A 57,671-nucleotide genomic window follows, 5' to 3' on the forward strand; every position below is an offset into this window, starting at 1 on the left:
TCCTGCGGGGTCTTAGGAAGGTCACGGGGGAGTTTGCGCTCTTTTGCCTTGGATATAATATAGAGAGGGCAAAAAACCTTCTCGGATTTCAAAAAATGATGGAACTGATGGTGGGAGTATAGCCCCTATCTTTCAAATGTGTGAGTTTTATTCAGTTTTCAATGACACAATGAAAGAAAGGGGCTAATTTTATGCCTAAAAATGGAGTTTCTGGACGGGCTGGGGGGGGTAATGCCTCATGTGCTGAATTAGAAGTGTTAAAAAGCAGAGGTTTGCGTATAGGAGAGCATGTTGATATCTTTACTGAGTATCCATTTGACTCTATTTACCCTGGCTTGATTACCATAGGCGATTATGTCACAATTTCTTCAGATGTAAAAATATTAGCACATGATGCAAGTATGGGATATATTACAGATGGTGCTTGTAAGATTGGAAGAGTGGACATCGGTAGCCATGTTTTTATTGGTCATGGAGCTATTATTTTATGCAATACTAGAATTGGTGATTATGCTGTTATTGGAGCAGGAAGCGTTGTAACAGGTGATGTTCCTGCAAGGACAGTATATGCGGGTAATCCAGCAAGATATATAAAGAGTATAGATGAGTTCGCTGCACAGAACATAAAAGCAATGGATACATATGCACAGTTTACCCGTCCATGGAGAGAGTGGCAAAATCTGGACGAAGAAGAATGGAGAGACGTGCGCAATGTCTTAAAAGAAAATTATGGATATGTAATAAGAAAAAAGTGAAGAAGAGGTATTTATGAACTCGACTAATTGTACATCGGCATATAAATATAATATTACTGTGTTTACGCCAACGTATAATCGTGCATATATAATTGAGCAGTTGTATCGTTCGCTTCAGCGCCAAACATATTGTGATTTTGAGTGGCTTATTGTAGATGATGGTTCTACAGATGATACGAGCTCTTTGATTGAAAAGTGGCAGTTGGAAAACAATGCATTTCCTATTCGCTATTATAAAAAAGAAAATGGCGGAAAATGCAGGGCGATTAATTACGGTGTGGATCGTGCACAGGGGCGTTTGTTTTTTAATGTTGATAGTGATGACTATCTGACAGATGATGCGTTAGAGAAAGTGGCAAGATGGGAAGAAACGCTTCCGAAGGATAGAAAATTCTGTGGTGTGGTAGGAAATCTTGGAACAAGCGAAACTGAAACGCCTAATGCACCGTGGCCAAAAGAATATCGTGATGCTAGTTTGCTGGAACGGTATCCTCAATATTGTAATCATCCGATTGATGGCGAAAGAGCATGGGTATTTTATACGGATATTCAAAAGGAATACAAATATCCGGAATTTGCTGGAGAAAATTTTATTACGCCGGCTGTCACCTGGAATAGAATGGCTCATGATGGGTATTTGGTTAGAATTTATGACGATATAATATGGGTTTATGAATATCAGCCAGATGGATTAACTGCATCGGGAAATAAGCGATTTATAAAACGCCCACAAGGACATGGATTATGGTTACGAGAGATGGCTGAATTTATGAACTATTCATGGGTTGAAAAGTTCAAAATGTATTATTCATTTTATTGTGATCATAATCACCATTTAAGTGATGAGCTGATATCAGAATATATTGGAGCACCTCTTTGGGAAATTAAAATTGCAAAAATACTTCGTAAATGTAAAATCATAGTAAAAAGGAAGAGATAGTTTGAAGAATATTATTATTACAGGTGGGGGATTTGACAATAAGGGCGCTGAAGCAATGACATATATTTCGGTATATGAAATGAAAAAACGTTTTCCAAATCATTGTGTATATGTGTATTTACCGAGTGCGGCATCTCTTTCAATGGAATTCAAAAATCAGTTTAATTTTGAATTTCTTGGATGGAATCCTATCAAATTTGCTCATGCACAACATAACCTTTTTTTGAAATTTCTGTGTTTTATTAGAAATCATAAAGAGTATTCAACAGCCCATAAAATATATTCGAACACAGATTTGTTAATTGATATAAGTGGATACGCATTAGGATCTAATTGGAGTGAGAAAATATGCTCTGATTTTTTGGATAATATTGAATATGCGATAGAATATGATATTCCTGTTTATTTAATGCCTCAATCTTTTGGACCATTTGACTTTACCGGGGAAACAGGAAGAAATATTGACAATAGAATAAGACGATTGTTTCCGGTTATAAAAAACATATGTGCTAGAGAAAAAGAGGGATTAGAATGCCTAATAAATAAATACAAATTATCAAATGTATGTTTGAAACCAGATATTGTACTTAATAATAAGGAGATTGATTACGGAATAGTTTTTCGAGAAAAAAAATCATATTCTCGCCTGATGATCGTGGACAATAGTGTATGTATTATTCCAAACAGTAAAGTCTATGAATTTTCACCCAATGATATGGAAAATATTTATAAAGAAATTATTGGGTATCTTCTTCGGGAGGGAAAGTACGTATATTTGATGTACCACTCTTCTATAGATAGAAATATTTGTATAACACTCAAGGATTTGTTCCAAAATAATCAGAAAGTTATTTTTTTAGATCAAGACTATAGTTGCATAGAGTTTAATGAAATTGTGAAAAATTTTCAATTTGTAATTGGATCTAGGTTCCATGCCATTGTACATGCATTAAAAAACGGAGTACCATGCATAGCATTGGGATGGGCAGTGAAGTATCAGGAATTATTAGAAGAATTAAATCAACAAAAGTTCTTTTTTGATATGCGAGAAGCCGTGGATGTAAATTGTATAATTGATGCCATACAAATAATGTTGATGGAATGGCAATGTGAAAGTGTTGAGATTCGTGATTCACTTAAGGTAATACAGAAAAGAAACGTTTTTGATGATGTGATAATCTGATAAGTGAGTGTGAAATAATGAAAATAGCTAGAACAAAAAATACAATACGGAATGTGCTTTTTGGTTTTGCAGAGAAGTTGGCAAATATCATTTTACCATTTATTTCAAGAACTGTGATTATATATGTACTCGGAGAAAAATTCCTTGGATTAAGTAGTTTGTTTACTTCAGTACTTAGTTTTTTAAGTTTAGCAGAATTAGGAATTGGTTCAGCAATGGTATACAGTATGTATAAACCAATTGCTGAAAATGATTCGAAGACCATAAATGCACTACTCAATTTATATAAAAGGTTATATCGAATTATCGGTGTCATTGTTATGGTTTGCGGGATTGCAGTAGTTCCAATGCTTCACATCATTGTTAATGATGATTTACCGAGCTCGGTTAATCTATATTTGTTATATATTGTCTATCTACTGAATGCAGTGTTAAGCTATTGGGTTTTTGCATACAATAACGCAATAGTACTGGCATTTCAGAGGGGTGATATTAACAGTAAAATCTCCTTGGTTATTGTACCTTTATCCTATGTGTTTATGTTGGGAAGCTTAGTTATTACACAAAACTATTATTCATATGTAATATGGCTACCGGTATTTACTATCATTACAAATTTAGTGCGTGCTTTTCTAGTACATAAGCAATTTCCACAGTATAAACCTAAGGGAGAAGTTAATGATGAGTTAAAACAAAGTATTTCGAAAAAGGTGAAAGCACTTGTTGGCACAAAATTAAACACAGTAGTTTTAAATGCTGCTGATAATATTGTAATGTCTGCTTTCTTAGGTTTAACAGTAATTGCAATATATGGCAATTATTATTTGATCATGAATTCTTTGTTTGCGTTCCTTGGAATTATTTATACATCAATGACTGCAGGCCTAGGAAATAGTTTAGCAATAGAAACCAGAGAAAAGAATTATTTGGATTTTTTGAAATTTTCTTTCATGAATTCTTGGATGGTTGGATGGTGCGCTGTATGTCTTGTTTGTTTATATCAACCATTTATGAAAATTTGGGTTGGAGAACGTTTGATGTTCCCGTTTGGCATCGTTCTTCAATTTGGATTATATTTCTATATTTATCAAATTAGAAAGATTCCAGTTGTGTATAAAGACGCAGCAGGAATTTGGTGGGAAGATCGGTTTCGGCCATATGTATGTATGGTTGTTAACTTGGTACTGAATATTATTTTAGTTCAATATATTGGAGTATCCGGAATTATTCTTTCTACAGTGTTTTCTTTAATGATTTCAATACCGTGGGAAAATTATACTGTTTTTAAATATATTTTCCAATGCTCTAGTAAAAAATATTATTTAAAAATGCTTAGGTATTTGTTTACTATGATAGTTGCGGGAGGTATAACATTCTATCTATGTAGTTTCTGCATAGATGGAATATTAGGTTTTTTTATTAAAGGAATTATTTGTCTTATAGTTCCTAATATTTTGTTTTATATATTTAACCACAAAGAGGAAGAGTGTAAAGGCACTATATTATTTATAAAGAATAGATTACTAAAAATATAATAATAAATAACTCAAACGTCCCACACATCTACCCTGATCCTTGTAAACAGCTGTTTTTGGGTTTCTTCTAAGAAATTCAATATTATTGTCCCAACGAAAGCATTTGATAAAAAAACGTCTGCCGGAAAACATCGGAAACTGGTTCAAACGAAAGCACCATAGGTTATGATGACTTTGGTGGATACTGCAGCTGTAGCTGGATTATTTGCTGATTATGTCCTTTTTAATTCCTGGTTTGCTAATCCAGCCATAATGGGTATCAAGTCAAATGGAATGGACGTAATCTGCATTCTGCGGTCTCTGGCGGTTGCAAATGCGTTTTGCAACGGCCGGAATGCAAACCATAACACGGCTAGCCGCGAAACATTATTTCATGGTGTTCTTGACATGAGCCTCCATCGCACATGACTTATGGCAAATGCGGTAGATCAACGCAATGGACGGGTTTGCCAGGCAATAAGCCTATCATGTGCTACTCATGTAAAAAACCTTTCGCGGCATAAAGTTTCGCTCTATGTACGACCGCTAAGAAACTTCAAGATACGAATCCTATTTGGGGTATGGGAAGTTTTAATAAATAAGTATATACAAAGGATGTGTCGTTGATGAAAATGACTGTGTATGAAAACTGTAAGAATGGACTTTGTTGTTCGTGTGGAATATGTAAATCGGTGTGTAAAACTGGAGCAATAATGTATCAGAAAAAAGATGGAATGTTTATCCCTACGATTGAGAAAGACAAGTGTATAAATTGTGGCGTATGTGCTGATATATGTCCAGGTTATCATCAATATTATTCAAGTCATGGTATTTCTAAAACTCCTTTAGAGGCTATTAAAGGGAATGTTGTAACCTGTTATAATGCGTGGAGTAGAAACGCGCAGATACGACATATTGGCGCGTCGGGGGGGATAGTCACAACACTTGTTGGAGAATTACTAAATCGTAAAGTGTATGATTGTGCTTTTTGCGTAGATAATTATACATATGATGTTTTTTTATCAACGGAGTACTACACAAGTGAGACTTTTTCTCAGCAGGAGAAGTTGGGGTGGAAGACCCCAAAATCACGATATCTTCCAGTTTCGCATGAAAAAACTGTAGATTATATATTGTCAAACAGAGATGCTAAAGTAATAGTCATTGCAGTACCATGCGCTCTTCAAGGAATTCTGTCTGTAATTGATAAATATCAGCTGGTAAGGGAGAATTATCTTTTAATAGGACTTTTTTGTGAAAGAAATTTTCAGTATAATCTTGTAAATTATTTTGCAACATTGAACAAAGATAAGAAATTGACAGGGTTTCATTTCAAAAATAAAGAGAGTGGTGGGTGGCCAGGCAATCTAAAATTTTTTTTCGAAGATGGCAGTATTGAATATAAGGATAAATCATTTAGAACAGATGCAAAAGACTTCTTTCAACCAGAACGTTGTTTATATTGTATAGATAAATTGGCTATTAATGCAGATATTGCATTGGGAGATAATTATACTCAAATTGATTCTTCTGAATTAGGAAGCAATTCGATCATTATTCGATCAAAACGAGGGCTGTCAGCATGGGATGAATGTAGTGCGGCTATTGAATATAGATCAATTTCTTATGATATAATTGCAAAAGCAGAGGCTGTAGAAGATCGAGCAGAGAATGTTTATTTTGCTGAACTAAAGAAAAAAAAGCTATTTGAAGCGGGGTTGTATGCCCCGAATATAAACGAAGGTGTTTTAATTGAGAATATTCCTGATAGAAGAGAGCAGGAATACTTGTTTAAACTAGGCAATCTGAGAGTAGGATTTGAAGATGATACACAATTTTCAAATTATAATAGAATTATAAATAAAGCAAAACGAAAGAGAAAGAAAGAATTGCTAATATATTCGATTAGAAGCAAGTTTGCAGCTATTATTAGAAAACTAATAAATCGGGGTTAAAATTTGTTTGGTGAAATTGTAATTAATGAGGAGATAGTGTGAAAGAAAGTAGAGGATAGCCATAAATTGGCGCACTTAAATAAGCTGTCTAAGGCAGGCAACTTTTTGAAGTGTTATAGAGTTAGAAAGTCAGATTAAGAAGCGAATGGTTCATCAGGAGGAAATAATCCTTCTCGTTGTAATAGCTTCTTGGCTTGTTTGATAGCCTTTGCCTTTTGTTTTTCAAGTAGAGGTGCAGGCATATCGATTTTGTAAAGATCGCTCGGATTCCACTGCTCACCAGTAGACAGCATCTGGTAAATGGCAGTAAGAATCATACGAGCAATAGCGATAATGGCTCTTTTCTTGCCACGACGTTTAACAAGTGAATCGTATTTCTTTTTGTAGTAAGGAGATTTGTCGGATTTTACGGCTGCATGAGCACACTGTACTAATGCAGGTTTGAGGTAGACTCCGGCACGCATAATCCGAACAGATTTCTTCTTACCACCGGTTTCGTTGCATCCTGGTGTTAAGCCAGCCCAGCAACATAAGCGCTTGGAACTTGAGAACTGAGACATATCAGTACCGATTTCGGAGATGATAGTGATTGCACTAGCACGTTTGACACCCGGAATGGTACAGAGAAACTGGATAGCATTTTCAAAATCAGGATTAGAAGAAATCATATTTTCTATCATTTTATCAACATCGTTGATTTCAGCTGTGATATAATCCATATGTGCGCGGACGAGGCGCATACGATATTTTTGGGCATCAGTCATCTGATATCCTTCGACGGATTCTATAACAGCAGCTTCTTTGGATTTGAGGCTCCTAAGAAGCTTAGATGCGATTTCTTCGTGGTTAATGGATGTACCCGATTGCTCAAGCAGATAGTCGATAATGGATGTGGATGACTTCCCAAAGATATCAGAAACAACAGAATCTAATGCAACATTACAAACGGTAAGAGCATTCTGATATCGATTCTTTTCACTGGAACGGCAGGAAACAAGCTTGTAACGATAGCGAGTGTATTCTCTGAGAATACGGACTTTCTTGCAGGGAATATAGCTGCCTTTGACAAGTCCAAGACGGAACAAATCTCCAATCCATTTAGAATCTTTGGTATCATCTTTGTTGCCTTTCACAGCCTTTACCCATTTAGGATTGGCAATGACAACATTGATTTCATCTTCCAGAAGATTAAAGACAGGAACCCAGTATTTACCTGTGGATTCCATACAGACATCATGGCAATCGTTGTCGAGAAGCCAATTCTTGAATTCAAGAATTGAATTGTTAAAAGTGGAAAAGCGCTTCTTTTGGTAAGAGGGCTCAACACCACCGGTGGTTTTGACGATTGTGGCAACGAGAAACGATTTGTGAACATCGACACCACAACAGGTTTGATAAGTAACTTTCATAGTCAGACTCCTTTCGTAAAAGATAAGAAGCCATTGACTGAACTGCCACACAATTAAACTAAGGCGTTTAAACAATTCTTAGTGTACGGATTCGTGATGCCACTTATTTGTGCTTGAAAAGGCAGAACTTACACTGATTAAAATGCTGTCTAAAATGAAGAAAGTTGTTACAACTCCTCCTCCCGTGCTTTGTAGTGTAGCTTCTTGCAAATTATTTTACAGCATAACGTAGAGAGTTGAAACACTTTCATTACTATTTGTGCCGCCAGCCGAAGGCGGCGGAATGGAGATTAAAATGAAAAAAATTATGTTAGTTTTTGGTACAAGACCAGAGGCAATAAAAATGTGTCCATTAGTTAATGAACTGAAAAGCAGGTCTTCGATACAAACAATAGTATGTGTAACAGGTCAACATCGACAGATGTTAGATCAAGTGTTAGAGGCATTTTCTGTTGTTCCAGACTATGATCTTTCAATTATGAAAGAAAAGCAGACATTATTTGATATTACAACTAATATTCTTAGTCGAATAAAAGATGTTTTAGAGGAGGTAAAACCAGATGTTGTACTAGTACATGGCGATACATCGACTACTTTTGTGACTGCACTTGCTTGTTTTTATCTGCAGATTCCGGTGGGACATGTGGAAGCTGGACTTCGTACTTATAATATTTACTCTCCATATCCAGAGGAGTTTAACCGTCAGGCTGTAAGTATTATTAGTAAATATAATTTCGCTCCTACACAGCTCTCAAAGGAAAATCTTTTGAAGGAAGGAAAGAATGAGAGTTCAATTTATGTAACTGGTAATACTGCAATTGATGCATTGAAAACTACTGTACGGGAAGATTATTATCATCCGGAATTAGAGTGGGCTGAAGGAAGTCGTTTGATTCTGATTACTGCGCATAGAAGAGAAAATCTAGGAGAGCCTATGCGTCATATGTTTCGTGCGATTCGTCGTGTAATGGATGAACATCCGGATGTAAAAGCGATTTATCCTATTCATATGAATCCAGTTGTCCGAGAGACGGCTAATGAAATACTGGGGGATGATGATCGTATACATATCATAGAACCTTTAGAAGTATTGGATTTTCATAATTTATTAAGCCGTAGTTACTTGATTTTAACTGATTCAGGTGGAATACAAGAAGAAGCTCCGTCTTTAGGGAAACCTGTACTTGTTATGCGTGATACAACAGAAAGACCTGAGGGAATAGCTGCAGGTACACTTAAATTGGTTGGTACTGATGAAGATGTCATTTATCAGAACTTCAAGACATTATTAGAGGATCAGACTAGTTATTTACAAATGAGTAATGCAAGCAATCCGTATGGAGATGGATTTGCATGTAAGAAAATAGCTGACATTCTCGAAAATTGTTAGCATGTAAAGTATTTGCTAGCAACTTTGATTAGAAACTGGAAGCGGATGATTGCGGAAGAATTCGAATGACCGGAACTTGTGGGAGAGTATATCGGGACTACATCCGTGGAAGGTTATACATTAGTGGATGGAACACAGATTGTGATGAGTGAGAAAGATTAGAAATGGGTTTAAATTATGAAGAAAAGTTTGGTTAGAGTAGTACATATATTATGTAGCATTTTATCCATTTGTGTTTTGATAACACCAGAAGTGTTTTCTGAAATAGTTTCATATTTAGCATGTGGAATGCTTTTGTCGATAGTAGTATTTATTTTCTATGATAGACTTCAGTGGGGACAATATATTCAGAAAAAATTTTTTTCTATTGATTTGATTATAATTATTTTGTTGGCATACGATTTTCATACACGGTGGATTCCTTCCAGTATGGTTGCTGTTATTGCGGGGACTTGGGGATTGTCATCAAGTGTATTTTTGTGGCTGGTGGCGGGTACATTAGGTGCAATGGCAATTGGAACAGTCAATTGGGTTGTATCAAAAATAAGCAAGTTTGCAGAGAAAATTGTAGGAAATAAAGAATATTTATATAATTATTTTTTTATTTTGTTAATCTTTATACTGCAGTACCTATCATTGCAGTATAGTTCATTAGAATCATTGAAAATGATTCTGCGGCAGGATGTTTCAATGGTCTTTTTGAATATTCTGATTGTATTAGCTGTGAATATGGTAATGATACTTTTTTTGCAGAAATGGAGAATTTCATTATGTGTGACATCCATTATAGTTTGCATTTGGAGTATTGCCAATTATTACGTTATTCTGTTCCACGGAAGCCCACTTTATATTAGCGAGTTGGTTAATAATACAGAAACAGCATTTGAAGTTATAGCAACTTATGATTATCACCTTTCAATTGTAATGATTTTTTCGATAATTATTTTGATGGCAGAATTGGAATATATTTTTAAATACTCAAACTTCCCACACCAATAAGGTGTGCTGAACCTTGAAAATTCAATATTTCAGCCAATAAAAAAAGGCATAAATACAATCCTTTGGTATAATGGAATTGTCCAGAAACCAAAATAGAAAAGGAGATTTATGCCATGTCCATTTTAGCACAGAACCATACTGATGAGGTAGCTTTACTTGATTGTATTCAGAAATTTTTTGCAAAGCATCATATTGGAAAGTTACTGAAGCAATGTAATGGGACCAAGGAGAAAGGTGTTCCTTCCATTTCTCTTCTGAAATACAAACTCGGAAACATCTTCATCGGAAGAAGTATGTATATGCAGCAGCGTACTGGTTCTTTCAAGGAAGATTTCTCTAAAAATACCTTCTATCGCTTTCTGAATTCTGCTAAGACAAACTGGCTTCGTTTTACGTCACTCCTTGCCGCAGACATCGTTAACAATGAGATCAAGGATCTTACCGATGACTCTCGTAAGAATGTATTCATCATTGATGACAGTCTTTTCAATCGTACCAGTTGTAAAAAAACTGAACTGGGTTCTAAAGTCTTTGACCATACTGGTATGAATTACAAAAAGGGATACCGTATGCTGACACTTAGCTGGAGCGATGGAAATACGCTTATTCCTGTTAATAGCTGTCTTCTTGCTTCATCAAAGGAATCAAACATCATAGGCCCGGTAAAAGCATTTGATAAGAGAACTCTCGCCGGAAAACGTCGCAAACTTGCCCAGACCAAGGCTCCTGAAGCAATGCTGACACTGCTTGATACAGCCGTTTCTGCTGGATTATCTGCGGAATACGTTCTTTTCGACTCCTGGTTCTCTAATCCTGCTCAGATTACAGCAATCAAGCGCAAAGGAATGGATGTGATTGCCATGATCAAGAAAAGCAGTCGGATCAAGTATACCTACAATGACGAGCAGCTTAATATCAAGGAAATCTATTCTAAGAACAAAAAGCGTCGTGGCAGATCCAAATATCTTCTTTCTGTTGATGTCATGGTAGGAAAAGAAAATTTAATCCCTGCAAAAATCGTATGTGTTCGAAATAAGGCTAATCGTAAGGATTGGCTTGCTTTTATCTGCACTGATACGTCTCTTAGTGAAGAAGAAATCATTCGAATTTATGGAAAACGCTGGCAGATTGAAGTTTTCTTCAAAACCTGTAAGTCCATGCTCAACCTGATAGGAGAGTGTCACAGTTTATCTTATGATGCACTAACTGCTCACGTAGCAATTGTGTTTACCAGATATATGCTACTCGCAACGGAACAACGGCGGAACGAAGACCAGAGAACGCTGGGAGAGCTATTCTTTTTCCTTGTTGATGAAATGGCAGATATTACTTTCAGCAGATCACTTGGCATCCTGATGGATGCCTTAATGGCGAGCCTTCAGGAAATCCTGAAGCTGAGTGACGAGCAGCTTTCTGCCTTTATTGCTGATTTTGAATCCAGACTGCCAGAATATCTGCGTAATGCACTCCATCCAGGGACTGCGAAATCGCTATTTTGTTAGCTGAAATATTGAATTTTCAAGGTGCGAAGCCCATTTTGGGTATGGGAAGTCTTAGTTAAATATATTTCACCTACGAATGTTTTTCCATGTTGGAAATCTTTATTAATGAGAAGTGGGGTACTGGTGATTAGTGGGTGTACTATTTATTTGATGTTTGTAAATTTTGTAGGAACTGGAAATGGATGGGTTGCTTGGAAGGATAGTGTGACTTATAAAGGGTTTATGGTATGTGTGGTTGATGATCTTATGGGATCGGCGAATCCGATTATTGAACCAGAGGGATATGAGGTTGCAAAAATTACAAGAACCGAGATATCGGAGAATAGAGAGACCGAAAACTTACCAGATATTATAGTGGTACTAAATGAATCATTTTGTGATCTTAGTTATTATACTTCTTTGACGACAGATGTTGATTATCTTGAAGATTTTTATTCTATCAAGGGTGCCGAATATGGATATGCAATTACTCCGAATGTAGGCGGTGGAACCAATAACTCAGAGTTTGAATTATTGTTCTCAAAATCAATGAATCTTCTTGAAGGATATGCACCATTTACATATTTGGAGCGGGAATTAGAAGAAAGAAGTGTTGTCCAATATCTTGAACAGATTGGGTATACGACAACGGGAATGCATTGTGGTGGTGAAATAAATTATTCGAGAAATAGTGTATATCCGGCAATTGGATTTGACAATATTTATTTAGGGCCGGATGCATTTTCTTATATATCCGATAATGGAAATCGTTCATGGCTGGATGTGGATAATTATAATGATTTAATAGATTATTATGAAAGCGCAAATGAAAATCCGCAGTTCATTTATTTGTTGACATTTCAAAATCATGTTGTTACGAACAGAATGAGGGTTCTTTAGATACTGTACACGTAAATGAGGATTTTGGAGATTTAACGGATGATATTAATGAATATCTAAGTAGCATTAGGCTATCAGCAGAAGCGTTTAAAAAATTGACAGAGTATTATGAAAAGGTTGATAGAGATGTGATTATCTGTATGGTTGGCGATCATGCACCAGCTTTTATATCATCTCTGTCGCCAAAAGAAGACAATTTGATAGCAGATAACAGCATTAATTCTAGAACAGTTCCATATGTCATATGGTCTAATTTTGAGGTTAAATATTCTTCATATTTAGATTATACAAGTATGGTGGATTTGATGCCGATGGTATTAAATGTGGCGGATATTCCATTGTCCATATTTTGTCAAAATATTTTAGATTTACATGAAAGTTTTCCAATAAGAACAAGTGATGGAATATGTGTAGATAAAGAGTTCATGCTTTCTATGTATGATGTGAATGATAACAACTATGAATTGTTGAATCAGTATTACTATATGGAATATAATTCATTATTGACAACAGAAGAGTATCAGGAAGACTTATTTTTACCATAACTGTTTCATTTATTGATTGTGTTGTCATGAGTGGGTTACTTATATAGGGAGTTTTGCCGTATGCGAAAAAGGGGAAATAGAGATAGAGTGATCTCAGAAACTGGATAGACAATTTGAAATCTAGCAACGAAAGTGAAAGATTTCTTTTGAAGGGAAGACAACAGAACATACGAGAATATGGCAATTGCTGTGCTATATGTGGTAAAAAGAATGAAAATACATCCTGTTGAATGGTTGCTATGTGTGAGATAGAAATTTGTTGTTTACAAGGTAGTGTGATGGATAGGTTAGCATGAAAATTATAGATAAATTTCATTGCTACATCATGTTAACTTAAAATAAAAAATAGTAAATTCTTTCATTTGGTTTCATAGAAAATATCATGGAGGATAAATTAATGCAAGCATTACGGCGGCATAAATGGGCGTTCGTCATTATTGTGCTGCTATTGATCGGCATTATGGTGGGACGGAACCTTGATCAATCGAAATATTCTTTAAACTACTCTTCATATCAGATCAGCTCTGATAAAATTAATACGCCGGTCCGGATTTTACAACTGACCGATCTGCATAACAGTGAGTTTGGAGAGAATAATCAGGAGCTGATTGACCGGGTAGCAACTCAGTCGCCTGACTTGATTCTGATTACGGGTGATCTGTTGAATTCTGATGAGCCCAGAACAGACATTGCTGCAAATTTGATTTCTTCCTTATGTGACATTACTCCAGTCTACATATCGTTGGGAAATCATGAGATGGAATATCAGGATAACTTTGGTGTCAACATTATAGAATTGTATCAGGCTGTAGGAGCAGAGGTTTTGGAATATCAGTACGAAGATATTACAGTCAATGGTCAGCAGCTTCGCTTGGGCGGCATTTATGGATATTGTCTGCCGGAGAAATATTTGGAAACTGATGAAGCAGATCCGGAGGAGTGTGCTTTTCTGACAGACTTTCAGAGTACAGACTTATACACGGTTTTGATGTGTCATATCCCGGTGTGCTGGATGATCAACGAAGGGCTGGAAGAGTGGGATGTGGACTGTGTATTATCGGGGCATCTCCATGGAGGGCAAGTAGTTCTGCCATTGATCGGTGGGGGCTATGCTCCGGATATGGGTTGGTTTCCCGGCAGGCTGAAAGGAATTTTTTCTTCCGAAACGGGTAATAAAGTATTGGTTCTGTCCAGTGGTTTGGGTAACACAGAAAATATTCCCCGGTTTAATAATATACCGGAGATTGTTGTGGTGGATTTGGTTCCACAATCATCTAAGTAGGACAAGGGAGATAAGATGAAGATCAAGCAAACGGATCAATTATTTCTGGAGGCGTTAAAAGCCTCTCTACAACAAAAATCAGTAGATTGGGAAAGTGAGTGGACGAAGGAAGAATGGCTTGCCCTGTTTCAGACAGCGGAGAAACATAAGGTTCTCCCTATGATTTATGAGGCGGTATTTCGTTGCCCGGCAGCTCAGGCGCTTGGATTACAAAATCTGGCTCCTTTCAAACAGCATACGGTACGTTCTGTAATGCTCCAAACTATGAAAACGAATGAATTTTATTGTTTGTTTCAGCATCTGCAGTCTTCCGGTGTAACACCTTTGGTGGTGAAAGGGATTATATGCCGCAGCCTGTACCCGCAGCCGGATTATCGAATCTCCGGAGATGAGGATGTGCTGATTCCTCGAGAACAGTTTGAGTTGTGTCATAAGGCCATGTTGGAATATGGTATGCAGCTTTCCAACCCGGATCAGGATATTCATGCGGTGTATGAAGTTTCTTATGGGAAGCCAGGATCACCGCTGTACATTGAACTGCACAAAAGCCTGTTCCCGCCGGATTCGGATGCTTACGGGGAGTTAAACCATTATTTTGAACGAGTTTATGAGCAGGCAATCGAGATGCCGGTGGATGGCATTCCGATTACAACAATGGGATATACAGACCATTTATTCTACCTGATTTGTCATGCTTTCAAGCATTTTCTGCATAGTGGTGTGGGTATCCGACAGATCTGTGATATCACCCTGTTTGCGAATTCCTATGGCAGGGATATCGACTGGATGTTGATTCTGGAGCAGTGTCAGGAAATTCATGCAGATCTGTTTGCTGCAGCTCTGTTCCAGATTGGTCAAAAGTACCTGACTTTCGATCCGGATCAGGCGTGCTATCCGATAGAATGGAAGAATATTCAGGTGGATGAAATCATGCTTCTGATGGATCTGCTGGATGCTGGAATTTATGGTGACGGCAGCATGAGCCGGAAGCACAGCAGCAATATTACTTTGGATGCGGTATCTTCCCAGAAGCAGGGCAAAAAAACCAGAAATGGTGTGATTGCCAGCCTGTTTCCATCTTTAAAGAAGATGGAAGGCCGGTATCCTTATTTGAAGCAGCATCCGTATCTGCTTCCAGTTGCCTGGGGTACCCGGATTTTGAAATATAGGAAAGAAACAAAACAGGGTCAGAATAACGATGCGTCCAGCGCAGTGTCCATTGGCAACCAGCGGCTGGAGCTTTTGAAGGAATATCGGATTCTGGATAACAAATAACCAATCAAGAAAAGGCGCCGGAAGAGTTCCGAATTGACGTTGGACTCTTTCGGAAAAGGTCTTCTATGTATCATACAATAACCTATTATCTATATATGAATAATGTGAAAATGAAGATATAAGAAAGCCGGAAGCGTCATATAGCGTCCGACTATAAAACAGGTTGATTATTACGAAGTTTTTTATCACGGCGAAGGCTTTCCAATAGTGCAGTTACAGTATCGCGGATAATGCGTATTTCATATTCATCGCAGCTGTTAAGCAAAGCAGCCATCTCATTTTGAAAAGGTTCTTTACAGTGAATCACACTGTCACAGAGAAGATCATCAACTGTGACTTGAAGCGCATTAGCGATTGCAACAATAGTGGTCAGACTGACATGTGTTGTGCCTGTTTCGATGTTGCTCATGTGAGAGGGCGAAATTGAGACAAGCTCTGATAACGTTTCCTGTGTGATGTCGGCTTGAATTCTTGCAATTTTAATTCGCTTGCCAATTGATTTGTAGTCCAGTTCCATATCAACCCTCCTCTGTTGAAAAATGTATTTTTTATATTGTACCTACGGCGCAGGAATATTATAATAATCTATAGCCGTAATCTACGGTTTTAGAATAAAATGACGAGATATACAGTAAGATAAATGAGGTCATATGGTTGGTGTTGGAGGGATGAAATGTATCTGGAAGAAGATTTTAGTAAAGAATACGAAGCGGAAATGCAGGAGTTGAAAGAATTCTGCGAGAACTATGAGGATAGTCCACAAGATGAAGCTGAAAAGGCAGAAGAGCTGGAATTCATTAAGAAAGTTGCGGAATTGACTTTGTCACAATATGAACGTATTTTTGACGAAGAGAAGAAAAAGAAAATATTATCTTTATATCATTTGCTGGTTAAAGAGGCAGGTATTCATGGCGGGAAAGTATCTTTGAATATAGATGATGAGGCAATGGTTGCCCGTTTGGAATATGCAGGGAAAGAGATTATTTTTACTGGCGATAAAATGGACGAGACAGCGAAGATATTTTCAATTCTGTTTCAGATGATGGATGATGGAACAATCACTGCGAAAGATGATGTATTTACCATCCAGGCAATGTATCATTTGTATAACAATAGGAGAGTAGCGGACAGGAAAAAAGAAATCGAAGCATTATATGATGAATTTGACCGGAAACGGGGCATCGTCAGGACAATTCCACGTTCGTATTTGGACGATCTATTATAGATAAGAAAATATAGGACCTCGGAGCAGTGCGAAGGCATTGTCCGAGGTCTGTTGCTGTTAAGCGAAAGAGAAATGTTTAATCGAGAGACGGAGCATGGGTGTGACTTTTTTCAGGTTTTGGAGTTATAGTTTTGGTTGAAACCTGTGCCTGTTTGTCACGCAGTTTACCAAGAACGGAAGGCCGCTGTTCCGGATGGGATTCGGTATCATCCCCGGGAGTAAGTTTGTTTTGGGTGCTCATGCGTCCATCAATACAGTCGTAGTTTTCTTCCTGATATTCTTCTGCAGCTTTCAGGTAGTTTCGTTCTGTTGGAGAAGCCGGGGCGGCTGCGGAGTCATTTGTCAGAGAAGCAGTCTGGACAGCAGTTTTATCGGAAAGGAATCCCTGTTCCTCTGTAATCATACGTACAATATCCTGATTGAATCCATCCCAAAGGTTTTCTGCCACCAGTTTACCTGAATTGTCTACAACGACATTTGCTACATCGGAACCAAATTCATCGTGTTCCATTAAAAAGAAGTCATGTCCCAGAATTTCTTTTTGTTCAATGGTGTGCCAGGTGCCATCATGTCCTTCCACATGCAGACCGGCAGTTTCAAGGGAAACAGAGGTAAGAGGTGAGAAGAACTGCGGAACTTCTACAAAACCGATGCTGTCGCAAAAATGGGCAGTATCCCGTCCGTTTTCATGGAGAACAACGACATCACTGACCGACATGGAACGTCCACGGTAATCTGCAGGGTGTTTCAGATTGAATTTCTCAAACAGACTTTCCAGCACTTCCGAGGTCTCTGCCGGATTGCCGTTTCCATCCAGTGCAGGGACGGAGCCGGAATAGACTTTCTCATAATTTGACGGGTCAACCTGCAGATGGAGATGTTTCAGTGTTTTCAGACTGGAGAAGCAGAAGTCACGGGTATCATCATCGGATCGAACCTGATAGATATCATATGAGATTTGATCAGATGAATGGGAAGGGGGAAGCAGATCACCATGTTCTAAGCGGAACTGTCGATCCAGGGCGTTTTCCAGTATGCCGGTCTCACTATTATAAAACTGTACTTTGTCTGAAAGACGATCCTCTTCTGAGACTTCCGTGGCATTCACTTGCTGTACCATGTCAACCAGATCTTTTGCAGTGAGATCTCCAGAAGCAGGCAGGAGAAGAAGTTCATGGACCGAAGAAGGGAGGATATAATAATCTCCGCCGAGACAATCGGAGGCTTTTTGGAGGATGTCTTCTTGAGCGATTAACGAAGCTCCATGCATTTTATCTGCGTTGGTCAGAACATACATCATAGTAGACGGAGTATCGTATGATGTGTCAGCAGGTTCTTCCAACAGATTTACAGGTTTTGATCCAAAGCCCATTGTCTGTAACATTACGGATTCCAGATCACAAAGCATGGGATGACTGTCCTGCTGGACAAGTAATGCATCCTGATGAAGCTCATCTTTCGAAATGCCCCAGGAGTTCAGGAGCGATTCTGTGACAGTAACACTGGCGACATGATCCGGATCTGCATTCTGCGGAATCTGAATGTGGTAAGTCATGGAATAATCGCTAAGTTCTGTATGAACCAATTCTTTCAGTCGTTCCATGTTCTCACTGGTATCGCAAAGATGAATCGCGAGATGTTCTTTCGCAGCTTCATAGTTGCTAATGAACGCTTTCGTATCTTCAGGAGAGAATGGAAAACCAATACTGCAGGTTGCAATGGTGGATTCCGCAATATCGTTCATGACATCTTCAAGATGCTGACCATCCTGATATGCTTCATAAAAGTTGTTTAAATAAAGGACCGGAGCGATAGGGGAGGCGTCTCCATCGGAAAACATGATACCGTGCAGAGTCTGATCATTGTGTTTGATCGTATCCTGTGGGGTGATCCGGATATCGGACAGGTTTTCCGGAAGATGTTCCGGGAGATGGTTTGCTACATAATCGAAAAATTCTTTCTGGTTCATCATATTTATCTGTCTCCTTTCGAAGTACTGGAATTTTGGGATTTGTTTTTAGCAGATGACAGTGCAAGAAGTTTCTGCTGGTAGGTTTCTAATCGGTGGTGAGATGCTTTTTGAATTGATGGACGATGGTAAGTGGTGGTTTCAGGTTTCATAATGTACTCCTTTCGATAGTTTCATCCTCATCTTCAGCAGGAAAAAGAGGAAGTTCTGAAAAGCGCTGATCCGGGGTCGTATAGAGTTTTTCCAATACTTTCTGCATAAGCGAAAGCATTTCCGGATCATCAACGTAAGATAAGGCTTCTTCTATCTCCGTAATGAGAATGTAACGGTTGCTGGTGTTATAAATACAGATTAAATTAATTTCTTCTACGGTGTAGTCCATAGAAAATGGCAGAACATATTCTGCTGGGGATTTTGCAGGATGGTTCATCATCAATGTCTCCTTTATGTTTTTGTGCCTACAGTTGTGGTTTTGCTTTTTCAGGCGTTTTAGGAGAGGAATCGTTGGAAGATAACTCCGCCTGTTTGGCTTTCAGTTTCTTCAGAACAGAAGAACGTCTTTTTTTCCCTCCTTTCGGTGAAGGTTTTTCTTTGGAATCGTTCTGTTTTGGGCTTATGGAATCTTCCTGCCGGGAAATATTTTTGTTTTTTTCCTTTTCCATGGCCATCAGATCACGGAAGGCGGCATCAATCATGACAGGATGGCAGTTGACAAGGTAGTTCAGCCGCGTATCATGACTGGGATCTTCACTGGCACCGGGAATCCTGATCTGATTGGCAGCTTCCCGGATTTCTGTATGGTACCTTTTGTCCCGGGGAGCCAGCTGTATGGTTCCGGCAAGAACAAATTTGCAGCGATCTATCCCATACCGTTCCACCATTTTATCCAGAAATTCCGGTACCTGGTGGTTGTGGTAAGCAAGAGAGTATTCTTTGGTAAATTGAGCTGCACAGGCTTCATTTGCATTGTGGCAGATGCGCCATTCATCCATAGTTCCCTGCTTACGTGCTTCTACCAAGGTCAGAGGATGAAGCGGGCATTTTAAATTGTGTTCGTATGCATCCAGCATTTCAGAAAAATGATCTGGATCAATTCGGATCGGTGGTTCATTGATCGAAAAATCACAGGATTTCAGAATCTCGTTTCGGGCTTCTGTGAAAGTCATGGATTCGTCGCCAATCTGACCGCCATCCAGTAGATGCAGATTTCGGTCATAGATGCTGTAATCCCAGGAACCATCACTGGCAGATTGAATCTGCAGATAGCGCGAACCGATCTGCAGAACCGTTTCCTGTTCGGGCTCCGTTGTCATGGCTTCCAGACGTTGAATCAGCTCGGCTGCGCACGCACTGTATTCAGAATCTTCTTCTGCAATGTCTTTCAGCCAATCGATTATGTACGATGCATCATGATTGAGAATGCTGTCTAAAACCTGTGAAAAGGTGGATTCTTCCGCTGTGTTGTCCGCATACTCGTAAGGGTCGAAGTTATAGGCAAATGTATCAATATCTGCAGCAAGGCGTTGAGGGGTGTCTTTGATTTCAAAATATGGATTCTGCCATGTAGAAAATGGCTGCAGTTCCGTAATGGATTGCTGGTGTGAAGACGGTTTCAGGGCATCCATCTGTCCCTGCTCGTAGAGTTCATCAAAGGTGTTCATGTATTGCTGCTGTTGCATTGGAGTAAGATCACTTTGCTGCAGCTTGTCAGAAAAGTGATCTCGGGTAAATGATTTCATTTCCTCATTGGTCATGTTCCGGTGAACAAGAACCTGATCGAATCCGATTTCCGATCCTAAACGGGAAAGAATTTCCAGCACCTGAGTGTCAGAGCGAAGCAAATCCATTTTCGAAAAGTCTTCCAGTAAAACATTTTTTCCGTTTTGTACATGCAGAAGGTCAGCAGCGGAGGGGGGCTCTTCCCGTTGAATTCCAAAGGTAAGACGGCTGTAAGGAAGATGATTGCTTTCATTGACTGCAGATTCTGCATTGTAAGGCTGTCTGCGCAGTTCCTGAAAGCGGTTTGCTGCTTCTTCAAAAGTATTAAAATATTCTATTGGAGTTTTGTCTTTTGCAGTATTTTGTCCGGTCCAGGTCATAAGATCTGGAATGATGTAACATCTCCAGTTCGTTTTATCAAAAGGTTTGTCCATGTTTTGCTCCGATGAGTGTTCAATTTGAAGTTCTGATAAATGTTTTTCCAGGTCAGTAATAATGGATGTCGATGTATCGCGGATGGTCTGTAAAGAGGCTTTGAGTTCCGGTAAGGAACGATCGGAAGACCATGTGCCTATGTAACCGAAAGAATAATCACTGGTATCCAGCCCAAAATGCTCGGAAACGACAAAGGCAATACTTTCTGCTTCCACTTCTTTTGTCGCTTTATCTTTCTGAGCAGGAAGTTTGTGAACAGGCTTTGTGGTATCAATGTCGTGCAGCCGGGAGTGCGCTAATTCATGGATGGCAGTTTTGACAGTCTGGAGTTCGCTCATACCCTCGTTTATAGCGATTCGTTTCTCTGTAAGACTGAAATACCCATTAGCTCCACTGGTAATTGATTCAAATTCAATGGGGACAGTGGAAGTGCGCCGGATCGCATCCATAAGTAACTCATATTGCTCCACATCTCCAGTCAGCTGGGGAACATCCAGTTCCGGAAGCGGTTTGCCTTCGGTATCTGATACATCAAACACAGTCACGACTTTAAATGCAGGCCGCTTGACGGCAATGCTCTCCATGACAGGATCTCCGTTTTCGTCTAAAACGGGCAGTTTGGTGACAGGATCTATTTTTTCGCGTTCGACAAAGGTATTGGTTTTTACTGGTGCCGGGGCGAATATTTTGATACCGTGAGATCCTTTTTTGGGATGGCGTTCAAATTTTTTGTCCCAGGTGGTGTAACCGGCTACCAGTGAAGCGTCCGGTTTCTGCATTGCAATGAGAATGGAATTGCTGTAACTGTAGTTGTGAAAACGGGACATTACTTTCAGATAATCCTGATATTTTTCGGAACTGAGGAAATCTTTGATTCCTGCTTCCAGACGCTCGGTCACTTCACGAATCCGTTTTTGCTGTGTTTCATAAGAGGTGTTATTCTGAGGCATAACTAGAATCTCCTTTTTCATCCGCCGGATACCGATCTATCCGGCGGGAAAGAAATTTACAAAGAGTGCTCTTTTTTGTGTGATGATGCGCTTTTCTGTTCATTGGCCAATGTTTGAGCTTCCCTGAGTTTGTCCAGGACAGAATGTTTTTTGGGTGAGTCGGCATATGCCTGACGGGGAAATATGGCTTTTGCCGAAGATACCGCTTGTGGTTTGGCATGTTCATGATTGGAAGATGGAACAGCATCCACTGCAGATTTGGTTGGTGAGGGGTCGGATACAACTTCTTCGCTGCTGATATCCATATCCAGCATGGCATTGACTTCATTCAATCGTGCCTGCTTCTGGGACAGTTCTTCTTCATGAGGAAAAGGACGTTCCAATTCTTCTCTGGCTTCAGCGATCTGGTTTTGAAGGTCTTGAAGTCGTTGATTTGCCGTTTCTATTTTTACTTTTATGTTTCCTAATGCATGATTGATTCGGCTGATATTGCCGGAAGGATCGGTACCCACTTCCGTCATATGGCTGACTTCTCCTTTTAATGTCAGATTAAATTTCTGCGTGAAGGAATCAAACTGTACCTGTATGGGAAATCCGGCATATTCCCCAATCGTGCCGCCGGAATGGACCGTTTTCAGTTCGGCGCAGGCAGCGATGATTGCGGTTCCGGCTTCTTTTCGATCCGTGTATTCCTTTCCGGTAATGGTCATTTTGAAGTGCTCTGCATCAGATGGTAAATTTGCCTTTACAGTGTCCTGATCTTTTTCCAGACCGTTAATCAGTGCCGTGGTTTGGGAAAGCTGTTTTGGGTAGCTTTTCAGAAGAAGATCTTCCAGCTGATAGTGCCGGCTGGTATGACTGGCTTTCATCAGCTGCAGCTTGGATACCTGCATATCCAATTCGGTCTTTTCCATAATCAGCGGATTGCCGGAGGCCAGAGCTTTTACTTCTGCATATTTCAGGGATACTTCATCTGTATCTTCGCAGGAGCGGGCAGGGGATTTACTGGTCATGACCTGACCGATGAATTTCTGCTTATTCTCCAGTATCTGCCACATATACGCATCAAAGGTACTTTCCGTCAGGTAGCGGAAGATATGGACGGATTCATTCTGGTTTCCCTGCCGGAGAATACGGCCTTCCTGTTGCTCTACGTCAGATGGACGCCAGGGAACATCCAGATGATGGAGTGCAACAAGTTTATCCTGGATATTGGTCCCTGCACCCATTTTAGAGGTGGAGCCAAGAATCACCCGTACCTGACCGGAACGGACTTTTGCAAAAAGGGATGCTTTTTTTGCATCCGTATCAGCATCATGAATAAAAGCGATTTCTTCCGGCGGGACACCTCTGGAGATCAGTTTTTGTTTGATATCGTCATAAACATTAAAGGAACCATCTCCCTTCGGCGTGGATTGGTCACAGAAAATGACCTGTGTAAGTTTTGATTCAGCTGTCTTTTCCCATAATTCAAAGGTTTTTGTTATACAGGAATTGACTTTGCTGCCGGGATCGTCTGGAAGAAGAGGATTGATCAGACGCTGATCCAGTGCCAGTTTCCGTCCATCGTTGGTTACACAGAGCATATTGTCTACAGATGCATCAACAAGACCGTTATGAATGGCTTCTGCACGTTCTCCCAAAGCAGCGACCATTTCCTTCTGGGCATCGGAAGGAGGGACAACAATATTTTCAAAAATTGGTGTCGGTGTTGGCAGGTTCAGCATGTCTGCAGTCTGAATGTCTGCCGTTTCTTTCCACACACTCATCAGTTCCGGAAGATTGACAAATTTGGCAAATCGTGTTTTGGCACGGTAGCCGGTTCCTTCCGGTGCCAGTTCAATAGCGGTCGTTGTTTCTCCGAATTGGGCTGCCCAGGAATCGAAATGTTGTAAGCCCATTTGATGCAGCGTATCTGACTGCAGATAGCGCATGAGTGTAAAGAGTTCCGTCATGCTGTTGGAAATCGGTGTGCCTGTGGCAAAGGTAATGCCGCGTCCGCCGGTAATTTCATCCATATACTGGCATTTCGCATACATATCTGAAGATTTCTGGGCATCTGTGGTAGAAATACCGGCAATGTTATTCATTTTGGTAAAGGTGTAGAGATTTTTGAAGTTTTGGCTTTCATCTACAAAGAGCCGGTCAACGCCGAGTTCTTCAAACGTTACGACATCATCCTTGGTTTTTCCTTCATTTAATTTGGTCAGCCGGGCTTCCAATCTTTTTTTGGTGGCTTCCATCTGTTTGATGGTAAAGTTTTCCCCATTGTTGTTTTTGACTTCTTCAATTCCCTCGATTACATCTGTGATCTGTTGTTTCAGGATTGCTTTCTGGCGCTCCGGTGAAAGTGGAATCTTTTCAAATTGCGTGTGCCCGATCACAATGCAGTCGTAATCGCCGGTAGCGATGCGGGAACAGAATTTTTTACGATTGGACGGTTCAAAATCTTTTTTGGTAGCAACCAGCACTTTGGCATTGGGATAAAGGCGAAGAATGTCAGAACCCCACTGCTCAAGCAGATGGTTGGGGACAACAAAAAGGGATTTCCTGCATAAACCAAGACGTTTGCTTTCCATTGCGGCAGCGATGCAGCTGAATGTTTTTCCGGCGCCGACAGCATGTGCGGCCAGGCAGTTACCGCCATACAGGATATGAGCGATGACATTTTTCTGGTGCGGGCGGAGCTTGATGGCAGGATTCATACCCGGAAAAGACAGGTGGCTTCCATCGTACTCTCTGGGGCGGATGCTGTTAAAACGTTCATTGTAACGCTGTACCAGTGTTTCACGACGCTCTGGATCCTTAAAAATCCAGTCTTTAAATGCCTGTTTAATGGCATCCTGTTTTTGCTGTGCAAGAATAGTCTGGTTCCGGTTGATTACCCGGCGTTCATTCCCGTTTTCATCGATTTTGGTGTCATAAATTTTGGTTTGTCTCTGATTCAGTGCATCTTCCAGTAAACGGTAAGCAGAAGCACGCTCAGTACCATAAGTTACATTTGCGGTGATGTTACCGGAGTCAACACTTTTACCCTTGATGTTCCATTCCCCGGTACTTTCTGCATATTGAACCGCGATTTTGCCGCGATGGATCTGATACCATGGAGTATGTAACAGTTCCTGCATAAATTGTGTGATCAGCTGCGGTTCAATCCAGTTGACTCCCAGCCGCACTCCAATTTCGCTTGCAGTCAGTTCTTTGGGCCGAACCTGTTTTAAATATGCTACATTGGAGGCGAACTCCGGATAATTTTCTGCGAAAGTAATCGCAGTCTTTAATTTTTCACGCACATTGCCGGAAAGGTATTCATCTGCTGTCTGCCAGCATTCCGAAATCGGCTCTTTGAAAATCAGTCCATGCAATTCTTCGCAGATTTCTTCCTTACTTTTCCCATACAGTTCTGACATGTAGTCCAGATCAACACAGGCTTTTTCTCCCATGGAGACAGATAAGGCTTCAACAGCAGTATCAACGGAAGTAACCGGTTCCGGTTTTTGGATCGTTCTTTTGGAAAAGATGTCTGCTTTTCGCTCCAGTTTACCATCTTCGTCCACCACTTCCAAAGAGGAGAGCAGGTAATAGGAAGAATCCTGACTGAAGGCACGGCGATTACCGGCACTGTTGATTAAGCCGAATTTTTCGCTGAAACGGTCATATTGCTGGTTTAACAAGTCCATCTGTTTCTGAATTTCATGGTCGCCGGCATCTTCTAACTGCATATTCAGAAGCATCCGGGTTGTGTCCCGAAGCTCTACCATACCTTTGATGCGCTCTGTAGTTGCGGCAGGAAGATCCATCCGGTTCATCACTGAGTTTTCACGGTAATAAACATGGTTGTCTAGGACTGTGAAACTGAAATTTTGTACAGAAGGATCGGCGGGAATGCTTACCTGCAGATCCAGATCGCTGTCTTCCAGTACCTGATTGGAAATTGTGCCATGGATATGGAGAGCAGCTTCTTTTAACTGCTGTTCCAAATCGGTATCCGGGAAAGGAACGACCGTTACTTCCTGTTTGCCATATTGAGTGCTTACGGTAGAAAAACTTCCCAGGACCATTTCCGGGTGACTGGTGAAATACTGGTTGACGGTATACCCCTCCGCAGTTTTCCCGAGACTGACCCACTCTGGCATTTTGAGCGGTGCCCGGTCTCTTTTTTGCAGGAACAGGATGTCTGCTACAACATCAGTACCTGCATTTTGCCGGAAAGCATTGTTGGGCAGGCGAATGGCACCCAGCAGATCTGCACGTTGTGCCAGATATTCTCTGGCGGAAGACGATTGTTTATCCAGTGTACCGCTGGAAGTGATGACGGCTACCACACCGCCAGGGCGGACCTGATCCAGTGATTTTGCAATAAAATAATCATGAATCAGAAACTTGTAACGGTCATAACTGCGATCTGCTATCTGGTAGGCTCCAAAAGGAACATTACCGATAACTACGTCGAAGAAATCATCAGGAAAATGTGTGTGCTCAAAACCGTCTATGGTAATGTCTGCTTTTGGATACAGCTGTTTAGCAATCTGACCGGTAAGGGAATCCAGTTCCACACCATATAGATGGCTGTCCCGCATGGTTTCCGGAAGACATCCGAAAAAGTTCCCAATTCCGCAGGATGGTTCCAGAATGTTGCCGGAAGTAAAGCCCATATTTTCCAGTATTTCATACATTGCACGGATGACTGCCGGGCTGGTGTAATGGGCATTGAGAGTTGAGGAACGTGCGGCTTCATATTCCGGCGGGGAGAGCAGTTCTTTCAGCTGTGTATATTCATCAGCCCAGCTCTTATTGTTCTCATCAAAGGCCATGGGGAGGCCGCCCCAGCCAACATAGCGGGACAGGATTTCCTGTTCTTCTGGTGTTGCAGAACGGTCTTCAAAGTTCAGTGTCTGGAGCAGTTTGATGGCTTCCATGTTGGCATGAAATTTGGCTTTCGGTCCGCCGGCTCCCAGGTCTTCATTTGTAATCTGGAAATTGACCGGTTCCTTAGAGGGAATAACCGGAGACTGCCCGGTATCTTGGAAGGCTGTTTCGGGTTCTGCAGGAATGAAGGATTCTTGTGAAAACTCTGATGTGAAAAGGAGCTGTTCTTCCACAAGGCTGCGGACATCCTGTAAATTTTCTATTCGTGTAATCGGGAAACCGACTGCCTGCAGGAAGGTCAGGTCAATCAGGGAAACTTTCTGTGTTTCCAAATCGATGGAATCTATACGGAACAGACGCTCGTCAATGGAAAGCTCTGCACCAATCGGTATGTAATCTTTGGAAGGAAGTTCCTGGACGGGCAGTTCTCCCTGATTGGATACCGGTTCTGACAGTTCTTTTTCAGATTCGTTTGGAGCAACAGGTTCCATGGGATTTTCCGTCTGTTCAGGGAACAGGGTAAATTCCCCATTCTGAAATTCCTCAATATCCTGCAGATATCGTTGATCTTTTGGGAGAGTATGATAATCTTCCGGAAGCTGATTGACGGAATTCTGCATGAAATCAACCAGTTCTGCAACAAATTCCGGATGAAGCAGTGCTTCCATGATTTTTACGATATCCTGCTGATAGCGATCCTGATCAATAAAGTTCCCTTCCAGCTGGATCGGCATCTGAAGCTGAATGTCTTTTGGCATATCAGCACGAAAATGGGTAATTTCCCTGGCAAGATATTCGATTTCAAAGGCAGGTTTATACGTCTTTTCTTCTTGTGTCAGAAAATGGTCCGTCTGGATCAGTGACTCGATCAGTCGGGCTGCTTTTGTCCAATTGAGTGTAACCGTGTCCGTGGTGCCATCTGGAGATTCCAGTGCGTATTTTAACCCGCGGCTGCTGTATTCAAAGGAAAGAAAGTCATTTCCCTGAGTTGCAGGATAGGTTCCGCCCATAATGCCATATGAATTCTGCAGATAATTGGAACGGATTTTTGAATCAGTATGCTGCAGGAAGCAGGAATAAATACCGAGTTTCGTATCACGGCTGCGATTGCAGAGGTGATCCTGTATCTGGTTAAATGGGATATACCGCTGATGTGATGGCATCAGAAAATCATCGGAAGTATGGTAGATTCTGTTTGCGAAACTCAGCCGTTCCAGACGGTCAAGCAGCTCCGGAATTTTGTGATAGTGAAAGCGGAGAATGCTGTGGTCCAGTTGGTAATCCTGATAAAATTGCTGCAGTATCCCAATCTGGCGTTGCAATTCATCTGGATTTTTGAGTTTTTCTGCGAGATGCGCGGTAGCTTCCGGATATCCTCCGGAAATTTCCTCCCGGTCGAAATAAACGAAAGAAAAGTTTTCGTAATCAAAATCGCGGTAAAGATACAGCATGGATAGAGCGGTTTCTTCCCGTTCAAGCTCCATGGCATTGTCTATGATGCTCTGAGAAGCATAATGTCCGCTATCCAGAAGTTCCTGAATCCGGTGTTCGGCATCTTCCCAGGAGACATATGCTTTTTCCCCGGCGGAGTATAGATCATCTCCCAGTGCAAGCTGAATACCGTTGTGGTTAAAACCAGCAACGTAATCAGTGCCTTCCAGACGGATACCGGTTGTACTTTCACCATATTCTTTCGCTAATAAAACAGCCCGTTTGGGAGCGGGAATATCTTCCAGATAAAGAGCGACAATCCGAAGCTGGCTATTTTTATGGTTGCTGCCTCCGGTGAGCAAATCATCCAGGACTTCAGCTGGAACAGATTCTATCAGCATAACGGGTGTTTTTTCAGCACCAAGATCCTGCATCTGTTCATCAGCAGAAGGAAACTGCGGCAAAATAAAAGCAGCGGAAGATGTGACATCCTCCGCTGCCGGTTCTTCGGTTTTGCGTGTATCAGACTTGCTTAATTGTAAACCAGTTCGGTCAGCACGATTTCCTCTGCCATCTGATGCAGGGAATTCATGTGTGCTGTCCAGCTCAGTGGGTTCGTTGCTTTGTCGGGAGCTGGATTCGATTGAAGCAGCTGGTTCGTGATTCGTTCGATTCTGGTATTGGCTGTCCTGTCGATCTCCAAAAGGTGTTCGGTCAGTTTGCCGCTCAGAAGAAGTGTCTGGTACGTCCCGCCCCGATGCTCCTTCAGATAGGTTTTGCGAAGCATCCCATATTTGCCTGGAATTTCGCTGGGCTGTTCGTCTATCATCAGATTCGGGATCAGATAATCGCCGGTTTTGGTGTATGTCAGGGTTTTGTTCATGATCGTTTCCTCCTGTTTTCTCTGAACTTTCATGCTTTAAAGTGATAAAATTATTATAAGATACGTTACCTGGATTTGCAAGATGGTTCTGCCTGTAATTTTCGTGTTCAATGGAACGAATTTCACGTCCTATGTCAACGAGGATCGGGCGTACGGTTTCATTGGCTGCAAAACCAAGCTGGCTGACCGTAGCAAGCGTATCGAATTCAGAAATATTGAGGAAAGATTCAGCATTCATATATTCGTCAGGATCAAAACCGCACCTGCGAAGCAAAGTGTATTGAATGCTGCTGGTTAACAGTTCACGGAAACGGACCTTCAGATTCAGTTCATCCAGATCTTCAAGGAAACTTCCGGGAACCGCGTATTGGAAATCATTAAAATAATCATCCGCTGCATCTCTGGCAGAAGAAGCAGCAATCGCCTGAAGGGCATCAGGCAAGGACAATTCTGATTCTGTAAGGTTATAGGTATCAGACAGATGATCCAGAATTGCGTTTGTATATTCTGGTTTCATTTCCCAGAGAAATGGTATCCGTCCGTTTCTTCCGGGATGAGTGTCTGCAATATCAAAAACGTATTTAAGCCTGAGTCGGGCACCGGTATCATCGATCAATGCGATGCCGGTGGAACCACGATTGACCCAGCGGTGCATTTTTTTGTTCCATATTTCAATGGAAGCGCAGGCGGTTGCATCCGGTTTCTGGGCATGAATCAAAATCTGTTCATTGAAAGAATATTTGTAGATTCTGGAAGCGGTGTCCAGAAAGCCCATCCAGTTTTCCGGGGTTCGTGTAATGTTGTATGTAGTCAGTTCGGATAATTCACTGACTTTTTTTATGGTACTTGCCATGGCCGCCTCACAGTCCGTACCAAAGGTACTCGGTTAAAGAACCTGTTCGGAAAGTAAACTCCAAAGCAGACTCCGGAACGAACCGGTAACCGGTTGATGTCCGGGAAATGGAGTGATGTGTTCGTTTCATATCATTACGCTCCTGTTCTACGGTGAAAAACCGTTTTTTTAGCGGCAAAGATCATGCCTTATATTTCTAATCGGTAATAGGCGCAGGAGCGTAAAAAAGCATAAAAACAGCCGGACTTTATCAATCCGACTGTGAGTTGTGTGATTATGTATTTGCAGCATTGATAGGGAATTTTGATTTCACTGACTTTTGTTCACGGTGGACAAAAGTAGAAAAGAAGATTAGCGGGGGTTACTTTTGCTGTTGGGAAATTCCAGTTGAAAACTTGCGATACGGGAACCATTTTTATCCACCGTTTCTGTCAGAACAAGGTCTGCGTCAAACATTTTTCCGGTTCGGGCGGAGTATAGGTTTTTCATGTGGGAATGTCCGTTTTTTAAAAGTTCTGTTGCCAGTTTTTTTGTCATAGAGCATTTCATCTTCTCCAGATAACTGCTTTTTTTCCAAAGACAGAATCCACAGTTCCGGTCAGAACAGTAATAACTGGATTTTCCGTCCAGGACACGTGAGCCGCACCAGGGGCAGGCACCAATGGAGTCGGAGGAATTTGTGGATGTGGAAAAAAGCTGCTTCTTTTCCGGTGATGGTGCAGAAGTCGCTGTTACCAGCTCGTTTACCATGTGAATGATACCGGAAAGAAAGGCTTCATCGGATACCTCGCCCCGTTCAATCTTCATCAGGGTATTTTCCCACTCTGCTGTCATAATCGGAGATTTTAATGGCTCCGGCATGACAGAAACCAGATTCATTCCTTCCTGAGTAGGAATCAGGTTTTTCCCTTTTCGAGTGACATAACCGCTCTTTACGAGCTTTTCCAGAATCCCGGCTCTGGTAGCGGGGGTTCCCAGTCCTTTCTTTTCTGTGTCCTTATCAAAATTGTCATTTCCCGCTGTTTCCATAGCGGCAAGGAGCGTATCTTCCGTGTAAGCTTTGGGCGGAGAAGTAAAGTGATTTGTAATCTGTGTCGCTGCAGTCCCCATATTCTGCCCGTTTTGAACGAATGGCAGGGGTTCCGGATCTTCTGCATTTTCCTTTTCCGTACTGTTGAGTTTTTTACGAAAGCATTGCTCTGTCTCTTTCCATCCATTGTCAAGGATGGTTTTTCCTTTTGCGGTAAACTCTTCGCCATTGCAAACTGCAATAATGCTGGTTTCCTGATAGCGATGTTTTTTGCCGGTGGCGCAGATCAGGCGCATGGCAATTTGTTCCAGAATATTACGTTCCGGGGCTGTCAAGTGGGAAAGGTCTGCCTTGGCAATTTCAGCGGTAGGAATAAGGGCATGGTGGTCGCTGACCTTCTTATTATTGATGCAGCGTTTTACATCGATGTCCTGATTTGAACCGGCTGTAAAAGGAAAGATGCGGCGGCATTCTGTTACAAGACGGTAAACGGATGATTCCATATCTTCTGTGATAAACTGGCTGTCAGTTCTGGGATAAGTACATAGCTTCTTTTCATAAAGTGACTGTACAGTATCCAAAACCTGTTGGGCTGTGTATCCGAAATAACGGTTGGCTTCTCTCTGTAACGTGGTTAGATCATAAAGCCGGGGCGGTGCTGCGGTTCGCTCTTCCTGTTTGACTGAACGGATTTCCAGGGGATTTCCCTGACAAAGTGTGGAAAGGCGATCCGCTTCTTCTTTATTGAAAATTTTCTCCCGGTGTACGGTCAGTGCTCCGGCAGTCAGGTGGAGATTCCAATAAGGCTGTTTTTGAAAGTTTGCAATCTGTTCGGATCGTTCTGCCAGCATGGCAAGAACGGGAGTCTGTACCCGACCTACCCGGAGCAGTGTACCATACAGGCTGGTATAGAGTCGGGTGCCATTAATACCGACCAGCCAGTCTGCCTGAGAACGGGCGAGTGCAGATCGGTATAGATTATCATAATCCGTACCGGGATGCAGATGGGAAAAACCATCCAGTATAGCAGAATCTTCCATACTGCTGATCCATAAACGGAGAAAAGGTTTTTTGCATCCTGCCTGGTAATAGACGTTTCGGAAAATTAATTCTCCTTCCCGTCCGGCATCGGTAGCGCAGATGATTTCGGTAACATCTTTACGGTTTAACAGTTCTTTTAAAATACGGAACTGTTTCGCTTTATCCGGGGAGACAGTCTGCTTCCATGGATTCGGGATAATGGGAAGGTCTTCTTTTTTCCAGCTGATGTATTTTTCATCGTATGTTTCTGCATTGGCAAGACCGATCAGATGTCCGATACACCAGGAGATCAGATAACCGTTACCTTCGAGATATCCTTCTTTTTTGTTGGTAACATGCAGTACTTTGGCGATGCTTTGTGCAACACTGGGTTTTTCAGCTAATATAAGACGGTATGGCATAATTTGATTCCTCCTGTAAAAGCGGGCGATCAAATGGTGCGACCGCCCGTTTTGGGGTCAGGGTTTATCGAATTCCTGACATTTATTTACTGCTTTTCATCGGCATCCTCTTCAATTTCCGGATAATCCTGGAATGGAATATTCCCATCGGAATTGGTACCTTCTTCTGAAAGTTCCGGAGCATCCTCTTTTTCAGATTCAGTCATTTCTGCCTCTTCCTCCATGGCATCATTGATATCGTCCGGCTGCTCTTCTCCGCCGTAAGCGGTTTCATCTTCCTCGTCTTCCATATCCTTTCCAGGACGGATCTTCAGAACGTAGTATGCACCAACGGCTCCGATGGCAAGAAAAATCAGTAAAATGTATCCCAGAGGACTTTTGGAATCTGATTTTTCTGTTGGGCCTTCTTCTGTTTCACTGGGGAAAGTCGTTTCTTCAGATTCCGTTGTCGATTCCGGGGCATCTGTATCCAAGGATGTGACCGGGCTGTCCTGGGACTGGGATATATCAGTGGTATCGTTTTCCTCCTCTTCAATGAAATCCTGCAGATCCGCTTCATCAATCATGGACAGCATATATACATTATCACTGGTACGGTCTTTGTCGATAATAAGAAAAAAAGTGTTATTATTTTTGGTTGTTACGGTGTAAAAAAGCTTATTCTGGCTGGAATTGGCTTCATCCTGAAGTGTTCCGTTTCCATCAGCAGTAAATGGATTGGTTCCTGTTTCTTCAGAATAAGAAGTATCGGAACGGTCAATGACCGGTTCGGAACTGATTTCGGTTTCGCTGCTGTTTTCATCTGTATAGGCAAAAGCTGTGGTAGAAAGCCCGAACATCAGGCAGCCACATGCAAGAGCAGTCAAGAGTGTTTTAATCTTCTTCAACTTCATGGTTTTCCTCCTCGCTTTCGGAAAATGGTGTGGGTGTTGTGGTGGCATTTATTGCCAAAGGGATCAGGGCGGACAGATCTGTACCGCCTTTTTTCACTGCCTGAACAAGTGCCAGCATATCATCGGCAGAGAATTTGGCATTACGGATTGCTGCAATCATCTCTGAGTTTTCCAGCTGACGTTCCTGTTCCCGCAGTACTTCCAGTTCTGACTGGACGGTTGCAAGAATCTCTTCTTTGCGCTGAATTTCGTTTCGGACTTTTTTGAGTGGTTTCATGGATTCCCTCCTTAGTTTCCTACACGGCCAAATGCATAGAAATGGGACTGCCAGTAGGATGTTTCAATGGATGTATACTGGATTGGATCTCCGCAATGGATCATTTGTCCATTACCGGCGTAGATACCTACGTGGGAAACACCGGGTGTATCATAAGTTCCTTTGAAGAAAATGATGTCACCAGGTTGTGCTTCTGCAGCACTGATCGGGGTGCAGATATCGTAAATACCCTGTGCGGTCAATCTGCCCATGTTGTAGACTCCTGAATTGGTGAAGACATAGCTTACAAATCCGGAACAGTCGAAACCGGTTGAAGGACTGGATCCGCCCCAGACATAAGGCATACCCAGATATTTTTCGGCTTCTTCAAACAGCCTGCGGGCTTTTTCGGTTGTGAGGGCTGAACCGCCGCCATAGATAGAGCTGCTTCCTGTATTTAGATAGAAATAGGGATTGTAGTAATCTCCTTTGTACAGAAATTCAATGTGCAGATGGTTTCCGGTAGAGTTGCCGGTAGATCCGACTGCAGCGATGACATCCCCGGACTTCACTTCCTGTCCGGCACTGACGTAGAGCGTTTTGCAGTGGGCATAAAGTGTTTCATACCCCTTATCGTTTTTTATTACGATGTAGTTTCCATAGCTGCTGCTGTATCCGGCAGTCTGTACAGTACCATTCTGCACGGAAAGGATTTCGGTTCCTTCCGGCATGGCGATATCCAGACCCTTGTGAAGTTCTACATCTCCGTCAGTAGGAGAGGTGCGGTAGCCGAAATAGCTGCTGATATTACCATGCCAGTTATATTCAAAAGGAGAACCGAGAAATTGCCGGTTTCCTCTGCTGGAGGTATAGATATCATACAGGTCTTTCTGGTCGGTATCCATACGGTCAGAGACAACAAACTGGAGATTTTTAGAAGTTAAGGTAACATAGCAGACTTTTACATTTTCGGTTGTTGTTACCTCTACTTCCTGGATTCCGTTATCGTCAGCTATGTAGGCTTCCCAGGTCTGGTGTCCATGAGCGGAAGCTGCAGAATGGTTATCGTAATATACATCAAACTGCACTCCATACTGGTCAAAATTACCGGTGTCTTCAACTGTGTATTCCACGCCGTTCATGATCACCTTTGTCCCCATGGGAACGAATGGATTGGACGCATCCACTGCAATGGTATGTGCAGCCTGAGGGTATACACCGCTGGCGGTTGGTCCGCCCGACCATTGGCCACAGCAGATGCTGCAGTTGCAGTACCCGCTGGTGACAACACTTCCCAGAGACTCTCCGACACGAACGGTCTTTGTGATTGTCCGGGTTTCATTGATTACTTCTTCTGTCAGGTGGTACTGCAATGAGAACAGTGTGTTTAGCTCCTGTTTGATCTCACGATTAAATGTGAAGCTGCCGTACTTCGCACAGAGGTAACTGATCAAAATAACAGGGTCATGCCCGATTTCGCCCAGGTTATAGTTGTACTCGTCACAGCCGCTGTGCCGGCTTTTGATTGTATCAATCTTATGCTGGAGGTCAGCCTCCAGCTGGGTGTAATACATATCAGCCTGGGTAATTTCTGAATCTTCGGCAGGCCATGACGAAGCGGTAATGGTGCCAAGTGTCTGGGATGCGATGACAGAACAGGATTGTAATTGGGTCATCAGGAAAACAATCAGCAGAATCAGGGCAGTCAGAATCAGTCCGCCTTTTTTATGTGTGACAAAAAATTCTTTCACAGCAGCGGCGGTACGCTCTGCAGTAGAAGCGGTACTTTCAGCCGTCTTTTCAGTAGCTTTAGCTCCTTCTTTGGATGCTTTAGCAGCCTGGGCTGCTCTATGTTTATTCTGTTGTTTTTGGAAAAAACGGTTAAGCATCTTATTCCCTGCAGGATTATGCTGTTCCGGGGATGGTTCTCCCGTATGAAATGTTCTTTGTGTTTCATACGGAGACTGGTGCAGATGAGACTCTTTTTTCTGTTTTACTTTCTGCTCCCTGAGACGGCTGGATTTTCGAAGATTTTTCGTTTCCCGGATGCCTTGTTCTGCCAGGATTTCAGTCTTGTGGGCTGCTTCTACAGCAGAATTATCCTGTTCCGATTCATGAAGTTTACCGTGGATCGCCACAGCAGTGACACCGGCAGCAAGTCCGGTCGTCTTTTTGGTGCTGGATTTGACCATACCTGCCATCGTGGGTTTCCCGGTTTCTTCTTCTGGAGTAAATTGCAGACGGGATTTGGACTTCTTTTCAGTCTGTGTTTTTCCAGTTGTTTTTTTGTTTTTTTTCTGTTTTTCTGCAGTAGATGTTTCGGAACAATCAACAGCTTTTTCGGAGGCGGTCCCGTGGTTTGCATTTGATTTTTCCTTTGACGGACTCCGTGCCTGATCGGAATGCTTTTTGCTGTTTGGCTGCTTTGCATTGGATGCCTTTGTTTCCTGATTTTTCGTGTTGTTGCCGGACTTTTTTGAATTTACAGATTTACCGGCGGAAGCAGCCGAGAATTCGACTTCCTTTTTTTGCTTTCGGGTCGACAAGTTCGGTCCATCCGGCTCTTTTTCACGAAAGAGTCTCTGCTGACGATTTTTTTTGGCGGTTTCCTGAGCAGCATTTCGTTTTACAGGCGTTTCTTTTGGGGTGCGGTGGGTAAAATCCTGTTCACGCTCTGTAATGGAATTTTCCGGTTTCTCAACTCGGTGTTCCATGATAATCCCGTTATCTTTTGGCTTTGTATCGGCATTTGAAGTTGCGCTATGGGATGTTTTCACCGTTTTCGTCTGTTGACTGATAACGGCTGAGTGGTTCTCCGGGGGATTTTTGCCCATTCGGAATTTTCCGGATTGTTCTTTCACACCTGCAGGATTCTGGGACTGTCGATGCAGTGGATTGACCTGGTTGTCCTTTGGGGTAAAAACTACAGATTTTTCGGCTGAATCATTTTTCGAGGGAGTTCCTACATTATTAAATGGAGTTTCTGAATGAGATGGATCTGCAGCTTGAAAAGGTCCTGCGCTTTTGTCAGAATCGGCAGTAATTTTTTGTACCAGTCCGTCATGGGTCATTTTCTGTATATATTTGTTTTTCGACCGATGGCGTTTTCGACTCATTGCTTTTTTTCACCTCCTATCGTTGGAATTTTGCAGGAATCCCGGAAAAGTTCTGGAATCCCTGCCGTATTTTATATCTGGGAAATGGGAGTCAGTTCCATGTTGTCCCAATGGTTCATGGATTCTCTGGCAGACTGGATGACCTGATTGATTTTTTCAGATTCTTCAGCGGAAGTTTTCAGTTTTACAGCAAGGTGAGCCAAAGAATTTGAGAGGGATTCTTTTGTGCGGTGCTGGTCGTAGAGGAAGAGAACTGTTTTATAGAGCGAATGGCAGTCATTCATCAACAGCTTAAAATCCTCTGCAGTCAGTACAACATAATCTTCCGTTGAGAGTGCTTCAGGCGTGTTAAAAACCGGGCAAGGATGGTCGTCTGCTTCTCTGCAGGTGCCGCAAGCTGCACAGTTGCCACAGCTTGGACAGTCGCTGCAGGAATCACAGTCTCCGCAGTTTGTTTCATCCGGTTCAGATTCTTCATAAGAAGAGTCGAAAGGTGGATAGCCAAGGGCAATCAAATGTGGATTACACGCATCCAGAAGCCGCAGCAGTTCCAGATAGTGCATTTTTTCAGTTTCAAATTCAGAATGGTTCATGGATGGATCCTCCTTCATGATGTACAGATCAGACATTTTCAGTTAATTTGGTACTCATAATGCGATACAGGTTGTTATGCGGAAAATGGTCGCGGAACGGGATGATCACGTTTCCATAGAATAAAAGTCCTTCTCCTTCAGAACTGTTGGTCACATAAGAGAGCTGATGAGTGGAAATGTTAAGTGCTTTGGCGAGAATCTGCCGGTCCCCGCTGGCCTGGTTGAGCATGTATATAAAGTCGCTGTTTTCAAATATGTTCTCTATTTCGCGGGAAGAGAGCAAATCTTTTACATTTTGAGTAATTCCGGTTGGAATTCCGCCCCATTTTCTAAAACGTTTCCATATTTCTACAGAGTAAGTTGCGGTCTGTTCTTCTTTGAGAAGCAGATGGAATTCATCACAGTAGAACCAGGTATGTTTATGGGAATACCGGTTTTCTGTGACCCGTCCCCACACCTGATCCTGGATAATGAGCATTCCCAGCTTTTTCAGCTGTTTTCCCAGATCTTTAATGTCGAAACATACCAGACGGTTATCCAGATCGATGTTTGTCTGGTGGTTGAATACGTTTAGGGAGCCATGCACGTAGATATCCAGAGTGGTAGCGATCCTCTTGGCTTTGGGATGGTCATAGGCAATAAGATAATTATATAAATCTTCCAGAATCGGCATATTTTCCTGTCGGGGATCTTCCAGATATGGCTGATAAACGGCTCGGATTGCCTGGTCGATGATGGAACGTTCTTCTCCTTCAATTCCGTTTTTCCCCATAATCAGTTCAAACAGGGACAGAATGAATTCTGATTTTAAATGCAAAGGGGAATCATCTTCGGAGTAGTTCATGTTAATGTCCAAAGGGTTGATGTAGTCTGCACTGTTGGCAGCAATTTTAACGACCTGCCCATGGAGAGCATGGACTAATGCAGCATACTCTGCTTCAGGATCACAGATCAGGATAGAGTCATTGGGGCAGACGAGAAAGACATTGGTGATTTCACGTTTGGCCGAAAAACTTTTACCACTTCCAGGTGTGCCTAAAATCAGGCCGTTTGGATTCTTCAGAAGTCTTCGGTCTACCATAATCATGTTGTTGGAAAGGGCATTTAATCCGTAATAGAGGGATTCGCCATGCTGGAAAAGTTCCTGGGTAGTAAATGGAATAAAAATGCCGGTGGAACTGGTTGTTAATCCGCGTTCAATGGGGATCAGATTGGATGCAAGCGGAAGACTGCTCATCAGTCCGGCTTCCTGCCGGTAATCCAGTCGGCGCAGATTACAGTTTGCCTGTTGTGCAATGGAAGAGGCCCGGAACAGGTTGCTTTCTAACTGTTTGCGGGTGGGTGCGGTCATCATGAGGATGATGGTTACAAGGAACATGCGCTCGTTCCGGCTTTGGAGATCCTCCAGCAGTTTTTTTGCTTCTGTACCAAATGTCTGCAGGTCAGAAGGAAGAATATCCATGTCATATCCGGAGCGGACCGCTTTTTTCTGTTCATCCATCTTCATCCGGTCAAGGTCAGTGATTTTGGATTTGACGTTTTTGATCGCTTTTGTCTGATCAAGAGAGTGGATATGCAGTGTCAGGACCAGGTCGCTGTCTATATCAAGGAATTGTGCCAGCAGCTTGTCTGTCAGCTCAGGGGCCAGAATCTGCAGATAGGAAACAGCTCCGATGCTGCCTCCCATGCGGAAATACCGTCCGTTCCTGAAATCAAGAGATGTTGGAGCGATGAAGTCTTTGGTGGTAAGCCCGCTTTCCAGAAGGCGGTCATAACTGAACAGGAAAGGTTCACGGGAATCAGAGTTTAATGTGTCATGCATGATTTTCAATCGGTGGTAGCCGTCAACACATTCGGCCCGGACTCCCAGGATTTTGAAATTAGAGAGAATGTCCGATTCAATTCGTTCCAGTCGCGATTTGGCTTCTTCATAACTGGAAGATTCAATGGAAAAACTGATGTACTTGACTTTCTGCATCCCATTGTTCCCTTTTGCCAGCTGGTTCTGCAGCATCTGGGTATATTCCTGTCGAATTGCATCGAAATCGTCTCCGCAGGATGGAATATCGATCATCTGCCGGTATTCGGTGAAGTTGATATGCTGATTGATAAAGGACAGCTGAAAATGAATGGATGAGTCAAAATAGTTGAGAAAGTCGCACCAGCTTTCAAAAATGCTTGCTTTATCTTCGTTCTGTGCCAACTGATAGTTGATGTCAAAAAAGCGGACCGTTTTGGAATATCGACCATCTTTCCCATGACAAATGCCATCCCGGTACATGGCTTTGTAAGGAAGACTTTTTTGTGTCGAAGGAATTTCTCTTTTCTTTTTCTTCTGGTTGTGTCCACGGGGAAACATCCGGGAGAAGAAGCGGTTATTCTTTTTTGTGTCAGCCGGCTTCGCAGCTTTTTTCTGTTTCAACGGTGTATGCCTCCTTTTTTTGATTTTGAGGAAGACTGGGAAGAAACCGTTTTTTCCGTGCTTTCCAGTTCTTCCAGCTGGCGGTATAAGTTTTCCACCTGATAAGTTCTCACCTGTTCATGGAGTAAAAAACGGATGAAATTTCCCAGTATCTTCTCAAAAGGCAAGCCATCTTTTTCATACATAGCAAGGAAGAAAAATGGAAGCATGATGAGAACCATGAAGATACCGGAGGTCGAAGTACCAAGGGTATCTTTGGTTAAGATATAAAATGGAATCCCGACTGCGGCAGCGGCTCCGAAGCAGATAAGCTGTCGCTGGGTCAGGTTGAATGCAACTTTGGATTTGACTTTACTCAAATCTTTTGGAACACTTACATATGCCATTGGATATCACCTCCTCGATTTTTGCAGGTATTATGTTTGTAACAAATCGCACTTTTTAATGTGCTCCGAAGATGGAGCGGGCAAGGCTGCTGGTTTTCAAAAGGGAAAGACAGAGGATGACGGTGTATGCTGCAATGCTGAACAATGCCATGTGGATATCAGATGAAATGGTCATGGCATTGACCAGGACGGCGTAGATCGCCACGCAGACCATCATAAAGAATCCCTGGAAGCCAAGTGCCAGGAGCGATTTGAAATAGTTTGTTCCGATGGTTCCCCATTCCCTGTTTGTCATGGTTGCAAACGGGATCGGTGCAACGGAAACGGTCAAATATATTTCAATCATCCTTCCGTAGAGAATTACGGTGATCAGGATGGACATGATTTTGAGTGTCAGACTGATAATGGATGTTTCCAGTGTTAATTGAACCAGACCACCTAATTCCATGCTCTCCATCTCTGTCTGCATGGAGGCAATGGTAGTGGTGATATCAATACTTGTATTGTCGGTAATCAATCCCCCTGCATGATTTACTACTGTCTGTGCGACATCGAATACTGCCATTGTGATATCGAAAGTGTGGGAGAGAAGATAAACAGCCACGAAGGCTTTAAATACATACTTGAAAAAGATAAATGTATCTACATCGTGCATGTTGTTTTTCTCTGTAATCGCAGTAATCAGTTCATAGCAGAGAACAAAGGTAATGATTAAACCAGCGATTGGCACTATCACATTGTCAGAGAGGGATTTTACCATGTTGAAAATACCGGAATTCCAACCTTGTGGTGTCTGCCCTACTTCCGTAGCGATAGTGCCAACCTTGGTATTGACATCGTCGAAAAGGTTGGTCAAGTTCGAGGTAATTATGCTGATGAGCAAATTACGGATCCACTCTTCAAGGGTATCGAGTATCCCGAACATTGATCCACCTCACATTCTTAAAACAGTCCAGAGAGCAGCGGAATCAGAGTCGTGCCAATCAGCGCCACACCACCACCGGCCATCAGCTGTTTCATCCCCTGAGACTTGGCGCCAGGATTGTCATTGCCATATCCTTCCAAAAGGTTGACGGCACCCCATACACCCAGGCCAGCACCCAGTGCAATGACAAGCGTCTGCAGAACATCAACGGCAGAGTTGAAAAAATCCATATATTTGTACCTCGCTTTCTTTAAATATGTTTTTGTTGAGATAGGACTGCTTTTAAATAAGCAGTAATTTGATTGGGCGAGTGCCCGGAAAGAAAAGAATATGCCAGCAGAAGCTGGCTAAATGAAGCCGGACATGGTAAGAACCTCCTTAGTTTGGAATTGAGAGTGGCAGAGTTTTCTGTGATGAGCAGAAAAATGCCGTTAGCAGATAATGCTTACACTCAAAATCGCTGTAAAGGGGGTTCACGAAAAAATAATGGGATAAGAAGAAACTCGTATTTTGAAGTTTAAAATAAAGGCAATCCAAATGAACTTTTGTCCATGGTGGACAAAAGTCGGGTGATTGATCAAACCACAGTATCTTCTTATATTAATCACACTTGGTTACCGTTTCAGGTATTGTATAAGTATCAAATGGTTCGGAAGGTTTTAGCACTAACTTGTGTTTTAAGTATTCTTCAATGTGAAATTCATTGGAGGAGTCAAAATCTGAGAGTTCCTTGTAACGGGGATGTTTGGTAATATCAAATTTGTCAGAAAAGAAGGGACGGACACCACGAACCTGTAATATACATTTGCCGCCATCCATGACGGCAAGTTCATCCTGACTCATTAGTTCATGACCTGTTTTTTGATAATTCATTCCATAACTTCGGGAGGTGCCGCGAGTATCGCTGGTGTTGTATAGATCAATTGTTTCTTTGCCGAGTATTGCGCTCATTTCCTTTAAGGTGCTGGTTTCCTTACCACCTAAAAACAATGTTGTATCACAGTTTCCGATGATGGTGTCGGCGGCGTCTTTATAGATGGTTTTCAGCTGACTCTGGCTTTGGAGCACAATAGAAGCGGAAATTTCCCGGCTTCGTATGGTCGCAATCAATTTATCAAACTTGGGTATCTGTCCAATGTTTGCAAATTCATCCAGCAGGCATCTGACATGAACTGGGAGATGTCCATGAAACTGGTCATCTGCCAGATCGCAGAGAAGATTGAACAGCTGCGTATACAGGATGCTGACAACAAAGTTAAAAGTATCATCTGTATCTGAGATAATAACGAACAGCGCAGTTTTTTCCCGCCCCAGCTGTTCCAGATTCATTTCATCGTAGGACATTAATTCCCGCAGTTCTTTTATGTCGAATGGTGCTAATCTGGCACCGCAGCTAATTAAGATGGATTTCGCAGTTTTTCCGGCAGCCAATTTATATTTTTTGTATTGTCTGACTGCAAAATGATCTGCATCTTTTTCTTCCAGTTCTTCAAAAAGCAAATCTACAGCATTCTTGAAATTCTCATCATCTTCACGTGCTTCAGATGCATTAATGAATTCCAGCAGAGTGCTGAAATTCTGTTCTTCTTCAGGAGCTTCATACCAGATGTAGCCGATCAGAGCGCAGTAGTAGAGTCTTTCAGCTTTGACCCAAAAGTCTTCATTCGACTTTTCGCCCTCGCCTTTGGTGTTGGCAATGATGGTATTTACAAGCTTCAGAATGTCACGTTCAGAGCGGATGTAGGCGAACGGGTTATAATGCATGCTTTTGGAAAAGTTGATGGTATTCAATGACTTTACAATATATCCTCCGTCTACAAGCATCTGGCCGCATTCCAGAATCAGAGTACCCTTGGGGTCTGTCACTACATAGCTGCTGTGCATTTGCATGAGGGATGGTTTAATAAAAAAGCGGGTCTTGCCGGAGCCAGACCCACCGATTACGATGATATTTTTGTTGCGTGCATATTTGGGAATTTTAGGGCGGCTGTTTATGGTCAGCCGTTCAGTCTGTGTTAAGGGGATATTCTGGTAAAAATCTGGATCGATAAACGGTTCAATATCTTTCCGTGTTCCCCATCGGGCAGAGCCGTATTCCGCCCCTGGACGATACTTTTTTGCATTTTTGCTCCGGACGTAAATAATGAGCCGTATACAAAGAGAAAAGCATATTCCGAACAGCAGATCCATGTAATATAAGCTGGGGAGTATGCTTTGAAATGCGTACTTGAGGTTGGATACGGCAAAAATCAGTTTATACAAAGGCTGTTCGCCCGGGGAAATCCGATAAAGCCAAGCAATTTTGTTGCCGAAGTAGGCGAACAGCAAATAGGGCAATGCCTGGATGCAGAGCCGTTTTAAGTTTATTTGTCTCAAAATCATCGGCTCCTTTCGTGATGCTTGTTGCGCTCTTTCTGCTGGCTGAGTGTGTTTTTGACAACTTCCAGAGCCTTGACGAGTTTTGCACGGACAGAAGGACGGGACTGATTCCTGCTGAAGCTGTTCGTGTACTCTGTGAAGGCGGCTGTCATGGAATCCACATCTTTTGCCTTGAAAAAAACGTAATAGGTGGGCGGTGAGGTACTCTTATCTTTTTTGAGAGCATAATCCACACAATATTTCCGGGCATAGCGGTCAAAAGAACCAATATTTTTATTGGTGATCTGGATATTGGTCAGATCTTTGCCCTGGGATTTTAACTGTTTCAGTGTCTGTTTGCCTTCCTGATTCTGGGAAGCAGCTTGCCTGCTGGATTTTTTTGCGTTGTTTTTTGTACCTTGTTTTTTTATCTCGGCAAGGAAATATTTCAGGCTGTTTTTGAGAATATCTCCGCTGATCCTGCCACCTTTGATGATGATGGAAATGGTTTTCTGGTTTACTTCTTCCTGCATAATGGTTCCCTCCAATCTTTTTTCTGCAGGAACCGGAAAGCTGTCTGTATGGCCTGCCGGTTAATCATTTTTGTTACGGTTTCGCGAATTGAGGATTATCACTCAATACCCAATTCTGGTAATAGGGGTCAATCGTGGTGACCGAGTTGAACAGTGCTGTGAGCAGATAGGCTTTCATGTTGTTTACTTTGACGGTATTTTTACTCATACAGGTCAGCACATAATCGATGTGTGAACTGTGAAGTTTTAAAAGGCGGGATTCCACGACTTCATGCGGAAAATCCTGACCAGCAATGCGTATGTAAGCTTCTTTTGAGCAAACGACCTCTACAATGAGTTCCACCATACCCTCAAGAGTAGCTCTGTCAAACTGGTGACGCAGGCAGAGACTGTCAAATTCGATATTGTCCTTCACGATTTCACGGTATTGTTCAAATTCGTCAGCTGCCTGTTTGGCACCAAGCTGTTCTAAGAATTTTTTCTGTGAAGCGTCCATCGCATCTATCGAATCCGGAACAGGTGCAACAGCGCCTCTTTGATTGATAGATGGATAGTTGTGTTTGTCAGTTTTTAATTTTTCTGTCTTTTTTCTCTTAGTATTTAATAATGCATCGGGCTTTTCCGTACACGGAGTTACCGTGTGCGAGTTTACCGTGTGCGGGCTTTCCGTATACGGGTTTTCCGCGTACGGGTTTTCCGCATACGGGTTTTCCGTATCCGGCTTTTCTGTATGCGGTATTTCTATATACGCTTGACCGGAAAAAGAAGAATTCCCGTCTTTAGCAACAGGTGTTGGATCATTCATGGCTGAAGTATTGGGAGCGGAAGAAAAATCAGAGTCTTCTTCTGCAAAATCCAATGCGTTTTGCTGGGGTGTCTCATAGATGATATACTCAATCTCCTGAAATTTGCCGTTGATATTTGCCTGATGGCGGCGTACATAACCGCACTTATCCAGTTCACGTATTCCGCTGGAAATGCTGTCAACCCCTTCTTTACAGATAGAAGACAATCCACGAACTGTATAATGCCAGCCATCCGGCAGAGAAAGCATCAGGGATAATAAACCTTTAGCTTTCAGCGAAAGATTCTTGTCACGCAGGTGATAATTGGACATGACTGTAAATCCTTTGGTCTTTGAAATGCGTATAACCGCCATAATTAATCCTCCTCTATAAAAACAGGAGCCGTCGAAATGCTGTCCATTTCTGTGGCTCCCAGATAGTCTGGCTCCGAAAAGCCCTGTTTAGTTTTCACGTCCTTCATTGTTGTCGTAGATTTCTGACATCAGCATTGCTCCCATCCGAAATCCTTCTACAAAGAAATATCCCTGCTCAATAGAATTGAGATAGTTTCTTCGGGATATGAGGTTGTCCAGTTCAGAGCGCTGCTCGTCAGTCAGTTTTTCCATGTAATTGTGGATGGCCTGTGAATAGGAAGCCTGTTGGGAGGCATATTCCTGATTCCGCCACAATCGGAATCTATCGTTTGCAGAATCGTATAACTGCTCAAGAATTCTTGTCATTTGGATATCCCGTCCCTTCATCTGTCATTACTTCAATGATCAGCCGAGCACCAATGCGGAATCCTTCGGAGAACATATTGAGGTGTTCCATTGTGATTTTATCGGTATAATCCTCCATCAGATGGAAGAAGTCCTCTTTTTGCCTGTCATTTAAGGTTTTTACAAAAGAGTTTTCCTCGTTCATGACTGCTTGGATTGCTTTTGCAAATGGTTCCTTTCTTCTAGGGTTGAAAAACTCCATGACGTTTATCTGACCATAATATAAATCTTCAATCAGTTTGTGCATACTAAATCTCACCTTCTGTATTATTTGTTGCCATTGCCTGGTATTTTCGAGTTGGAAAAGTATTGTTCCAGTGCACTGGAAATGATCTCTTCAATTTTTTCCTGGGGCGTATTGGCAAAATATTTTTGGTAAAAACGTTTGGATACTTTCATGTTCTGGTATTGTTTGCGTTTGGATTTTTCTCTATCCAGAGCCAGCATGAAAGTACGGATCCCATCCTCAGTTAAGCCTCCCTGTTTACTTTTTTGGTGAAGCATGGAAGCAGAAGTCTTATCCAGCTTTACCTTATAGGCTGAAAGAAAATTCAGGAGCCATTGCTGTTCGTCTTCTGAGAGATAGGCGATTTCTACGGATACCACAAGGGGAAGTTTTCCAGAATCCAACCTTCGCTTGAATTCGGGTAATAAATCATTAATTTTGAGAAGCCTTGCTACCGTCGTACTGGACAAGCTATAGGCCTCTGCAAGCTCTTTTCGGCTGTTTTTGGGTAAACGTTCTACAGGGGGTGATTCATCTTGTTCACAGCCCGACAGAAGCCTTAATTCGTGGTCTATATCATTTCTACGTCCCTGACTGATCATTTCGCTGTAATGAATGGAAATTACAGCCGCCTGCTCAGAGGGAAGCAATTCGGAAAAACTGCGCTGAATCACATTGGTTTCTATCACATAATAGCGGGCTTCACTGTCAGTCAATCCTTCTTTTATAATTGCCGGAATTGTATTTAGACCGGCGAGAGAAGCGGCATTCATTCGATTGTGACCCGCTAGCATTTCATAATAACCATCTGTCAGGGGCTGGACAATTACAGGAACCAGAACCCCTTTGTCGCGTATGCTTTCCACCATATCATCCAGGCGAGTACCAGAGTATAAATGGAATGGATGGTCATGGTAAGGTTTGATCAGTGCAATAGGCAGTTCTACCAGAGAATCCCCTTCGACTGGAACTCCACGGGTGGGAGTGTACAGATCAAGTGCATCGTTGATGATGCTTCTGCGTGGCGCATTTATTTTCATTGCGAATCATCTCCCTTCTTTGCAATGAATACTCGGACTTGTGTGGAGTGGGATGCCGGTGCAGAAGTACTTTGTTCAAGCGATAATTTCTGGTCGAGTTCAACAGCAAAGCGTTTATAAGCACAGGCAGCTTTTGAAGTGGGAGCGTAGTCCAGAACACTCTGAGCATAGTAAACAGATTCTCCGACTTTAACATTCATAGGAATGGAATTTTCGAAAATCGGAACGGTACCACTGTATGCATCCCGGATCTGGCTGCTGATAATCTTACAGAGATTGGTCCGCTGTTCACACATGGTCAGCAGAATACCGGAAATCTGAATCTTCGGATTAAAGCGCAGCCGTACTTTGTGAATCATTTCAAGCAAAGGCTGCAATCCAGCTGTAGAGAGAAACTGTGGATTGACCGGAATAAGGAGCTGATCAGCGGCAATCAGCGCGTTGACGCTTAAATTATCCAGCTTTGGTCCGGTGTCCACAATGATGTAATCATAGTCATTACGGAGCGTGTTAAGAATGTTGGACAGGAATCGCTCACAGCCAATCTCATGACGCAGCATTTCAGATATGGCGGATAATCTGCTACTGGAAGGAATCAGATCAATCCCGCTGCAATGCAGAACGAAGTCCTCCTTTGTTGGAGTAGGCAAGTCCTGTGCCTGCATATCCATCAGATGAGCGATATTTACTGACGGAGTTCTTGGTTCTATTCCGAAGCAAATGGTCAAGGATGCCTGTGCATCGAAGTCTACAGCAAGTATTTTCTTTCCCATCTGGCTCAGGGCAGTAGACAGGTTGTGTACGGTAACGGTTTTGGCGCAGCCGCCTTTTTGGGCGCAGCATACAATCACTTGTGCCATGGGGTAATCTCCTTTCTTTAGTCTCTCCTAAAAACAGTCTTTACGATTGCTGCAATCATGTACAACATGCCGCTGGCAATGCGAAAAGCAAAGACAAAAATGCCAATCATACCGCCAATGAGAATATTGATGACGATGATGCCCGCCGCATTTGCAATACTGCATTTAGATGGAACGAGCCAGATAAACATTTTCTGTATGCCAAATGGAATCCCAATCAATATCCACATGAGAACGTAATCACAGCTACCATCGGTTGCCAGATACAAAGGCTGGCAGAAGAACGCTGTCAAAAGGGCAATGATGATTGGGACTGCCAGACGTTTGAAAAATTCTTTTGCCATAATTCCCCTGCCGGGTGGCAGGATGCCTCCTTTCTTTTGAAAAGAGCGGGCTGGAGTCAATCAAGCCAATAATTCAATAATTGTGGGTTAATGAAAAAAGATTGGAGGCCACACCTGTTATGCGGGATTCCAATCATTTAGTGATAGCATGATTTATATAATCATGTTATAATACAAAAGGACAAACCAGCCCGCAACCCGCATAAAACGGTGGGTTTCTTGATTTGTCCCTATTATATCGTAAGCGTATTCCAGAAAAATTAAATGCAAGTTATGGCTTGGTTTGGGATGGAGACAGTGTCATAGATGGAGCAGGACCACTTGGGGAATATACGCTAATTAATAATCCACATAAATTGTCTCTTTATCTTGCGGCTGGCATGCCTGTAATTGTTTGGAAAGATGCTGCAGTTGCAGAGTTGATCACCAAATATAATGTAGGTATTGTGGTAGAACGTATTGATAATTTAGGTGCTATTTTTGAGAATATCACAGACAAAATGTATATAGATATGAAGCACAATGTACTTGAGATTAGAGAGAAAATAGTATGTGGTTATTTTCTAAAACATATATTAAAACAACTCTAAGATTGTAAGGAGAAGTGGAAAATGGAGTCTCTTGTTAGCATTGTAACGCCCTGCTATAATGGTGAATTTTTTGTGGGAAGATTCATGGAATCCGTTTTAAATCAAACATATTCAAATTTGGAATTGATTTTAATAAATGATGGATCAACTGATCAGACAGAAGAGGTTGTTCATACTTACCAAAAAAGGTTAGAACAACGAGGGATTCGTTTCGTTTATCAATGCCAGAAAAATGCAGGTCAAGCAGCAGCATTGAATAAAGGTCTTAAGCTATTTAAGGGAGAGTATTTAACCTGGCTGGATTCAGATGATGAAATCATGCCGGAATTTATTGAAAAAAAAGTAAAATTTTTGCAGAGAAATCCGGAATATGTTTATTGCTATGGAAAAGCAATTGTAGTTAATGAAGATGCTCCAGAAAAAATAGTAGACATTTATGAAAAACGGAAACGGACAGGAAGATATGCCTATTTTGAAGATATATTGTTCAGCAAAAATGTTTTTTTCTCCGGTTATATGGTAAAAACTTCTGCATTTGATGCAGTAATACCTAACCGTGAAATTTATTGTGGACGAGGGGGACAGAATGCTCAAATACTGCTTCCATTAAGCTGGTATTATGGAAATCCGGGATATGTTGAAGATTCTGTTTATAAATACTATATTAGGAGAGATAGCCATTCTCATAGCCAAAACACAAGTGAGAAAATTATTCGGCAGTTGCATAATTATGAACAAATTCTGATTTTTACATTACAACAGATTCCAGAACGTGAAGTGAGAAAATATATTTGTATTGTCAGGAAACATTTTGCAAGGCTACGGTTTGGAAATGCGGTAGATACTAAAAATTCGGAATTGATAAAAAAATATTTTTATGAACTAATCCAAGTTCGGGAACTTAAAGTTCATGATTTTGCATTGTATGTAAAATATTCGAATAAGGTTGTTCGTAAATTGTTCCATGTTGAGGGTTAATATATTCGGTGAAAGTTTTTATTGCCATTTCCGAAAGTCCACAGTATTTGAATGAATTAGGTCACGACATTAAAATGAAAGGGATGTATGATGATTAATTTCATAATTATCATATAGATAAAAATGTACACAATTATCTATGACTTGTATTTTTCCTTGAAAAGAAAACAAAAAAAACAGAGAGAAGAAGGGAAAACAACATCAAAAATTATTCAGAAAATAATTGATAGAATAGAATGGTTTTATAATGTACCGGTACGAAATTGGTATGTAAAACATCCGTCAAAGAAATGGTGCCTGAATAAAAAGCCTCGAGAAGAGAAAATTATAGTTTCTTTAACATCTTATCCAAAGAGAATTGGCACAATTTGGTTTACAATTGAAACAATATTTAGACAAACAGTGAAGCCCGATCAGGTGATTTTATGGCTTGCCAAGACCCAATTTGAAGATATGGATTCATTACCGGACAAATTGTTGCATATGCGTAAAAAAGGACTGACAATTAGGTTTTGCGATGATTTAAGAAGTCATAAAAAATATTATTATGTAATGCAGGAATATCCAAAGGATATTATTGTTTTAATGGATGATGATATGATATATCCCAAAGATACTATAGAAAGATTGTTACAAATGCATAAGAAACATCCAAAAGATATTTGTACAATGACTGCTCAGGTTATAAGGCCATCTTTTAAAGATAAACCTTCTTTATGGACTAATCCAAAGTTGCAAGAAAAATTTGAGCATTCTGACAAAATACAGATTTTTACGGGAAGTGGCTCTCTTTATCCGCCAGGAACATTGGACAAATCTGTTTTTGATTTAAATTTGATAAAGAGCTTATGTCCGTCTGCAGATGATTTATGGTTAACTTTTATGGCGTATAGAAAGGGAACAAAAATTACTTCTAGGTATCCTTGGCGTGCATTTCCAATTACAATATATGGAACCTCTGAGGGGAGCCTTTGGTATTTGAATTGTGAAAAAGGGGCGAACGATGTACAGTGGGATTTAATGTTGAAATACTTTTATGAGGAGAAATGAATAATGGTTGACAAAATAGTAAAATATATACATTTTTTGAAATCCATTGATATTTTTCAGTTTTTCTATTTGAATTACTTTTGTAAATCGGTTATCCGAATCGATGAAAGTAAAATAATACCATATAAAAATGCTGTGATTGATATCGCTTCTAGCTCAAAAATATATTTGGGAGAAGGCGATATCGAGATTGGCTGTGATTTGCTGAGAAGATCGAAGTCAGAAACAAAAGTGCGAATGAGAGAACAAGCTATATGGATTTCTACTGGGGGGTGCAAGATTTCATATGGATCAACATTGGAAATATTACAAAATGCAGTTTTGGATTGTAAATATTTTACGATGAATAGTAATAGTACATTGATTGCAGCAAAAAGAATTACGTTAGGACAAGATGTTATGATTGGAAGGAATGTGATCATTTATGATAGTGATTATCACCAAATAGTAAATGAAAATGGTAAAATAGTTAATCCATCACAACCAGTAACCATAGATAATCATGTATGGCTTGCGACAAATGTTATGGTATTGAAGGGAGTAACAATTGGAGCTGGTAGTATTATCGGTGCTAATGTGATTGTAAATAGGAGTATTAGCGAAAATATGATATTAAATGTAGAGTATAAATTAAGGCAACGTGAAAATACTGGTAGATGGGATAGAAAAAAACCATCTTTATAAGAATTATGAAGGAAATCAAGATGAGCAAAGTAAAAGAAATTTTAAGATTTATTTTGTACTGTTTGGGAATAAAGAGAGTTCCTGCTTTGAGTCAAATTGAACAGTGGAAAGCAAGAGGTGTCAAAATAGGTAAAAATTTTGATGCATATGATAGTGTCATTGATTATTGTTTTGGACCGCTTGTTTCTATAGGTGATAATGTAACTATTTCTGGAACAACAATATTGGCACATGATGGTAGCACGAAAAAAATAATGGGTTACAGTAAAGTGGCTCCCGTTAAAATTGGAAATGATGTTTTTGTTGGATATGGTTCTATTATTCTTCCCAGAGTTACAATTGGAAATAAAGTTATTGTGGGTGCAGGTACTGTATGTTCAAAGGATATACCTGATAATTCGGTTGTAGTTGGGGGAAGGACCGGATATCGTATCTTATGTACTTATGATGAATATGTTGAGCGGCAAAGGAGAAGGATGGAAATACTTCCAATTTCTAATGTTTGTTTTAAAGATAAAACAGAAAGGGATTGGGATGATTGGATGAAACAGCTTGAGAAAAATAGAAGTGGGTTTGATTTGTAAATTGGAGTAATAAATTATGTCCAGACAGAAAAACAGTATTAATAATTTGTTATGGGGAATTTTGGGAAACTTGGTTACATCAGTTGTTGCGATTGTGATTCCTAGGCTGTTTATTGTTAATTATGGCTCTGAAGTTAATGGTTTATTGTCGTCAATACGACAGATTTATGTTTACTTAGCCCTGCTTGAGGTTGGGGTAGGGGATGCATCTGTTGTAGCTTTATATGGTCCGATTGGACGCCGTAATTATAATGAAGCCAATCAAATTTTGGCTGCTACAGATAAATATTACAAGAAAATAGGTGTAATTTATGCGGTGTGTGTGGCTGCATTGGGCTTTATTTATCCTTTATTGTTAAAAACTACAATTCCGTATCTTACTTGTTGTCTTGTTATTATTCTACAAGGGTCTGGTAATGTAATAAGTTATTTGGTTCAGGGAAAGTATAATATGCTCCTTAGGGTGGATAATAGAAATTATGTCACTACAAATCTTTCTACTGCGACCACCGTTCTTACAGATATAATTAGGATTATTTTATTATTAAACGGAAAAAGTATTATAGAAGTCCAGGCAACATATTTAGTATTTAATTTAATAAAAATGATTTATATCAGTTGGTATATCAAAAAAAATTACAAATGGTTGGATTTGAGTGTAGAACCGAATTATGAGGCAATATCTCAGAGAGGCGCTGTCTTTATGCACCAAATTTCATCATTGGTGTTTAATCATACAGATGTATTGATTTTAACATTTGTATGTGGATTAAAAACGGTTAGTATTTATTCCTTATATGCCACAATATATGGAATGGTAAACAATATCATTTCAATCGCTTCAAATAGTGTTCAATCAGCATTGGGACAAATATTTAATTCGGATCGAAAGAAATATATGGAAATAAATGAAGCTTTTGAAACATATTATTTAGCTTTGGTGTTTTCGTTATTTGCGATTGCATCTATATTTATTATTCCATTCATGAAACTATATACATCTGGCGCTGATGTTAATTATATTGATTGGAAAATTCCTGTATTATTTGGCATATATCAGTTACTAAATTATGGACGGGTATCTTCAAATTTTATTATAGGATTTGCAGGAGAGTTTAAGTCTACTCAGTGGCGTGCGTGGTTAGAAACAATTATAAATTTAACTGCTTCATTTATATGCGTGTTTAAGTTTGGAATTTATGGTGTCTTATTTGGGACAATTACTGCCTTGATATATCGTGCGAATGATATTATTCTTTTTGCTAATCATCATATTTTAGAAAGAAGTGCATGGCCTACATATCGTAGATGGATAACAAATATCATTATATTTATAGTTACTGTTTGCGGATTTTCCAAAGTACCAATGGACTGTGATTCGTACTTATCATTAATATTGAACGCAATTTGGGTTAGTATTTTGGTTGTTATTATTTTTTTTAGTATTGATAGTCTTGTTGAAAGAAGTGCGAGACATATTGCGTGGAAATATATGAAAAGTAGTATTCAAATTTTTCTAAATCATTAAGAATAGCTACTGTATTATTTTGTCGTGTGGCAAAAGTTCTGATTTCTGCCTTTGTAGAATTGGCCTTTTGTATGTATATTTGGGAAAACGTGAGATGGATTTCAAGTCGGTTACAGGGTTTACATATTCTTTCGATACACGTTCCAAGGTGGCTTTACCAGTAGTCTTGAGAAATGTAGAATTGGCATCAAAATTAAATAATATACCAGAAATCATCACATCAGCTACCCATCCCAAAGTAATTGGCAGGATAAAATACCAGAAGAGGAGACCTATGGACGCAAAGAAAGATTTATTTTTACCGGCCCTAAAAGCTGCATTAAAAAATGAAAAAGTTACATGGAGTGACGCCCTATCCCCCCAGGATTGGTCATCCCTATTCCGCATCGCCTCCGTACACCATGTCCTCCCCATGATCTACGAAGCCGTATACGATTGTCCCGCCGCCCGGAACGCAGATCCGCAGATTTTCGCGCGCGCAAAACAACAGACAATCCATTCAGTCATGTTACAAACCATAAAAACCAACGAATTCCTGAACCTATTCCACCACCTGCGTCAATCCGGCATCCATGCATTGGTCGTAAAAGGAATCGTATGCCGCAATCTATATCCAAACCCGGATTACCGGATGTCCAGTGACGAAGACATTCTGATCCCTGAAGACCAGTTTGAGCTCTGTCACCAGGCCATGCTGGATTACGGCATGCAGCCCGCGGACCAGGCGCAGGATATTCATACAGAACACGAAGTCCCCTATGGGAAGCCGGGAAGTCCACTTTACATCGAATTACATAAGTGTCTCTTCCCCCCGGAGTCCGATGCGTATGGAAATTTGAACCGCTTTTTCAAAAATGTTCAGGATAGAGCAGTCAAGTTATCCATTGATGGAGAAGAGGTTGTCACCATGGGACATACAGATCATTTATTCTATCTGATCTGCCATGCGTTTAAGCATTTCCTGCATAGTGGCTTTGGAATCCGGCAGGTCTGCGATATTGTCCTCTTTGCCAATCATTATGGAAAAGAGATTGACTGGATTCGGATCTTGTGGCAATGCCGGGAGATCCATGCCGATTTATTTACGGCAGCGCTGTTCCGGATTGGTCAGAAGTATTTGACGTTTGACCCGGTATTGGCAGGTTTCCCGAAGGAGTGGCAGGAGATTCGGGTGGACGAGCAGCCTTTGCTGGAGGATCTGCTGGATGCCGGTATTTATGGAGATGGTACGATGAGCAGGAAGCATAGCAGCAGCATTACCTTGAATGCGGTTTCGGCGCAAAAACAGGGGAAGAATGCGGAACATTCTGTTATTAAGACGCTGTTCCCACCGGTGAAAAGTATGGAAAGACGATATCCCTATCTGAAGAAGTATCCGATGCTGCTGCCGGCTGCGTGGATCAGCCGGATATTAAAATATCGTAAGGAAATAAGCAAAAGCCAGAACAATGATGTGGCTCAGGCTGTTGCCATCGGGAACAGGCGTGTGGCGCTGCTGAAACAGTATAAGATTCTTGATTAGTGATAATTGCTGCAGTTTTACAGAGGATTATGGATGAGTTTTGATTTACGGAGGGAGAAGCAATATGAAGTTGGAGAAAGAATTTGTTTTACGGGAAATTGCGGGTGACTATGTTATTATTCCGGTCGGGAAGACGGTGATAGAGTTTAATGGACTTATTACGGTAAATGAAGTAGGGGTATCCATTTGGAACATGCTTCAGAATGAGGTTACATTTGACCAGATCGTTCAGGGCATATTAAATGAGTATGAAGTAGAAGAAAGTGTCGCCAGAGAAGATATTCGGGAGTTTTTAGATAAATTGATTGATGGAGGAATTCTTACAGAGGATAAGGAAAATGGAGAAGAGTAGCCCATATGTAACGCTTACGGAAGAACAATTATACATAGATAAGACGGCGATACTTGAGAGGGGAATGGAAGAATTCCCTTCTATTTATATAGAAGGAGCAGCGGCATCGGGGAAGACAACTGCTGTCAGACTTTTGCTGAGGAAAAATCCAGATATGGAAGCATATATTCTGGAAATGAAAGAAGAAGCAGAAGCCATCAAAAAGCTTGATGAAATGGTAAAGAGCCGGAAAGAATGGAATAGGCCAGGCTGGATCATTTTTGAAGATATGCATTCGGCGCTTAGCGAGGTTACGATAAAGAAGATAGCAGACTGCATTTGGAACCTTCCGGCAGGATGGCATGCGATTCTGATCGGGCGGGAGCGGCCGCATGAGGGATTTCTGAATCTGATATGGAAAAGAAAGATGCAGATCATTTCACAGGAGCATCTGCGTTTTACGGAAAAAGACATTCGCAGCCTGACGAATCATTTTCAGAGTGATCTTGATCCCGGGGAAATCTATGAACAGACCGGGGGATGGGCCGGATGTGTGGATATGATGCTTCGATTATCGCAAGCGGATCCACCCGCTGCCAGAAGAAATGCCCGGGAGATAAAAGCATCGTATGAGATAACGGCGTATATTAAGAAATACATTTTGGATACGCTCTTGGCAGAAGAAAATGAAATCATGCGCCGGGCTGTGATTTGTCCATGGATAAATGAAACAATGTGCAGGGAGATTTGGCAGCTTCCGTGGGCGTCAGATAGTCTGCAGGATTTATGCCGCAAAGGGCTTTTGGAATATGACAAAAAGAAAGAACGATGGAAAATAGCCCCCATGTTTCGGGATATGCATATTTCGGAGACGAATCCGATTTTCTGGAAACACCTTGGAAACTGGTATCATCAGAGTGGAAATGTAGAAGAGGCGTTGTTTTGCCTGAAAAAGTCTCAAGATGAGGAAGCCTACCGCGCGTGTATGCTTCAGAATTATGCAAAAATTCCATTTTTGGGAATCCCTTATTCAGAAGTCATGGGATGGAAAGGATCCGACCCCAGACTGTGCTATCTGAGAGGCGTTTATTGTTACACAAGACAAAAAATAGACAGCATAAATCTGGAAATACAGAATCTGAACATATCTGAGAAAGATGAACATGAGAAAAGGGAAATTTACTTAAATTTGACCTTTCTGAAACCGGATCTTGATCTGGACTTCTGGCTTGGGCTGCTGGAGCAATATAGCCGGGAGAAAGAACATTTCCATTTATATAATATCCTGGGAAATTCCCATACATATCTCTGCGGAGTGCGGGACCTGTCCAGACTTTTTGCCTGTACAAAGCGTGAAGAGAACCGGAAGGCAAAGATATGGAAGGAGCATTTGGGGAAAGAAGAGTGGAAATGTTATCAACTGGCGCGGATCGACTATTATCTTGAGACGGAACGCAAAGACACCATTCCTATGGAAGACTGGGAATTGCTTTTCGCACAGGAAGATGCAGAGAATTCCAGAAGGAGCCCGTGGCAGCAGCGCCTGGCAAAGCTGTATCTTCTATATAAATTGCAGCGTCTGGCACCGAAAGAAGACCACAAAGAACAGATTTCCAGCCTGGAAAATTCTTTGATGAAGGAAGAAAATCAGGTTTGCCTAAAAAATACAGAAGCAGTCAGCAGTTTGTTTGCGCCCGTTAGAAATGAACAGGAACGCCTTACAAGATGGCTGCTCAAGTCCGATAAAAACATGGGAATCTCTGTAAAAGAAGATAATTACGATCAGCTGTTTTGCCAGGTAAAAGGATATTTGCACTTGAACCAGTATAAACGTTCCGAAAAAATACTTCGCCATTTAATTCCGTATCTCCAGTTTTACCGGCGCAATAAATATCTGGCGGAATTATTATTTCAACAGGCTGTTATTTTCTGGGATGAAGGCCTGCACGGTCAGGCACTTCGCAAAACGATTGAATCCTTTATGGTTTCCGGTGAAGCCCGCTATGTTGGATTGTACACAGTGTATGAAAAAAGGGGCGAAGAAGTACTGGAGGCATACATTGACTGGCTGAGCAAGAACTCCCCGGGCGGCTGGCACAGGAAGAAAAAATACAATTACGGAAATGTACTTCGCATGCCCAAAGAAGACTACATGGAAGTCGTACTCCGGTGCGCCAGACGAGAAGCGAGAATCAGTCGTTCTGCGGAAGAAGCGACAGAAGAACATTTGACGATGATGGAAACCATTATACTCCAAGATATTAACCGCGGCCTTACCAACGCGGAAATCTGCGAAGAACTGAACCTGAAGCTCCCGACGGTAAAGAGCCATATTTATAATCTGTATAAGAAGCTGGGGGTTAACAGCAGAGTTCAGGCGATACTGAAGGGGAAAGAACAGGGGATATTGGATTAGAGGGGATTGAACCTGGTTAGTTTAAACTACTATAGGCT

At 41.4% G+C, this 57,671-nt stretch carries 45 protein-coding genes; 22 read left to right on the plus strand and 23 right to left on the minus strand.

From position 1 onward, the window contains the following. Positions 1-191 precede the first annotated feature (191 nt). The 5 genes from ACTNB3_RS12040 (at position 192) to ACTNB3_RS12060 (ending at position 6,347) form a co-directional block, all read left to right on the plus strand. A complete protein-coding gene (locus ACTNB3_RS12040) occupies positions 192-755 on the plus strand; it encodes an acyltransferase (RefSeq protein WP_441025902.1) in 564 nt (187 codons plus the stop codon). Between the two features lie 13 nt (positions 756-768). Continuing rightward, positions 769-1,695, plus strand: a complete 927-nt coding sequence (locus ACTNB3_RS12045) for a glycosyltransferase family A protein (RefSeq protein ID WP_441025904.1) — start codon at positions 769-771, stop codon at positions 1,693-1,695. A 1-nt stretch (position 1,696) separates the two neighbouring features. Next, positions 1,697-2,878, plus strand: a complete 1,182-nt coding sequence (locus ACTNB3_RS12050; protein WP_441025906.1) for a polysaccharide pyruvyl transferase family protein — start codon at positions 1,697-1,699, stop codon at positions 2,876-2,878. Positions 2,879-2,895: 17 nt separating this feature from the next. Then, positions 2,896-4,413, plus strand: a complete 1,518-nt coding sequence (locus ACTNB3_RS12055; RefSeq protein ID WP_441025908.1) for a lipopolysaccharide biosynthesis protein — start codon at positions 2,896-2,898, stop codon at positions 4,411-4,413. 611 nt (positions 4,414-5,024) lie between these two features. Continuing rightward, positions 5,025-6,347, plus strand: coding sequence for a Coenzyme F420 hydrogenase/dehydrogenase, beta subunit C-terminal domain (locus tag ACTNB3_RS12060; RefSeq protein WP_441025988.1), 1,323 nt, complete (start codon positions 5,025-5,027; stop codon positions 6,345-6,347). Positions 6,348-6,481: 134 nt separating this feature from the next. Here ACTNB3_RS12060 and ACTNB3_RS12065 read toward each other — a convergent pair whose 3' ends face one another. Continuing rightward, positions 6,482-7,756, minus strand: coding sequence for an IS110 family transposase (locus ACTNB3_RS12065; RefSeq protein WP_441025910.1), 1,275 nt, complete (start codon positions 7,754-7,756; stop codon positions 6,482-6,484). Between the two features lie 295 nt (positions 7,757-8,051). Between ACTNB3_RS12065 and wecB the strand changes: the two genes are divergently transcribed. From wecB to ACTNB3_RS12100, 7 genes are all read left to right on the plus strand, one after another. Beyond that, positions 8,052-9,146: a non-hydrolyzing UDP-N-acetylglucosamine 2-epimerase gene (gene wecB, locus ACTNB3_RS12070; protein WP_441025912.1), complete on the plus strand. Its 1,095-nt coding sequence runs from the start codon at positions 8,052-8,054 to the stop codon at positions 9,144-9,146. Positions 9,147-9,323: 177 nt separating this feature from the next. Then, complete coding sequence (locus ACTNB3_RS12075) at positions 9,324-10,145, plus strand: hypothetical protein (RefSeq protein ID WP_441025914.1); 822 nt, start codon at positions 9,324-9,326, stop codon at positions 10,143-10,145. A 113-nt stretch (positions 10,146-10,258) separates the two neighbouring features. After that, positions 10,259-11,647 (plus strand): IS4 family transposase, encoded by a 1,389-nt coding sequence (locus ACTNB3_RS12080; RefSeq protein ID WP_441025916.1) that lies wholly within the window; start codon positions 10,259-10,261, stop codon positions 11,645-11,647. Between the two features lie 105 nt (positions 11,648-11,752). Then, positions 11,753-12,526, plus strand: a complete 774-nt coding sequence (locus ACTNB3_RS12085; protein WP_441025918.1) for a sulfatase-like hydrolase/transferase — start codon at positions 11,753-11,755, stop codon at positions 12,524-12,526. After that, positions 12,484-13,071 (plus strand): sulfatase-like hydrolase/transferase, encoded by a 588-nt coding sequence (locus ACTNB3_RS12090; RefSeq protein WP_441025990.1) that lies wholly within the window; start codon positions 12,484-12,486, stop codon positions 13,069-13,071. The genes ACTNB3_RS12085 and ACTNB3_RS12090 overlap by 43 nt, the downstream gene beginning before the upstream one ends. Before the next feature lie 397 nt (positions 13,072-13,468). After that, complete coding sequence (locus ACTNB3_RS12095) at positions 13,469-14,353, plus strand: metallophosphoesterase (RefSeq protein ID WP_441025920.1); 885 nt, start codon at positions 13,469-13,471, stop codon at positions 14,351-14,353. A 15-nt stretch (positions 14,354-14,368) separates the two neighbouring features. Beyond that, positions 14,369-15,628, plus strand: coding sequence for a nucleotidyltransferase domain-containing protein (locus tag ACTNB3_RS12100; protein ID WP_441025922.1), 1,260 nt, complete (start codon positions 14,369-14,371; stop codon positions 15,626-15,628). A 151-nt stretch (positions 15,629-15,779) separates the two neighbouring features. Here the strand turns inward: ACTNB3_RS12100 and ACTNB3_RS12105 are convergent, their stop codons facing one another. Beyond that, a complete protein-coding gene (locus ACTNB3_RS12105; protein WP_441025924.1) occupies positions 15,780-16,145 on the minus strand; it encodes a helix-turn-helix domain-containing protein in 366 nt (121 codons plus the stop codon). 156 nt (positions 16,146-16,301) lie between these two features. Between ACTNB3_RS12105 and ACTNB3_RS12110 the strand changes: the two genes are divergently transcribed. Beyond that, positions 16,302-16,853, plus strand: coding sequence for a hypothetical protein (locus ACTNB3_RS12110; RefSeq protein WP_441025926.1), 552 nt, complete (start codon positions 16,302-16,304; stop codon positions 16,851-16,853). 76 nt (positions 16,854-16,929) lie between these two features. Here the strand turns inward: ACTNB3_RS12110 and ACTNB3_RS12115 are convergent, their stop codons facing one another. From ACTNB3_RS12115 to ACTNB3_RS12215, 21 genes are all read right to left on the minus strand, one after another. Next, positions 16,930-18,825, minus strand: coding sequence for a DUF5688 family protein (locus ACTNB3_RS12115; RefSeq protein ID WP_441025928.1), 1,896 nt, complete (start codon positions 18,823-18,825; stop codon positions 16,930-16,932). Between the two features lie 145 nt (positions 18,826-18,970). Further along, complete coding sequence (locus ACTNB3_RS12120) at positions 18,971-19,255, minus strand: transposon-transfer assisting family protein (RefSeq protein ID WP_441025930.1); 285 nt, start codon at positions 19,253-19,255, stop codon at positions 18,971-18,973. Between the two features lie 25 nt (positions 19,256-19,280). Further along, positions 19,281-21,926 (minus strand): DUF3849 domain-containing protein, encoded by a 2,646-nt coding sequence (locus ACTNB3_RS12125; protein WP_441025932.1) that lies wholly within the window; start codon positions 21,924-21,926, stop codon positions 19,281-19,283. A gap of 56 nt (positions 21,927-21,982) precedes the next feature. Then, a complete protein-coding gene (locus tag ACTNB3_RS12130) occupies positions 21,983-29,962 on the minus strand; it encodes an Eco57I restriction-modification methylase domain-containing protein (protein ID WP_441025934.1) in 7,980 nt (2,659 codons plus the stop codon). A gap of 351 nt (positions 29,963-30,313) precedes the next feature. Next, positions 30,314-32,434, minus strand: coding sequence for a DNA topoisomerase 3 (locus ACTNB3_RS12135; protein ID WP_441025936.1), 2,121 nt, complete (start codon positions 32,432-32,434; stop codon positions 30,314-30,316). Positions 32,435-32,520: 86 nt separating this feature from the next. Then, positions 32,521-33,327: a CD1107 family mobile element protein gene (locus tag ACTNB3_RS12140; protein WP_441025938.1), complete on the minus strand. Its 807-nt coding sequence runs from the start codon at positions 33,325-33,327 to the stop codon at positions 32,521-32,523. After that, positions 33,308-33,604 carry a hypothetical protein gene (locus ACTNB3_RS12145; protein WP_441025940.1) on the minus strand — a complete coding sequence of 99 codons (297 nt, stop codon included), beginning with the start codon at positions 33,602-33,604 and terminating at the stop codon, positions 33,308-33,310. The genes ACTNB3_RS12140 and ACTNB3_RS12145 overlap by 20 nt, the downstream gene beginning before the upstream one ends. A gap of 11 nt (positions 33,605-33,615) precedes the next feature. Next, positions 33,616-36,699 (minus strand): CD1108 family mobile element protein, encoded by a 3,084-nt coding sequence (locus ACTNB3_RS12150; protein ID WP_441025942.1) that lies wholly within the window; start codon positions 36,697-36,699, stop codon positions 33,616-33,618. Between the two features lie 71 nt (positions 36,700-36,770). After that, positions 36,771-37,292, minus strand: coding sequence for a hypothetical protein (locus tag ACTNB3_RS12155; RefSeq protein ID WP_441025944.1), 522 nt, complete (start codon positions 37,290-37,292; stop codon positions 36,771-36,773). A gap of 28 nt (positions 37,293-37,320) precedes the next feature. Continuing rightward, positions 37,321-39,714 carry a VirB4-like conjugal transfer ATPase, CD1110 family gene (locus tag ACTNB3_RS12160; protein ID WP_441025946.1) on the minus strand — a complete coding sequence of 798 codons (2,394 nt, stop codon included), beginning with the start codon at positions 39,712-39,714 and terminating at the stop codon, positions 37,321-37,323. Further along, complete coding sequence (locus ACTNB3_RS12165) at positions 39,711-40,100, minus strand: PrgI family protein (protein ID WP_441025948.1); 390 nt, start codon at positions 40,098-40,100, stop codon at positions 39,711-39,713. The genes ACTNB3_RS12160 and ACTNB3_RS12165 overlap by 4 nt, the downstream gene beginning before the upstream one ends. A 55-nt stretch (positions 40,101-40,155) precedes the next feature. Then, positions 40,156-41,025 (minus strand): VirB6/TrbL-like conjugal transfer protein, CD1112 family, encoded by an 870-nt coding sequence (locus ACTNB3_RS12170; RefSeq protein WP_441025950.1) that lies wholly within the window; start codon positions 41,023-41,025, stop codon positions 40,156-40,158. Between the two features lie 17 nt (positions 41,026-41,042). Next, positions 41,043-41,255, minus strand: a complete 213-nt coding sequence (locus ACTNB3_RS12175) for a Maff2 family protein (RefSeq protein ID WP_441025952.1) — start codon at positions 41,253-41,255, stop codon at positions 41,043-41,045. A gap of 370 nt (positions 41,256-41,625) precedes the next feature. Next, on the minus strand, positions 41,626-43,401 hold the full coding sequence (locus ACTNB3_RS12180) for a VirD4-like conjugal transfer protein, CD1115 family (protein WP_441025954.1): 1,776 nt from the start codon (positions 43,399-43,401) through the stop codon (positions 41,626-41,628). Positions 43,402-43,403: 2 nt separating this feature from the next. Then, positions 43,404-43,916 (minus strand): PcfB family protein, encoded by a 513-nt coding sequence (locus tag ACTNB3_RS12185; RefSeq protein ID WP_441025956.1) that lies wholly within the window; start codon positions 43,914-43,916, stop codon positions 43,404-43,406. A 73-nt stretch (positions 43,917-43,989) separates the two neighbouring features. Beyond that, positions 43,990-45,075, minus strand: coding sequence for a DUF6017 domain-containing protein (locus ACTNB3_RS12190; RefSeq protein ID WP_441025958.1), 1,086 nt, complete (start codon positions 45,073-45,075; stop codon positions 43,990-43,992). 87 nt (positions 45,076-45,162) lie between these two features. Beyond that, positions 45,163-45,441: a DUF6809 family protein gene (locus ACTNB3_RS12195; protein ID WP_441025960.1), complete on the minus strand. Its 279-nt coding sequence runs from the start codon at positions 45,439-45,441 to the stop codon at positions 45,163-45,165. Continuing rightward, on the minus strand, positions 45,425-45,727 hold the full coding sequence (locus tag ACTNB3_RS12200; RefSeq protein ID WP_441025962.1) for a DUF6809 family protein: 303 nt from the start codon (positions 45,725-45,727) through the stop codon (positions 45,425-45,427). The genes ACTNB3_RS12195 and ACTNB3_RS12200 overlap by 17 nt, the downstream gene beginning before the upstream one ends. Before the next feature lie 20 nt (positions 45,728-45,747). Then, the gene (locus ACTNB3_RS12205; RefSeq protein WP_441025964.1) at positions 45,748-46,746 is read right to left on the minus strand and encodes a ParB N-terminal domain-containing protein; all 999 of its coding nucleotides are present in this window, start codon (positions 46,744-46,746) and stop codon (positions 45,748-45,750) included. Continuing rightward, positions 46,743-47,606: a ParA family protein gene (locus ACTNB3_RS12210; RefSeq protein WP_441025966.1), complete on the minus strand. Its 864-nt coding sequence runs from the start codon at positions 47,604-47,606 to the stop codon at positions 46,743-46,745. The genes ACTNB3_RS12205 and ACTNB3_RS12210 overlap by 4 nt, the downstream gene beginning before the upstream one ends. 17 nt (positions 47,607-47,623) lie before the next feature. Continuing rightward, the gene (locus ACTNB3_RS12215; protein ID WP_441025968.1) at positions 47,624-47,950 is read right to left on the minus strand and encodes a DUF6050 family protein; all 327 of its coding nucleotides are present in this window, start codon (positions 47,948-47,950) and stop codon (positions 47,624-47,626) included. A gap of 224 nt (positions 47,951-48,174) precedes the next feature. Here ACTNB3_RS12215 and ACTNB3_RS12220 point away from each other — a divergent pair, with 224 nt between their 5' ends. The 9 genes from ACTNB3_RS12220 to ACTNB3_RS12260 all read left to right on the plus strand — a co-directional run bounded on the left by ACTNB3_RS12220 (position 48,175) and on the right by ACTNB3_RS12260 (position 57,633). Then, on the plus strand, positions 48,175-48,540 hold the full coding sequence (locus tag ACTNB3_RS12220) for a hypothetical protein (RefSeq protein ID WP_441025970.1): 366 nt from the start codon (positions 48,175-48,177) through the stop codon (positions 48,538-48,540). A gap of 21 nt (positions 48,541-48,561) precedes the next feature. Next, entirely contained in the window at positions 48,562-49,518 is a 957-nt protein-coding gene (locus ACTNB3_RS12225) for a glycosyltransferase family A protein (RefSeq protein WP_441025972.1), read from the plus strand. A 156-nt stretch (positions 49,519-49,674) separates the two neighbouring features. Then, complete coding sequence (locus tag ACTNB3_RS12230) at positions 49,675-50,568, plus strand: glycosyltransferase (RefSeq protein WP_441025974.1); 894 nt, start codon at positions 49,675-49,677, stop codon at positions 50,566-50,568. Positions 50,569-50,571: 3 nt separating this feature from the next. Beyond that, complete coding sequence (locus ACTNB3_RS12235) at positions 50,572-51,252, plus strand: acyltransferase (RefSeq protein WP_441025976.1); 681 nt, start codon at positions 50,572-50,574, stop codon at positions 51,250-51,252. 20 nt (positions 51,253-51,272) lie between these two features. Then, positions 51,273-51,836, plus strand: a complete 564-nt coding sequence (locus tag ACTNB3_RS12240; RefSeq protein WP_441025978.1) for an acyltransferase — start codon at positions 51,273-51,275, stop codon at positions 51,834-51,836. 16 nt (positions 51,837-51,852) lie between these two features. Further along, positions 51,853-53,364, plus strand: a complete 1,512-nt coding sequence (locus tag ACTNB3_RS12245; RefSeq protein ID WP_441025980.1) for a lipopolysaccharide biosynthesis protein — start codon at positions 51,853-51,855, stop codon at positions 53,362-53,364. Between the two features lie 274 nt (positions 53,365-53,638). Continuing rightward, the gene (locus ACTNB3_RS12250; protein WP_441025982.1) at positions 53,639-54,886 is read left to right on the plus strand and encodes a nucleotidyltransferase domain-containing protein; all 1,248 of its coding nucleotides are present in this window, start codon (positions 53,639-53,641) and stop codon (positions 54,884-54,886) included. 64 nt (positions 54,887-54,950) lie between these two features. After that, the gene (locus ACTNB3_RS12255; RefSeq protein ID WP_441025984.1) at positions 54,951-55,238 is read left to right on the plus strand and encodes a PqqD family protein; all 288 of its coding nucleotides are present in this window, start codon (positions 54,951-54,953) and stop codon (positions 55,236-55,238) included. Further along, positions 55,225-57,633 (plus strand): LuxR C-terminal-related transcriptional regulator, encoded by a 2,409-nt coding sequence (locus ACTNB3_RS12260; protein WP_441025986.1) that lies wholly within the window; start codon positions 55,225-55,227, stop codon positions 57,631-57,633. The genes ACTNB3_RS12255 and ACTNB3_RS12260 overlap by 14 nt, the downstream gene beginning before the upstream one ends. Positions 57,634-57,671 lie beyond the last annotated feature (38 nt).

Source organism: Bariatricus sp. HCP28S3_D3 (assembly GCF_052065755.1).
In the GTDB taxonomy this organism is placed as follows: Bacteria; Bacillota; Clostridia; order Lachnospirales; family Lachnospiraceae; genus Allocoprococcus.

Bases quoted from the DNA above. Each gene is read 5' to 3' on its own strand.
- ACTNB3_RS12215 (WP_441025968.1), bottom strand. From the start codon at position 47,950: ATGGCAAAAGAATTTTTCAAACGTCTGGCAGTCCCAATCATCATTGCC.
- ACTNB3_RS12055 (WP_441025908.1), top strand. From the start codon at position 2,896: ATGAAAATAGCTAGAACAAAAAATACAATACGGAATGTGCTTTTTGGT.
- ACTNB3_RS12065 (WP_441025910.1), bottom strand. From the start codon at position 7,756: ATGAAAGTTACTTATCAAACCTGTTGTGGTGTCGATGTTCACAAATCG.
- ACTNB3_RS12205 (WP_441025964.1), bottom strand. From the start codon at position 46,746: ATGAAAATAAATGCGCCACGCAGAAGCATCATCAACGATGCACTTGAT.
- ACTNB3_RS12080 (WP_441025916.1), top strand. From the start codon at position 10,259: ATGTCCATTTTAGCACAGAACCATACTGATGAGGTAGCTTTACTTGAT.
- ACTNB3_RS12195 (WP_441025960.1), bottom strand. From the start codon at position 45,441: ATGACAAGAATTCTTGAGCAGTTATACGATTCTGCAAACGATAGATTC.
- ACTNB3_RS12130 (WP_441025934.1), bottom strand. From the start codon at position 29,962: ATGGCAAGTACCATAAAAAAAGTCAGTGAATTATCCGAACTGACTACA.
- ACTNB3_RS12110 (WP_441025926.1), top strand. From the start codon at position 16,302: ATGTATCTGGAAGAAGATTTTAGTAAAGAATACGAAGCGGAAATGCAG.
- ACTNB3_RS12155 (WP_441025944.1), bottom strand. From the start codon at position 37,292: ATGAACCATTCTGAATTTGAAACTGAAAAAATGCACTATCTGGAACTG.
- ACTNB3_RS12225 (WP_441025972.1), top strand. From the start codon at position 48,562: ATGGAGTCTCTTGTTAGCATTGTAACGCCCTGCTATAATGGTGAATTT.
- ACTNB3_RS12240 (WP_441025978.1), top strand. From the start codon at position 51,273: ATGAGCAAAGTAAAAGAAATTTTAAGATTTATTTTGTACTGTTTGGGA.
- ACTNB3_RS12185 (WP_441025956.1), bottom strand. From the start codon at position 43,916: ATGCAGGAAGAAGTAAACCAGAAAACCATTTCCATCATCATCAAAGGT.
- ACTNB3_RS12125 (WP_441025932.1), bottom strand. From the start codon at position 21,926: ATGCCTCAGAATAACACCTCTTATGAAACACAGCAAAAACGGATTCGT.
- ACTNB3_RS12135 (WP_441025936.1), bottom strand. From the start codon at position 32,434: ATGCCATACCGTCTTATATTAGCTGAAAAACCCAGTGTTGCACAAAGC.
- ACTNB3_RS12170 (WP_441025950.1), bottom strand. From the start codon at position 41,025: ATGTTCGGGATACTCGATACCCTTGAAGAGTGGATCCGTAATTTGCTC.
- ACTNB3_RS12235 (WP_441025976.1), top strand. From the start codon at position 50,572: ATGGTTGACAAAATAGTAAAATATATACATTTTTTGAAATCCATTGAT.
- ACTNB3_RS12245 (WP_441025980.1), top strand. From the start codon at position 51,853: ATGTCCAGACAGAAAAACAGTATTAATAATTTGTTATGGGGAATTTTG.
- ACTNB3_RS12175 (WP_441025952.1), bottom strand. From the start codon at position 41,255: ATGGATTTTTTCAACTCTGCCGTTGATGTTCTGCAGACGCTTGTCATT.
- ACTNB3_RS12045 (WP_441025904.1), top strand. From the start codon at position 769: ATGAACTCGACTAATTGTACATCGGCATATAAATATAATATTACTGTG.
- ACTNB3_RS12210 (WP_441025966.1), bottom strand. From the start codon at position 47,606: ATGGCACAAGTGATTGTATGCTGCGCCCAAAAAGGCGGCTGCGCCAAA.
- ACTNB3_RS12115 (WP_441025928.1), bottom strand. From the start codon at position 18,825: ATGATGAACCAGAAAGAATTTTTCGATTATGTAGCAAACCATCTCCCG.
- ACTNB3_RS12085 (WP_441025918.1), top strand. From the start codon at position 11,753: ATGAGAAGTGGGGTACTGGTGATTAGTGGGTGTACTATTTATTTGATG.
- ACTNB3_RS12120 (WP_441025930.1), bottom strand. From the start codon at position 19,255: ATGATGAACCATCCTGCAAAATCCCCAGCAGAATATGTTCTGCCATTT.
- ACTNB3_RS12255 (WP_441025984.1), top strand. From the start codon at position 54,951: ATGAAGTTGGAGAAAGAATTTGTTTTACGGGAAATTGCGGGTGACTAT.
- wecB (WP_441025912.1), top strand. From the start codon at position 8,052: ATGAAAAAAATTATGTTAGTTTTTGGTACAAGACCAGAGGCAATAAAA.
- ACTNB3_RS12200 (WP_441025962.1), bottom strand. From the start codon at position 45,727: ATGCACAAACTGATTGAAGATTTATATTATGGTCAGATAAACGTCATG.
- ACTNB3_RS12260 (WP_441025986.1), top strand. From the start codon at position 55,225: ATGGAGAAGAGTAGCCCATATGTAACGCTTACGGAAGAACAATTATAC.
- ACTNB3_RS12250 (WP_441025982.1), top strand. From the start codon at position 53,639: ATGGACGCAAAGAAAGATTTATTTTTACCGGCCCTAAAAGCTGCATTA.
- ACTNB3_RS12145 (WP_441025940.1), bottom strand. From the start codon at position 33,604: ATGAAACCACTCAAAAAAGTCCGAAACGAAATTCAGCGCAAAGAAGAG.
- ACTNB3_RS12060 (WP_441025988.1), top strand. From the start codon at position 5,025: ATGACTGTGTATGAAAACTGTAAGAATGGACTTTGTTGTTCGTGTGGA.
- ACTNB3_RS12190 (WP_441025958.1), bottom strand. From the start codon at position 45,075: ATGGCGGTTATACGCATTTCAAAGACCAAAGGATTTACAGTCATGTCC.
- ACTNB3_RS12150 (WP_441025942.1), bottom strand. From the start codon at position 36,699: ATGAGTCGAAAACGCCATCGGTCGAAAAACAAATATATACAGAAAATG.
- ACTNB3_RS12040 (WP_441025902.1), top strand. From the start codon at position 192: ATGCCTAAAAATGGAGTTTCTGGACGGGCTGGGGGGGGTAATGCCTCA.
- ACTNB3_RS12100 (WP_441025922.1), top strand. From the start codon at position 14,369: ATGAAGATCAAGCAAACGGATCAATTATTTCTGGAGGCGTTAAAAGCC.
- ACTNB3_RS12075 (WP_441025914.1), top strand. From the start codon at position 9,324: ATGAAGAAAAGTTTGGTTAGAGTAGTACATATATTATGTAGCATTTTA.
- ACTNB3_RS12095 (WP_441025920.1), top strand. From the start codon at position 13,469: ATGCAAGCATTACGGCGGCATAAATGGGCGTTCGTCATTATTGTGCTG.
- ACTNB3_RS12140 (WP_441025938.1), bottom strand. From the start codon at position 33,327: ATGAAGTTGAAGAAGATTAAAACACTCTTGACTGCTCTTGCATGTGGC.
- ACTNB3_RS12105 (WP_441025924.1), bottom strand. From the start codon at position 16,145: ATGGAACTGGACTACAAATCAATTGGCAAGCGAATTAAAATTGCAAGA.
- ACTNB3_RS12165 (WP_441025948.1), bottom strand. From the start codon at position 40,100: ATGGCATATGTAAGTGTTCCAAAAGATTTGAGTAAAGTCAAATCCAAA.